This is a genomic window from Candidatus Manganitrophaceae bacterium (assembly GCA_012960925.1).
GTDB lineage: Bacteria > Nitrospirota > Nitrospiria > SBBL01 > JAADHI01 > DUAG01.
This window is the reverse complement of the sequence record DUAG01000003.1, coordinates 1-47,509: the sequence shown is the minus strand read 5'-3', so window position 1 is coordinate 47,509 and position 47,509 is coordinate 1. Positions and strand designations below refer to the sequence as shown.

The 47,509-nt window shown below is 49.3% G+C and carries 42 protein-coding genes; 15 read left to right on the top strand and 27 right to left on the bottom strand.

Features of this window, described 5'->3' with window-relative positions; translation table 11 throughout:
- Positions 1 to 306 precede the first annotated feature (306 nt).
- From EYQ01_01040 to EYQ01_00955, 18 genes are all read right to left on the bottom strand, one after another.
- Entirely contained in the window at positions 307 to 999 is a 693-nt protein-coding gene (locus EYQ01_01040; protein ID HIE64401.1) for a tetratricopeptide repeat protein, read from the bottom strand.
- Between the two features lie 37 nt (positions 1,000 to 1,036).
- Positions 1,037 to 1,897: a hypothetical protein gene (locus EYQ01_01035; protein ID HIE64400.1), complete on the bottom strand. Its 861-nt coding sequence runs from the start codon at positions 1,895 to 1,897 to the stop codon at positions 1,037 to 1,039.
- A 761-nt stretch (positions 1,898 to 2,658) separates the two neighbouring features.
- Positions 2,659 to 3,582, bottom strand: coding sequence for a c-type cytochrome (locus tag EYQ01_01030; GenBank protein ID HIE64399.1), 924 nt, complete (start codon positions 3,580 to 3,582; stop codon positions 2,659 to 2,661).
- 236 nt (positions 3,583 to 3,818) lie between these two features.
- On the bottom strand, positions 3,819 to 4,586 hold the full coding sequence (locus tag EYQ01_01025; GenBank protein HIE64398.1) for a cytochrome B6: 768 nt from the start codon (positions 4,584 to 4,586) through the stop codon (positions 3,819 to 3,821).
- 137 nt (positions 4,587 to 4,723) lie between these two features.
- Positions 4,724 to 5,494, bottom strand: coding sequence for a DUF4405 domain-containing protein (locus EYQ01_01020; GenBank protein ID HIE64397.1), 771 nt, complete (start codon positions 5,492 to 5,494; stop codon positions 4,724 to 4,726).
- 36 nt (positions 5,495 to 5,530) lie between these two features.
- Entirely contained in the window at positions 5,531 to 6,028 is a 498-nt protein-coding gene (locus EYQ01_01015; protein HIE64396.1) for a ubiquinol-cytochrome c reductase iron-sulfur subunit, read from the bottom strand.
- Between the two features lie 171 nt (positions 6,029 to 6,199).
- Positions 6,200 to 6,754 (bottom strand): carboxypeptidase regulatory-like domain-containing protein, encoded by a 555-nt coding sequence (locus EYQ01_01010; protein ID HIE64395.1) that lies wholly within the window; start codon positions 6,752 to 6,754, stop codon positions 6,200 to 6,202.
- Between the two features lie 92 nt (positions 6,755 to 6,846).
- A complete protein-coding gene (locus EYQ01_01005; GenBank protein ID HIE64394.1) occupies positions 6,847 to 8,418 on the bottom strand; it encodes a c-type cytochrome in 1,572 nt (523 codons plus the stop codon).
- Positions 8,411 to 9,160: a cytochrome c gene (locus EYQ01_01000; protein ID HIE64393.1), complete on the bottom strand. Its 750-nt coding sequence runs from the start codon at positions 9,158 to 9,160 to the stop codon at positions 8,411 to 8,413. The genes EYQ01_01005 and EYQ01_01000 overlap by 8 nt, the downstream gene beginning before the upstream one ends.
- 2 nt (positions 9,161 to 9,162) lie before the next feature.
- The gene (locus EYQ01_00995; GenBank protein HIE64392.1) at positions 9,163 to 9,939 is read right to left on the bottom strand and encodes a c-type cytochrome; all 777 of its coding nucleotides are present in this window, start codon (positions 9,937 to 9,939) and stop codon (positions 9,163 to 9,165) included.
- Between the two features lie 46 nt (positions 9,940 to 9,985).
- On the bottom strand, positions 9,986 to 12,469 hold the full coding sequence (locus tag EYQ01_00990) for a c-type cytochrome (protein ID HIE64391.1): 2,484 nt from the start codon (positions 12,467 to 12,469) through the stop codon (positions 9,986 to 9,988).
- A 12-nt stretch (positions 12,470 to 12,481) separates the two neighbouring features.
- On the bottom strand, positions 12,482 to 14,296 hold the full coding sequence (locus EYQ01_00985; GenBank protein HIE64390.1) for an NADH dehydrogenase: 1,815 nt from the start codon (positions 14,294 to 14,296) through the stop codon (positions 12,482 to 12,484).
- A 146-nt stretch (positions 14,297 to 14,442) separates the two neighbouring features.
- Positions 14,443 to 16,011, bottom strand: a complete 1,569-nt coding sequence (locus EYQ01_00980; protein HIE64389.1) for a monovalent cation/H+ antiporter subunit D family protein — start codon at positions 16,009 to 16,011, stop codon at positions 14,443 to 14,445.
- 84 nt (positions 16,012 to 16,095) lie between these two features.
- Positions 16,096 to 16,626 (bottom strand): cytochrome c, encoded by a 531-nt coding sequence (locus EYQ01_00975; GenBank protein HIE64388.1) that lies wholly within the window; start codon positions 16,624 to 16,626, stop codon positions 16,096 to 16,098.
- A gap of 60 nt (positions 16,627 to 16,686) precedes the next feature.
- Positions 16,687 to 17,844, bottom strand: coding sequence for a c-type cytochrome (locus EYQ01_00970; GenBank protein ID HIE64387.1), 1,158 nt, complete (start codon positions 17,842 to 17,844; stop codon positions 16,687 to 16,689).
- Between the two features lie 441 nt (positions 17,845 to 18,285).
- Positions 18,286 to 18,897: a hypothetical protein gene (locus tag EYQ01_00965; protein HIE64386.1), complete on the bottom strand. Its 612-nt coding sequence runs from the start codon at positions 18,895 to 18,897 to the stop codon at positions 18,286 to 18,288.
- A gap of 166 nt (positions 18,898 to 19,063) precedes the next feature.
- Positions 19,064 to 20,599, bottom strand: coding sequence for a cellulose biosynthesis protein BcsG (gene bcsG / locus EYQ01_00960; GenBank protein HIE64385.1), 1,536 nt, complete (start codon positions 20,597 to 20,599; stop codon positions 19,064 to 19,066).
- A 94-nt stretch (positions 20,600 to 20,693) separates the two neighbouring features.
- The gene (locus EYQ01_00955; GenBank protein HIE64384.1) at positions 20,694 to 23,138 is read right to left on the bottom strand and encodes a glycosyltransferase; all 2,445 of its coding nucleotides are present in this window, start codon (positions 23,136 to 23,138) and stop codon (positions 20,694 to 20,696) included.
- Positions 23,139 to 23,374: 236 nt separating this feature from the next.
- Between EYQ01_00955 and thiD the strand changes: the two genes are divergently transcribed.
- Positions 23,375 to 24,184 (top strand): bifunctional hydroxymethylpyrimidine kinase/phosphomethylpyrimidine kinase, encoded by an 810-nt coding sequence (thiD, locus tag EYQ01_00950; protein ID HIE64383.1) that lies wholly within the window; start codon positions 23,375 to 23,377, stop codon positions 24,182 to 24,184.
- A 2-nt stretch (positions 24,185 to 24,186) separates the two neighbouring features.
- Here thiD and EYQ01_00945 read toward each other — a convergent pair whose 3' ends face one another.
- Both EYQ01_00945 and EYQ01_00940 read right to left on the bottom strand, forming a co-directional pair.
- Entirely contained in the window at positions 24,187 to 26,115 is a 1,929-nt protein-coding gene (locus tag EYQ01_00945) for a TonB-dependent receptor (protein HIE64382.1), read from the bottom strand.
- A gap of 177 nt (positions 26,116 to 26,292) precedes the next feature.
- Positions 26,293 to 26,808 (bottom strand): N-acetyltransferase, encoded by a 516-nt coding sequence (locus tag EYQ01_00940; protein HIE64381.1) that lies wholly within the window; start codon positions 26,806 to 26,808, stop codon positions 26,293 to 26,295.
- A gap of 126 nt (positions 26,809 to 26,934) precedes the next feature.
- Here EYQ01_00940 and EYQ01_00935 point away from each other — a divergent pair, with 126 nt between their 5' ends.
- The 4 genes from EYQ01_00935 (at position 26,935) to EYQ01_00920 (ending at position 30,209) form a co-directional block, all read left to right on the top strand.
- Positions 26,935 to 27,159: an SHOCT domain-containing protein gene (locus tag EYQ01_00935; protein HIE64380.1), complete on the top strand. Its 225-nt coding sequence runs from the start codon at positions 26,935 to 26,937 to the stop codon at positions 27,157 to 27,159.
- Between the two features lie 204 nt (positions 27,160 to 27,363).
- Positions 27,364 to 27,798, top strand: coding sequence for an adenosylmethionine decarboxylase (gene speD / locus EYQ01_00930; GenBank protein HIE64379.1), 435 nt, complete (start codon positions 27,364 to 27,366; stop codon positions 27,796 to 27,798).
- Positions 27,764 to 28,684 carry a polyamine aminopropyltransferase gene (speE, locus tag EYQ01_00925; GenBank protein ID HIE64378.1) on the top strand — a complete coding sequence of 307 codons (921 nt, stop codon included), beginning with the start codon at positions 27,764 to 27,766 and terminating at the stop codon, positions 28,682 to 28,684. The genes speD and speE overlap by 35 nt, the downstream gene beginning before the upstream one ends.
- A gap of 46 nt (positions 28,685 to 28,730) precedes the next feature.
- The gene (locus tag EYQ01_00920; GenBank protein ID HIE64377.1) at positions 28,731 to 30,209 is read left to right on the top strand and encodes an aminotransferase class I/II-fold pyridoxal phosphate-dependent enzyme; all 1,479 of its coding nucleotides are present in this window, start codon (positions 28,731 to 28,733) and stop codon (positions 30,207 to 30,209) included.
- Here the strand turns inward: EYQ01_00920 and EYQ01_00915 are convergent.
- From EYQ01_00915 to EYQ01_00900, 4 genes are all read right to left on the bottom strand, one after another.
- Positions 30,199 to 30,411, bottom strand: coding sequence for a hypothetical protein (locus tag EYQ01_00915; protein HIE64376.1), 213 nt, complete (start codon positions 30,409 to 30,411; stop codon positions 30,199 to 30,201). The two genes, EYQ01_00920 and EYQ01_00915, sit on opposite strands and share 11 nt — an antisense overlap.
- A 515-nt stretch (positions 30,412 to 30,926) precedes the next feature.
- Complete coding sequence (locus EYQ01_00910) at positions 30,927 to 31,637, bottom strand: hypothetical protein (protein HIE64375.1); 711 nt, start codon at positions 31,635 to 31,637, stop codon at positions 30,927 to 30,929.
- 41 nt (positions 31,638 to 31,678) lie between these two features.
- Positions 31,679 to 32,587: a DUF5011 domain-containing protein gene (locus EYQ01_00905; protein HIE64374.1), complete on the bottom strand. Its 909-nt coding sequence runs from the start codon at positions 32,585 to 32,587 to the stop codon at positions 31,679 to 31,681.
- A 90-nt stretch (positions 32,588 to 32,677) separates the two neighbouring features.
- Complete coding sequence (locus EYQ01_00900; protein HIE64373.1) at positions 32,678 to 33,622, bottom strand: hypothetical protein; 945 nt, start codon at positions 33,620 to 33,622, stop codon at positions 32,678 to 32,680.
- A gap of 245 nt (positions 33,623 to 33,867) precedes the next feature.
- Between EYQ01_00900 and nadA the strand changes: the two genes are divergently transcribed.
- Genes nadA through EYQ01_00870 form a run of 6 tightly spaced genes read left to right on the top strand, consistent with a single transcriptional unit; the run spans position 33,868 to position 40,026 of the window.
- Positions 33,868 to 34,794 (top strand): quinolinate synthase NadA, encoded by a 927-nt coding sequence (gene nadA, locus EYQ01_00895; GenBank protein ID HIE64372.1) that lies wholly within the window; start codon positions 33,868 to 33,870, stop codon positions 34,792 to 34,794.
- Between the two features lie 2 nt (positions 34,795 to 34,796).
- Entirely contained in the window at positions 34,797 to 35,009 is a 213-nt protein-coding gene (locus EYQ01_00890; protein ID HIE64371.1) for a DUF2905 domain-containing protein, read from the top strand.
- Positions 34,955 to 36,136 (top strand): SpoIID/LytB domain-containing protein, encoded by a 1,182-nt coding sequence (locus EYQ01_00885; GenBank protein ID HIE64370.1) that lies wholly within the window; start codon positions 34,955 to 34,957, stop codon positions 36,134 to 36,136. The genes EYQ01_00890 and EYQ01_00885 overlap by 55 nt, the downstream gene beginning before the upstream one ends.
- Positions 36,133 to 37,251, top strand: a complete 1,119-nt coding sequence (gene queA, locus EYQ01_00880; protein HIE64369.1) for a tRNA preQ1(34) S-adenosylmethionine ribosyltransferase-isomerase QueA — start codon at positions 36,133 to 36,135, stop codon at positions 37,249 to 37,251. Before EYQ01_00885 ends, queA begins: the two co-directional genes overlap by 4 nt.
- A gap of 45 nt (positions 37,252 to 37,296) precedes the next feature.
- A complete protein-coding gene (locus EYQ01_00875) occupies positions 37,297 to 38,001 on the top strand; it encodes an SPOR domain-containing protein (GenBank protein HIE64368.1) in 705 nt (234 codons plus the stop codon).
- A gap of 57 nt (positions 38,002 to 38,058) precedes the next feature.
- Positions 38,059 to 40,026, top strand: coding sequence for an ATP-dependent DNA helicase (locus EYQ01_00870; protein HIE64367.1), 1,968 nt, complete (start codon positions 38,059 to 38,061; stop codon positions 40,024 to 40,026).
- A gap of 8 nt (positions 40,027 to 40,034) precedes the next feature.
- On the opposite strand, the gene EYQ01_00865 is transcribed toward EYQ01_00870, so the two are convergent.
- Positions 40,035 to 40,754: a tetratricopeptide repeat protein gene (locus EYQ01_00865; protein HIE64366.1), complete on the bottom strand. Its 720-nt coding sequence runs from the start codon at positions 40,752 to 40,754 to the stop codon at positions 40,035 to 40,037.
- Between the two features lie 172 nt (positions 40,755 to 40,926).
- Between EYQ01_00865 and EYQ01_00860 the strand changes: the two genes are divergently transcribed.
- The 4 genes from EYQ01_00860 to EYQ01_00845 all read left to right on the top strand — a co-directional run bounded on the left by EYQ01_00860 (position 40,927) and on the right by EYQ01_00845 (position 46,622).
- Positions 40,927 to 41,721 carry a CbbQ/NirQ/NorQ/GpvN family protein gene (locus EYQ01_00860; protein HIE64365.1) on the top strand — a complete coding sequence of 265 codons (795 nt, stop codon included), beginning with the start codon at positions 40,927 to 40,929 and terminating at the stop codon, positions 41,719 to 41,721.
- Positions 41,718 to 44,699 carry a VWA domain-containing protein gene (locus EYQ01_00855; GenBank protein ID HIE64364.1) on the top strand — a complete coding sequence of 994 codons (2,982 nt, stop codon included), beginning with the start codon at positions 41,718 to 41,720 and terminating at the stop codon, positions 44,697 to 44,699. The genes EYQ01_00860 and EYQ01_00855 overlap by 4 nt, the downstream gene beginning before the upstream one ends.
- Before the next feature lie 277 nt (positions 44,700 to 44,976).
- Positions 44,977 to 45,306, top strand: a complete 330-nt coding sequence (locus EYQ01_00850) for a hypothetical protein (GenBank protein ID HIE64363.1) — start codon at positions 44,977 to 44,979, stop codon at positions 45,304 to 45,306.
- Positions 45,243 to 46,622 carry a ribosome biogenesis GTPase Der gene (locus tag EYQ01_00845; GenBank protein ID HIE64362.1) on the top strand — a complete coding sequence of 460 codons (1,380 nt, stop codon included), beginning with the start codon at positions 45,243 to 45,245 and terminating at the stop codon, positions 46,620 to 46,622. Before EYQ01_00850 ends, EYQ01_00845 begins: the two co-directional genes overlap by 64 nt.
- Positions 46,623 to 46,665: 43 nt before the next feature.
- Here the strand turns inward: EYQ01_00845 and EYQ01_00840 are convergent, their stop codons facing one another.
- Both EYQ01_00840 and EYQ01_00835 read right to left on the bottom strand, forming a co-directional pair.
- On the bottom strand, positions 46,666 to 46,995 hold the full coding sequence (locus EYQ01_00840) for a glutaredoxin (protein ID HIE64361.1): 330 nt from the start codon (positions 46,993 to 46,995) through the stop codon (positions 46,666 to 46,668).
- A gap of 50 nt (positions 46,996 to 47,045) precedes the next feature.
- On the bottom strand, positions 47,046 to 47,252 hold the full coding sequence (locus EYQ01_00835) for a BolA family transcriptional regulator (protein HIE64360.1): 207 nt from the start codon (positions 47,250 to 47,252) through the stop codon (positions 47,046 to 47,048).
- Positions 47,253 to 47,509: the final 257 nt, after the last annotated feature.

Sequence of the window (47,509 nt, the reverse complement as noted above, 5' to 3'; positions counted from 1 at the left end):
ATTACACCCTATCAAAAATTGACGCTGGCAACACAGGCTCTACTTCTGTGAACCATTATTAATGGGGGGATTACCCTCGGTCTGGATGTTAGTAGCAATGATCATTGCGGTCAGACAGGCCCTTGATTATAAGAGTACCTTGCGGGCCGTGGGCGTCTGTGTCATTGGATGGACCATTCAGATGCTCATCCTCGCATTTTTGTTCTCTATGATGGGAGGTACCGCACCCTAATTCTCCGATTGGATCTTGGGCCGTATCAGCATATTGTGGAGTCAATGGCGCAGTATATGAGGGAGCGCAAGTCTTTAGCGGGCGGCCTTTAGTCTCAAGAGAAGTGCTTTCGCCTGGTCTCTGGGCAGGGTCGGATCGATACCCGCTTTATCCAGACTCAGGAGACGTTCGAGAAGTTTTACCGCCTCCGAGGTCTTCCCCGCCTGATCATATATCAGGGCAAGATTGTACAGGGCACGGGACTGATCCGGAAACTTTAACAGCACATCCTTATAAATCCGCGTCGCTTGGTCAACCTTCCCTTGTCCCAGATAAATATGTGCCAGATTCAAGCGGGTGGGACGATGGTCCGGGTCGATCAGGAGAGCCTGTTGGTAGGCATTGATCTCTTCATCAATCAGGCCCTTAAAATTATAAATCAGGCCGATATTATAGTAGGCCCTCACGTATTTGGGGTCCCTGATGAGGACTTTCTTGAACTCTAGAAAAGCACGGTTGTACCTCCCGCTTCTCAGATAGGCAACCCCCAAATCGTTTCTGACCTTGAGGTCCCCTGGGTGCGCATTTAAATGTTCAACATAATGCTGCACGGCCTTGTCAAACTCCCCACGACCATCGGCCGCCAGCCCCCGTTGATGCAGGTTCGTGCTTGCACAACCCACCGAAAGAAAAATTGAAAAGACGATCAAAATAAATTTGATTTTTTTTCTACGCTTCACCGTGAACATTTTTCTTGATCCTTGTGTTTTCATTATTACCTTTTTCATCGGCTTTGTCGTACAATCTATCTTATGCGCGACGTCACTACTTTAACAGTTCCTCTTCCTGTTTCCGAGCACTTTCCATCATCTCTTCAGACCGCTCCATCAGTTTTTGAATCTTAGTGGTATGGTCGTGTATTGCCTGGTCATATAGACTAAGTTTCTCTTCGAGACTCTGGACCTGTTTGTCAATTGATTGACCTTCAAGCCCTCTTGGAAAGCCTTGAAAGTGGGAAAAAGTCTGCTTGATTTGGAGTTCTTTCTGGAGGAGATTTCGTTCGTCAAGAAGTTCATTCTTATTCTTCTCAAGGGACTCGGCATCGTTCTTCAGGAGTATGGCAATCTCTTTTTGTTTGGAGAATGAGATCCCTTCTGTATCAGGAAGTTCTACTTCCGAGAGAACAGAGATACGAGGAGACCGGCGCTTCAGGAGTCTTTGACGTTCCTCCATATGAGAGAGCGCCTCACTGTGTACCTGATCTGCAAGAGGAGTATCACCCTTTAGCATCGCATTTTCTCCCTCCACGAGAAGACGTTTGATCTCCTCCCCAAGCAGGTCGTAGAGAACTGCCACCTTCTCTTTTCTGTCAGTATTGAGTTTTAGTTCTAATTTTTTAAGATCCCTACGCTCTAAAAGAACCTCTCTTAAACTTGAAAGAAGCCGCTCCATACGAACCTGATCGATCATTCCGAATCGCCCCTTTGACTTGAGCGCCCGAACCTCATGCGAAACTTCTTCGGAACGACGGGCTAACTGATCCATATTATCCCCGGCCTCCAGAATAGACTGGTCGATTCTCCAGACTTCATTACCGAGAACCTTCGCACGATCTGCCGCCAACGAATTGCCACAATCAAACGACAACAGGATCAACAACAGTACGAAAGTAAAAAGTAATTTCATCGGTTTTTGGGTCAATAGGTCCATATTTTCCATTCGTTATCTGATTTACTCCCTGCCCGCACCCCGATATTCGAGAATTGAGCAGATGCATGCTTCATAACCAGATTACTGAATGCAATATGTGGACCGTAATTTTATTGTGATTTTACAGTGTTTTTCAAGAGAAATCGCTGAATTTCAATCACCAGGACAAATTTAATCATTGATTTTAGACAGGATACCACACCCCTCGCGCGCTTGGAACAGGTTCCTTTCTGCCATATAGACGGTTCATTTCATTTTAAATGAAAGTCATTGTTGCCCCTCCGAAAGGTGGGGGTTCAAAGATAACACCATATATCGTAAGTATAGTCACTGGGGATGTTTACTGACCATCCAGATTTCATCCCCTCTCCTTCCACCAAACCTGAGAAATATAAAAGAGGAAACATCACAAGGGACCAGGTAAAAAATACATAAAATTCTTCTCCTGCCGGAAATCCAGCAGGGAAAGACAATTTTAGACTAAATTCTTTCCTATTTACAGCTTTCCTGCTACGGGCCTTGTGAGCCAAAATCCACACTCTTCAGGAAACAAAAAGGCCCTCCTTCATATACGCAAGGAGGGCCTTTCTTAAAGAGTTCACTCGTATGAGGTCTTGAGAAACGTCACCACATAGCAGTGCGGTTTCTCAAAACTCAATAGGATAGCAACCTTCTGTTTTATTCTTTCACATCACCCAACAAAAGTGTGTGGATTGCGCTCACGATGCACTTCACCTTTAATCTCTATACTGCATAAATCCGTCATGACTGTCCACCTTTGGAAGGTACTTCCTGGGAATATTTTCAACCTGAGGGTCCCTCAGGGAGAGGACGAACACAGTCAATGCCGTCGCCTCTTCGTCGGTCAGATCCCAATCGGGCATAATGGTCGGAGATGTCCTGTCTCTGGGATTGGGGGCATCCGGATTTCCGGGAACAATCTTTCGAGGATTTTTAAAGTGCTCCCATTCCCACACCCGGGTAATATGATCTTCCGATTCCAGGCGCGAGAAATCATGCACGAGAGAAAAAGCAAGCTCGGTCTTGCTGCCGAGACTTGAAATATCCGGGGCCGCTGTCGGATCGGTGCCGAACTGCCGGATGGCATGGCAGGCACCGCAACCGAGTTCATAGGCCAATTGCTTCCCCTTCATCAAAACATCGGCTTCCGGCCAATAAAGATCCCGGGAGTAGAGTTCGTAGTGACATTTTGTACAGGCGGCCTGGACATAAGGGCCTGACAACAATTGCCGATCGAGATGGCGGACGACACCGTGCGTCGCCGCGACCGTCACGGCCTGGCCGTCTCCCTCATGACAGATTGTACAGCCAAATTTCTCAAAAGGATGCTTTGAAATAAATCCCTCGTCCTTGAAACTGGGATGCGTGGTATAAGGCTGTGGCTCATTCTCAAAGGCTGGATTCGCAATCCCGGCATGACAGGTGACACAGCGATCCGGCCTGTTCAGATGCTTATCCCAGATTTGATTCACACGAAGCGGCGATGCCGCGAGTTTCGGGTCATCCATCTTCTCTGCAAGCATTTCATAATAGGTGGCCTGATACGTTTTCCACTCAGCGCTATATTCCCTGTAGACAAACATTCCCAACTCAAGGAAGATGATTACGCTAAGCGCGGCAAACAGTATGTGCTTTTTCATAGTTAATCCAGTATCTTAAGAAAAAGACGGGGTGAACGTCATAAATAGTAAAACCCCAATCCAATGATTTAATCTCACGATGCTACTTATTTATCTTTCTTAAATGATCTCTCAAGCAAAACCGCAATACCGACGAAGAAGCCTGTAAGAACAAGTGTCCCGACTCCGATGAATATTCCTATTCCCAATCGGTAGGGGTATGCCCATAAATCATCCATTTTCCGCTCCAGCTTACGTTAAATCTTAAACCAGGGGGTTACCAGCACATATTTAATATCGGCCAGTAATCTCAAAAATATTTTCAGGGGAACGCCCATCATCGAAAGGAACAAAAACATCACAAGGTTATAGCGAACAAAACCGAGCCTTCTGTAAAAATTTCTCAGAAAAAGAAAGGGAAGCGAAAACCCGATCGCGTAATATCCAAGGAAAAAAGCCCATGTGATCAGATTTGCCATTGTGACCGCATAACGTCCCAAGGTCACGAGGGGCGACTCACTTAATCCCAATACACTGGTCAGAATAACCTCAAGGTCAACCAGCTTCACAGCGCCAGCCGGTTGATGCATATGGGGATCGTCCCAAGGCCAATACCAGGACCAATCCAGTCCTCGGAACCAGACGCCGACAATAATCAGGATGTACCAGAGCGCCAGGCCAAAGCTGAAACCCATAATCGAGAACTTGCGTTCTGAGAAGGTATAGTAGCCCTTCCCCTTGGGGTTTGGATCAATGTAAGGGATAAGGACAAGCCCGATGATAATCATCGTGGGTAAGACCACCCCAGCGAGCCATGGATCAAAATAGACCAGTAACTCCTGTAATCCCAGGAAATACCAGGGTGCCTTGGTCGGATTTGGCGTTGTATCCGCGCTCGCCAACTCCTCCAGGGGTGCAGGGGAGATGAGCGATAGAAAAAGGATGAGTGCAACCCCGAACAGGATACAAATCAGTTCGATATAAACCAGATGGGGCCAGACCAGTACCGTGTCTTCAGGCGCCATCGACCCTTTGGAGCTCTTCTTCAACAGTGCGGCAAACCTGCCGGGTTTATCCGGGGCCTTTGCAAGTGCCTTTGATTGAACCGCCCCGGGATTTGATTCTTCTTCTGCCATAGGATCTTCTCAGTTAGGTATATCGATTAAAGGGGGCCTGAAAAACCATCTTTCCGTATCCGCCAAAAATGAACTGCGATGAATAACGCAGTAACCAATGGCAATGCAAGACAGTGCAGGACATAGAACCTAAGGAGCGCGCTCTGACCGACCACCGTTCCTCCGAGAAGAACAAACGCGACATCATTACTTGAGGTCATCCCCAACTCAGGGCCAAACGGCCCGGAACTCCCAAGCATCGGGGAGGCCTCCGCCATCTTGGCCCCAACCGTGACCGCCCAAAGGGCCAACTGATCCCACGGAAGGAGGTAGCCTGTCCAGCTCAATACCAGTGTGATCGCCAAAAGAATGACGCCTACCACCCAATTAAACTCCCTGGGCGGTTTGTACGAACCGGTCATAAAAACACGGGTCATATGCATCCAGACAGAAAAGACCATCGCGTGTGCCGACCAGCGGTGAACCGCCCGGAACAGGCTCCCGAAGTAGATCACCGTGCCTAAATCTTTCATATTGGAGTAGGCTTGACGCGTATCCGGGACATAATAGAACATGAGAAATACGCCAGAAATCGCCAGGAGGATGAAAAACAGGAAGGTCAAACCACCCAGACACCAGGTAAATTTGATCTTAAGGGCACCTCGTCGAACCCTGACAGGATGGAGATGGAGAATGACATTACTGAACATGACCAAGGCACGGTTACCGTCCGTACTTGGGAAACCATGCCTGAATATTGACTTCCAGACCTGCGTTGTTCTGGCAACCGCTAAAACCCGCTCAAGCAACTTCAACATGAGACCTTTATCTCCTCCACAACAATACCTTTAGGACTAAACCTTTAGAAAGTAGGGTTCCACCTCACGACTCATCTCTTCAACCATCAGGCCTTCCTCTGTTCCTTTTGGATCAGGATCCTGCCGCGTACTAAAATCAACGATGATCTGTCCATCAACCGGATCAATCGAAATGGCCGCCCGCCATAAAGTTCTTGGTGCCGGGCCTCCGACCACATTTCCGCGGGTATCATAGATGCTGCCATGACAGGGACATCGAAAGAGCTTCTGATCCCCGAACCAGTTCGGCGTACACCCCAAGTGCCGACAAATCGACACGAGAACATAGATCCCACGCTCATTTCGAACGACCCAAATCTGGCGCTCTTTTTTTAATTTTGTGTCAACACCGACCCCGTAAACTTCCGGTCTTCCGATCTTAAAAATGGTGGGTGGCTCATAGAGTACACTTGGAACCATAAACCGAAGGGCTCCGGCGCCGATACCTCCAAGTGACGCCAAAATGCCACCCCACCCGACGCCCAAGCTCATCATGGTGATGAATTTCCTTCGGCTGACCTCCTCGGTCGATTCTTCTTTTTTTTCACCCGGCTTCATGTTTTAAATCCTCCGAACACCTACACACAAAAGAAAAAGGGTTCTTTAAAGCACTCTGCGCTTACTTGGCGAGAAACACCTGTTTGTACGTTCTTGCCAAGATTACAATTATTTTCTTTTGCGAATCTTATCTTTCTTTCTTCTCTTTTGCCTTGGCTTCTTTTTTTTAAATGCCCGCAAATATACAAGGGCACTTAGGATAAGAGCGACTCCGCCGCTCCAGTAGATCCACTCAGAAGTATCCTTGCTCGCCGCGCCAAAATTGACAGGCTCACTGCGTCGATCCGTAAACCGATCGTCAGGGTCAAACTGAACCATTATTTTTCGAACAACATCGCCGACCGAAACAAAAATCTCATCCCCAATGTTGTCATTATGAAGGTGAAACATAACCTCATAATATCCACGAGGATCTGATTTTTTCTCTTTCTTGACCCCGCCTTTATGTTCCAGTATGACGAGGGAACCGGAGAGCGGCTTTCCTGCCGCATCCCGGACATAACCCGATATCGTGAATCGATGATCCGCCTCATGCGTTGCCAAGGCAGAACCTGAAAATCCGAGGGTAAAAAGGAGGGAACAGATAATTCCGAGGGTCCCGATATAAATGAAATCTCTCTGGATTTCCCCAATCCAGGACTCCCCCGAAATCGCTATCCCCAACAAAGATTAAAAAGTCCCGCATTGTAAAACGCTGCGCTTATAATGTCAACGCCCCACCCCGCTTTAAACTACCGGATTTCGGAATTTTCACCCTATCCCTTCCCGGATTTTTTATAATTCTTCTTCAACCATTTGACGAGAACAAACTGGATACCGAATACAAAGACCACAACGACCGGCGGGTAAAAATAGATCGTTTTATCAATTTCGGGTTCCATAAAAATAAAATACCACGGGGTAATGGACCGTCTTGAATCAGTCTCCCCATTCGTTCCGTCCATCGCAAAAAAAGCAATCGGATAAAACACGCCAACTTCAAATTGTATATCTTTTTCCTTGTCCGCAGTCTGCAATGCGCGCTTCATCACAACACGATATTGTCCATCCTTAAATACGCCTTGACCGGAAATATCCAATCCTTCCTGTGCCACCTCACTATTATTCCATACCCCGTTTGCATTCGTCTCGACGAGTCGATCCCCTTCCGAGACCCAGTTCCATAGATTCACGCCCAGTTTTTCATCCCCCATGATAAAATAGGGCTTTTTAACCCCACCCGGCTGGAGATGCTCAGGAAACTGTATTGCAACCTGATCTGTATAAGTAGTAATTTTCGCACCTGCCTTACTTGCCTTGCTTTTACTCCGATCATCCCACTTCAACATAAATCCAATTTCGGTCTCGTTAAAAAGTGATTTCACCGTAATGTCGGTTACTGTCGGTTTAAAGAGCCGCGTCTTAAATGAAATCTGCCCCATCATCGGAAACCAGTTTTCCTCTGTTTCCTCCCACAGCGGATCGTTCGGATCCGTTGGGATTGCCCCCTCAATAAGTCGTGCCTTGATCAGTGATCCTCCTTCGGGCTTCTTATCGGGTGAAAGCGATCGGACAAAATTTGCCAAATCCCAGCTCTTTTCATTGTCGAGTTTCGCCGCAAATGAAGGCATCGGGGTTCCATTAATCCCGGTGTTGACCCGCATATAGATATCTTTCGCCTCACCACCTCCCCGAAACAGCCAGTTCTTATTCAGATTCCTGGGGTAGACCGGATCACCGCGGTGGTTTTTCAAAAAGAGTGCTGTGGGTCCATCACCCCGGCCTTCTGCTCCATGGCAAATAGTACAACCCAATGAAGTAAATTGCTTCTTCCCTCTATCAATACTCTCCGCACTAGAAGGGATGAGCTCACCCACCGTAACAACGTGCGGCGCCTCTGTCTGCTCGTCCCATTTCGTTGAAAAGGTCTTGATGTACTTGATGACCTGCCTTCGCTTCTTTTCATTTAAAATATCTGCCCAATCGGGCATTCCCGTACCCGGGAGTCCATGCGTGACCACTTTAAAAAGATCGTCATCTGTCGGCATATCCCCCCGCGGAGTCGTTCGATACTTGAACTCCCCTTTTTTAAAACTTCTTGGCTTCGGCTGAAAGAGGTCTGCGGCAGGTCCATCTCCATCGCCCTCAATCCCGTGACAGGAAATACATCGTTTTTCGTAAATCTTCTTCCCGGCAGCCATATCATCCCCAGGAAGATCTTCCTCCTCAGCAGACTGAGAGGCAGATCCATCCTCCTCGTCCGCGTAGACGAAGTCTCCCAAACCCAGCCCAAACGTAACCAGTAGCAAGAAAATATATCCTGTTCTTTTTATTAACAGATTACTCATCTGCCTCTAACTCCCAGGTTCTTGGTTTCCATCCGGTATAATCATACAAAAACATAATGACCTTCCATCGTTCCTCTTCTGATAAAATCAATTCCCATCTCGGCATTGCAGAATCCCAGGGGGTTGCCTCTTCAGGAAGCCCAATTCCTCCCGTCTTGACCCGCCAGAAGACAAAAGATTCCATCAGCATGGAGATCGTGGTTGGATCTGCAAAATTGGCGGGTTTAACATTCAAGGCATGGGCAAAGAAACCCTTTCCATCCAGTTTGTCGCCATGACAGAAAACACAATTACGATAAAAAACCTCTCTCCCCTCCTGGACATACTTCTCATGATTTGCTTCATCCTCCCTATAAGGATTCACGAAGCCTGCAGCCGACCCCGGAGGCGCAGGATGAATGACACGCTGCGGAAAGGGAGGCTCAAAATTAGGTTTCACACTCTCATAGGTACGAAAACCAAAAAACAGGGGGATCATGATCAAAACAGCAACCCGGCTCATCTTCCGACCCGGTTTATCCTCTTCATCACCTCGAATAAACTCGGTAATGGGGATATAAAAACTCCCGAAGTCATCTTCATAGATGGACACATAGAGCAAGATTGAGATGGTGACCAGTATCATATACATTGCAATGACACTGGATGGAAGCGGACTTGTAAACATCGGAATACCGACCTTGATGAAAAGGTAGATTGTAAATTCAAGCGTTGCGGCTTTAGCGATCAGTGGCATTTTCATTCCTATACCCCCTCGTCCTCAGCATTACGATCTTCTTCATCCGGAACGTCATTTTCTGCTGATGCCGATTTGAGCGTGCTTATATAAAGTGAAATCGCAAAAGCATCCTCGTCGTTTAAGTCTAAGTTGGCCATTCTTGTTTTCGGCTTGAATGACTGGGGATTCAGTATCCAACGAAAGATAAATTGCGTCTGGAGCATAAACCCGGCCCCCGACAAATCAGGCCCTAACTCCCCACCTTCCCCATGAACCCTGTGACAGGCATTACATCCCACCTCAGCGTAGATCTCTTCCCCCAACACCACCTGCTCCTGAAAAGTATCTTCATCCGGAGCCAGGGCCTCAAGAAGATCATAAAACTTTTTTTCTCGAACCTTGGGATATCGTAAGCGTTTTTTCTCGAATAACGGTTCCTCAGAATCAGGCTTTGTGAAGGCAATTTCAATGGCCTCATTGGGATGAAGCGTCCGAACAAAGGCAACAAGCGACCAGAGCTCTTCCTCTGAAAAAACCTTTCCCCAAACCGGCATCCCCCCTGAGAGATCAACGCCGTAGCCACCAACCTGAAGCACCTCATAGATTTCGTCATTTGAGAGCTTGGCCATATAATCCTCATCGCCATCGGTCAAATCTCGAGGAACTGGGTCAAGATTGTTCGCATTGTATCCCTTCCCATCCCCATCCTCTCCATGACAGGCTGAGCAATAGCGACTAAAGATTTTATGCCCTTTGGCGACATGTTCATCCTCACAACCCGCCAAGACGAGCATAAAAACCATTAAGAAGAAGACAATTATCCTGTTTTTCTTATGCTCAATTCGCAATCTATTCTTCACCTATTCTTGAATTCGCCACAATAAAATGTTTATTTTTTTCTGATGATTCCCCATGAATCATTGCCAACTCTTCCGAGGCTTCCTCAGATTCTTCCTCAATCAATTCCGCAGGCTCCACCTCAGGGATCACATCGTGCATTTCCAATGCCGGGCCATCTGCCAACCAAGCCAAATCCTCAGGCGTCACTGTTACTTTTCCGCCATTGCTCTGAACAAAGGCAATTATAGTAATAAGTTCCTCTTCTGTGAGCCCAATGGGCGGTTTATTGATGGCAGGCATTTGCGCTGAGAAACTCACCGGAAGTGCTGTAGTGAAGTCCAGTTTTACATAGGCATCGGGTTTTGTCAGCGTCTCATAGATAAATTCGCGTGTTAGTCGCGCCCCCACGCCCGACAAATTAGGACAGCGTCCCGCGCCCGCCCCGATTGCATGACAAAGGGCGCACTGTCCCTTGCTGTAGAAAATATCCTGACCAATTTGAACCATATCTGCCTTGGTTTTGATCTTTGTAAGATCCAACCCCTTCTTTTCAGGAGGGAACCCGATCTTTTGCGGGACCTGATAGCCAACATAGCTGTATGCAAACAAAAACAGGCCCACAACAAGTGATACCTTTGTAATAACATACTTTCCACCCCCCTGTGGAATACTTGGGCGCTCTTTAGGTCTATCGCTGAAGAGCTCGGTAAACCACATAAAGACTGGGGCCAGAAAAAAGTATCGTGTTGAAAAGCGATTATGGCGAATTGTATGCGAGGTCCAAAAGACAATGCCGACCAATATGCAGAAGATCGCGGTGGACAAGACAAAAAGGAAGGAAGCAAGCCCGAGTGTCGGCGTATAGGCATATGGAGAGGTATCTTCCAATACGCCGTAGATATGCCAATGGACCCGCGAAGCGGAGCGGGCATAGCCCATCAGGGCCATGGTCAACACCACAAAAACGGCATTGATCACCAAGGCATATTGAGAGCGCGCCGGCATTACCCCCCACTTCATCTTATGGGTCAGCTTTGCAGACTTCAATGAGAGTGCGGTGAGGGGCGTAATTGTAAAAAGACAAAAGAGCACCGCCAGGACCTGGGCTACCGAAAGGACATTCACGCGATAAACAGAGGGAACAAAATAACCATAAACCCCCAACCAGATAATGACAATCACTGCCGAGGTGAGGAGAAGAACTGTGAAAATATTTGCCCATTTCCCCCACTTTACGGTAATGACCTTATCGGCTCGCCAGTAGAGCAGAAAACAGACGAAGGTTGTTAGAATCATTAGATTGACAACCGTTAACTTTGCCGACATCACGCCAAAGACACCCAGTAAAGGATGATGTGCCCCCCCCATCGCCCTGGCTTCCGAGACACTGGCCACAAGAGAATGCGGTGTGAGCCAGACAGAAAAAGAAGCCACCAGTACAACCAGCATAATGATGATCGGCTTCTTGTATTTCGGCGCAGAATGCGTTCGATAGGCAATCCCCTGCCAGAAATAATAATTTGACCCGACAAAAAGAACACCGATCAGCACCGCCTGGAGGATGAATAGCCAGGACAAGATCCCTCCCATGAGCGTAATTCCCATTTGCTGGTTGTATTCATAGACTTCCCGCATCAGAAAATAACCCGCAAAAGGCATCGGAAGAAGGCCGAAGACGCCGATAAAATTCCCGATATAACCCATCCAGTCGTAATGCTCCCGCTCTTCCTGAGTCTTTGCGCCCAGATAAGCCACGCCCGCATAGGCCCCGCAGACAAATCCACCCAGGATCAGGTTCCCCACCACCCGGTGGATGATCACCGGAAGCCAGGTCGGGTTGTTGATTGCGGTCCAGGCCTTCGCCCAGGGACCCAAATCCGGATTCAGAACGACCGGACTGGCCTGAAAAGAAAGAAATCCGCTTGGCAGAATGACAAGCAATAGCCCCGCAATATTAAGCATGACCCCCCAGAAAAGATGAAGGCCTTTTCTGTTTTGCCACTTCTCCCAACGGTCCCAGTAGACATACACCGAAAGGGTCTCGTATAAGAAAAGGAAAACATAGACAAAATAGGTGGGCTTAAAAATATCTGCCATGGCCGTCATGAGGGTAGGGTAGAAGACGAGCAGCGAAAAAAGAAAGAGAATCCCGACCATGGCCGTCGTCGCAAAACAGGCAACAATCAAATCCATAAACTCCAGGGCCAGGCGATCGTAGCGTTTCTCCTTTGTCATGATGCCGATCACCTCGATGGTGATAATAAACATCGGCACACCCAAGACAAAGGCCCCGAACAGGATATGGACCTGGGACAACACCCAGATAAGGTTTCGACTGCCAATGCCTGGAATATCCCGATAAACAGATTCGACGGTCTCGGCAAAGAGAGCGGTGGCCGGGATGAAGAGCAGAATCATGAAAAGAAGACTTCCCCATAGAATGGGTTGTTTAATCCCTTTTTTTACATTCATGACATCCTCGCTTTTGGACACATTTGAAGATCCTCAAAATTGTTTATCTTCGAAGGGGGTTGACCACGGATTGGTTAACCACTTCAGCCCCTTCGTCGCATAATACTCAAAGGTTAAATATCTTGGAATTTTGAGATGGAACCAGCCAAATTTCAACCCGCAATACATGACAACACTGCCGAGAATAACGGCCTGGGTCGTCCCAACAAGATTATGCAAAACATCGGAAAACGTCCCCGCCCTGGGGTAAAGAATCGCCAAGCCGGAAGTTTGTGTCTTGATATCGTACAAGAGTTGATAGGCATGAGAATTCGGGTCAAAACCGAAAGAGGCCAAGGCAGGGCCGATCGTACTTTCCAGAAGGAAATTCGGGAATACCCCGATCAATACAATTGCCGCAGCCAGGAGCCCGAGAGAGATCTTCATTGACATGGGTTCTGACTCTACATTGTCATATTCCTTGGGACGCTTCCCAAGCATTGTCAACTTAAAGAACTTCATGTTTGACGCGAAGGTGCCAGCCGCTGTGATAATAAACATCACCTCAGCAAATTTAAGGTAAGGGTCATGACTGTGTTCATAGGCCTCTAAAATTGCGTGATGGATGATGGTCTTGCTGGCAAAGCCGTTAAAGAATGGGATGCCGGAGATTCCACAGGCGCCAATAAACAGAAAGACCGCCCCCAGGGGCATATTTCGCCACAAGCCCCCATACTTATACATGTCCTGCTTGTGAAGCCTGAAATAGACTGCCCCACCTCCCAGCAGAAGCGCAACCTTGAAGAGGGCATGGTTTACAATGTGGTAGAGAGCGCCTGCAACCCCCATCGCTCCGTCTCGACCAAGATAAGCCGCACACCCGATCCCCATCATAATGTAGCCCATCTGGCTGACACTATGCAAGGCAAGCATCCTCTTATAATCAGCAGTAATCAGGGCGGATATCACGGCGGTGAACATTGTTATCACCCCGACAAATATCATCACATATCCGATGTTGCTCAAGGTAAGCCATTCTGAAATCAAATCCCCCTGGGGCAGGAAAAGAAGATTGACCGTCAGGAATATCCCATAGGCCCCGGCCTTGATCATGGCCCCCGAGAGGAGCGCGTGTCCTGGCGAAGGGGCAACCGGATGGGCCTCTGCTAGCCAGAAATGCTCAATAAAGAGACCGGCCTTCCCGCCAAATCCAACAACCATCAAAGCCGCAATCTGAAATTTAACCCCACTGCCCATTAACTGAGAAACCTCTGCCGAGACCGATTCGATCACCAAGGTTCCAGTGTAGCTGTTTAAGAGAACAAGTCCCGACAGCAAGGCAAGGCTGGTGGCGACCCCGACATAAAAATAGAGGTTCGCTCCTCTGATGGCAGGGACATCCTCCCTGTGGGCGATTAAAGGATAAGGAAGAATCAGGAGTCCTTCAAAAAAGATAAAAAGTGTAATAAAGTCGCCGGCGATCAAGACCCCGAGATTGGCGCTCAGCGTAAGGAGAGAGAAGAAGTCAAAACGAAGTCGGCGTCCCGGCTTACTGTCCTGAGCCTGGGTCATATCTGAGATGGCAAAAATATGAGCAACAATCCAAAGAAATGAGGTCACGAGAGCAATAATCAATCCCGCCGGACGAACCCTAAGGCTCATGTCCATACCGGGGATCCAGGTAAACGGAAACTCCACCCCTCCCGAAACAGCTCCCTTGTGAAGACTTAGAAGCAGCACAAAGGGAATGATGGTTGCTCCGAGGCAAATCCAATTTCTATAGTTGTCGTTCTTCGGCCGGATCAGCAAGGTAAACGCGGCAAGAACGGGAACCAGTATGACTAAAAACGGGACGATGGATGTCTCCAACTATCTGCTCCTCATGGGTGTGCAGCCTGAACCAAGCATGCGATTATTTTCAACATCCCAAAGGATTCCGGAACAAAAGAAAGGCTTACGGGACCCAAACGACAAACAGTCCGAAATAAAGTGACTCTCTAAAAATTGGATCATACTCATTGCAACATGACCCCAACAAACTGCAATACCACTTCAGGAAATATCCCCAGGAGCAACGAAACCACTGCGGTGATGCACAGTGGGACAACAACAAACAAGGGCGATTCCTGAATATCAAACATTTTGGTTTCTTTTTGAATATCCGCAGCTGCAGCACCCACACTCTGCGGCATCAGAACGGGTCCTGACTGCGGGACCAGAACATCATCCCCCTTACCTTCATCCTCTTGATGCCTAAAAAAACTATTCATCACAATCGGGACAAAGTAGAAGGCATTTAAGAGCGCACTTGTTGCCAGGACCATTAGTGCCCAGAACTCTTTTGCCTCTGTGGCACCGACCATCAGGTACCATTTGCTCACAAATCCACCCGCAGGGGGGATGCCAACCATACTGAGCGTTGCAAGCGCAAACGCAGCCATCGTCCAGGGCATCTTCCGGGCAATGCCGTGCATTTGAGAAACATGTGTCTTTTTCGTCGCCACATAAATCGAACCCGCGCAGAAGAAAAGAGTAATTTTTGCAAAGGCATGCATAGCGATATGCATAATACCGCCGGATAAACCGCTGGGGGTCAGGAGCGCTCCCCCAAGGACCATGTAGGAGAGTTGGCTCACAGTAGAATAGGCAATTCGCTCTTTCAAGTTATCCGCCCTCATACAATAGATTGAGGCCATGATGATTGTAATGGACGCGATCACTGCGGTAATCTCCCCTAAACTCCACGACCCGATATGCAGCAACCGGACTAAATCGATGCCAAAAATATTGATGATCACGCGTAAAACACAAAACGCTCCTGTATTCACAACCGCAACAGCGTGAAGCAAGGCACTAACCGGTGTGGGCGCCACCATGGAAGCCGGCAGCCAGGAGTGAAGAGGCATGAAGGCCACCTTTCCAATGCCGGCCAGGAAACAAATATAGATCCCCACCAACAAAGCCTTGTCGGCCTCAGGTGGGATGATGCCGTTTGCTGTAAAATCAACCGAACCGGCAAAATAGTAGACTCCCAGAATGGCCGGGATCAGAAAGACCTTCGAGGTCCCCAAAAGATAGGCCAGGTATTTATTCCCTTTTTCCCAGGCATCTTCGGTTTCATGGTGAGCAACCAGGGGATAGGTGAAGAAGGTAATCAATTCGTAAAAGAGGAAGAGAGTGAACCAGTTGTTCGAAAAAGCCGCCCCTAATGTAGCAAAGAGGGTCACCGCAAAACAGTAATAGAAGCGAGTTTGCGAACGTTCATTGAGGCTTCGCATATAGCCGATGGAATAAAATGAGGTGAGAACCCAGGTCACGGAGGCAACGAGTCCGAAAATAAGCCCCAGGCCGTCAACCCGAAATCCAATTGGAACGCTCGGCCAGAAACCCCAGACCACATAGTGAAGCGTATTCCCCTCAAGAATCGGAGAAATCATAGTGAGAACGGCAAACAACATCAGAAAGGACGTTACCAGCGTACACCCGTCCCTGAGGTTCTGCTTTTTCCGGGCCAGAATAATCGCCACAGATCCGATCAAAGGGATCATCACAGCAATAAAGGGTTTAATTGACTCTATTTCCATGGTTCGTCTTATCTTCCCGGATTAAAATTCACTAAGAAAATGCTTTCACCCCCTCGAAGGAAGGCCAGACCCTGCATCAAGCGATTACTTCTCAAACGTATGCTCAATCTCTTTATGGTCATGAACAGCCGGCTTATTTCCGTGCGACCAGGTGTGTTCGTAGGCGACGGTCTTCCAGATTTCCTCATCAGTAAGCTCTTTTTTCCATGCCGGCATCGCTGTCTTCTTGACACCCTCAGCTATCCTCCAGAACCAATAGGACTCAGAAAAGCGGTTCATCCTCTTTCCAACGCGAAAATCGCGTGCACCCCTTTTTTTCGGGCGATCTTTCTTCTTGTTAATGGCATGACATGTCGCACAACCGTCTTTCGCGACCTTCTTCTTTCTCTTATAGATATACTCTATTCGGTGCGTCTCAAAAATCTTTTTTCCCTCAGCAATAATCTTTGCATCCGTCCACCAACCGCTTGGCATCTTCTTGCTTGCATAGGCCTTCGGGACCGGCTTTAAGGGCTTATCGTCATCGTCTTTTTTGGCAAAAGCTGATCCTTGATCCAAGATCAAACCAACCACTAACACAGCAACAAACAGAACAAGAGTCTTCCTCGCCATCATCCTCCCTTTCTAAAGAGATTTATACCCTTACCTTCTTTTCAAAACAGCTCCGGATGAAGATTATTCCGGGTCGGCAGAAGAGGGGTTCGGGTTACGATCTTCCCTCAACAGCGCACTATTAAATGAATCGATCCTGTGACATCCTTTACAGTTTTTTGATGCGACAATCTTTTTCCCTTTTGCAAGCAATTCCGCACTTGCCGGAGTCCTGCCAGCAACGGTTGCCGTCCTGGGGGATTCGTCACTGAAACTATAGAGATACGCCAAAATCGCGCGAACCTCCTTGTCCGGCATACGAAAATTCGGCATCGGGGTATCCGGGCGGATGGCCTGAGGATGCTTAATCCAATAGAACAACCATTCAGGCTGTATCCGCTTCATCGCATCAGACAAGACCGGGCCGACCACGCCTCCCTCACCGTCAGAGGTCTTTTTATGGCAGCCATCGCAGGCATACTCATCTGTATAGAGGAACTCTCCCTCTTCTATCTCTGCCGGTTCGGACGAATCCCACCCGCGCAAGACATTCGGCGAAATGCCTTCATCTTTCAGCGTCATCATGTACGCGACAACAGCTGCAAGCTCCTCGTCCGAGAAGAAAAAGTTCGGCATCTTTGCCTTTGTGAGAGGCATAAAACCAATTGGACGAATCCGGTCCGGTTTTTTAAGGAATTCGGTCAACCACTCTGGCTTCAACTTACTTCCCTCGTGACCAATGTTCGGGGCAATCGGAGTGAGCAGATTGGTCTCTTTCGCATGGCATACAGCACACTCTCCCTTGCCCTTTTTCCCAAGATCAGGAAGACGGATGGGCTTGACCTCCCCTCTCCCCTTCTCTTCCGATAAAGTTCGTATATACGCAACCAGACTGTGCATCTGATTCTCCGTAAATACACCTCCCCAGGGGGGCATGTAGTAGGAGATATCCACGGCAGCACCGCCCCCGTCAATCACCTCATAAATCTCCCCATCATCATATTTATCGAACTCCGGCGTGGTTAGATCGGTCGGATGAACATCACCCAAGTGGTCTGCATTGATGCCATTTCCTTTCCCGGAATTTCCATGGCATACAGCACAGTAGTGGCGATAGAGGTGCTTCCCTATGGTTGGATTAATTTTTGATTCAGACTCGAGTGCTCTGGCTGAAGGCACAGCAAATGCCAAAGACATCCCGAAAAAAACAAGAGAAGTGGCCATCAACAAGGATGGCACCATACAGTTCTTTCCTTTTCTGTCCTGCAACCCTATTCCTCACCTAAAAAAGAGCTGATCCCCCCCCCTACTCCTCAGCCTTATGGCCCAAGAAGCAATCATGCGGGTTCATAACTAGTAACGAGTGAATTGGTGTTTGGCGTGGAAAGATATGACTGATGTACCCAAAATTACCGATTCAGAGAATATAAAAGTATCTTCAAATAAAACCCTCTCTCTAACAAGAAAAAAAGGTTAAAAAACTAATATTCTCCAATGATTTTTTGACTTATAGCATACGCTACAAACCTTGTCAACAGATTTTTGGGGATGGGCATTTGCTAAACTAGGCCCGGTTGAAAAAGACATGGATCAGACCAAGAAACAATCAGAATGGATGTCGGGCATCAAGGCTGATAGAAACCACCCTAATCTGCATGTCGGCAAATATTCGGTTTTCAATCGTTATAGGTTCCACCCGTGAAACCAGGTCATAAAATACTGAACCTTGTTCGAGGTTTCATTAATCTCCGGAAATTTCTCCTTGAGATAGCTCACCCCAACCCTAAACGGAGACTTCCTGAACTCCAACCCAACGGCATGACTATGAGTATTATAAAAACGCTTGTTCCGGTCACGAACCCGCCATCGGAATTCAACAAAGGTATTGAACGTAACCCCTCCCGGGAACACCACCCAATCAATCCCCTGATTGAGGTAACCCATCGAACCCGTACCAACCAAGCTGTCCTCATCATGAGAAAACCTTCCCCATGTCGAACCAGGTAAGCCTTTCACCGGATACATGAACCTCTGATTCAGTTCCCACCCGTAAAACAAGGTTGCAAAATACTGAACCTTATTTGATGTTTCATTAAGCTCCGGGAATCTCTCCCTGAGATAGTTCACCCCAAGCCTGAACGGAGACTTCCTAAACTCCAACCCAACGGCATGACTATAAACATTATAAAAACGCTTGTTTCGGTCACGAAACCGCCACCGGAACTCAGCAAAGGTATTGAACGTAACCCCTCCCGGCAACACCACCCAATCAACCCCCTGATTGAGGTAACCCATCGAACCCGTACCAACCAAGCTGTCCTCATCATGAGAAAACCTTCCCCATGTCGAACCAGGCAAGCTCTTAAATTCCAGAGCTTGCACCTCGAGAACAAAGGCAAATAATAAAGTGACTGAACAAAATATGCACCATCGTGTCATTCTTGGAATCGCTATTCCTCCCCTATCTGTCGGAAATTGCAATTCCTGGAAGCTTTACCCATTTTTTTTCTTTCCCGTAGAGGAAGTAGTCATCACCTTTTTTCACAAGTTTTCCCCGCTCGTTTTCAGTGACAAGATCGGTCTCCGGCAAGCTAAAGACGACCTCCCTTGATACCGACGATCCTGGCCGAAAGAACCCTTGCTCTAAAAAAGAAGCAAGAAGAAAAGAAATCGATAAATAGCTCGTCGGTTTCGATATGATTTCCTGACGAACTGATGTATCCTGAAAACTGCGTCCAATCAGTTTAATCCCCACTGGAACATTGGTTATGCGAGGCAATGGAAGATCCCGTAGACCTGATGCTTGGAGAGAATCGCCTTTTAGCCCGAGTCCATGCTCCGGGATAAATACCACCACAACATTTCGGCCTGATCTTGCGAGTAAATTGAAGAACCGCGTTAAATCAATAAAGAGCTTTTCGACATTCTCTTTATAATTTTCCACGCGATCTCGCTTCCACCATTCCTTCTCTCCAATCCAATGAGCACCGTCATGCAAACTAACGCCATTATAGTAGACTGCAGCACGATCTGAGCCCGACTCCTGCCTCATTTTCCACCACTTCTCCAACACTGTATAATCACTGAAGAGAGGAGAGGAGTCAAAATTGTATGCTTGAATGGGAAGATCAGTTGACGTGATCGGCTCATCAAGGTGTCCATAGGATTTTACATTGGCAGCAACTCCGCGGTATAATCCGTCGTGGTTGAGAGTAAAATATGTCTGATATCCCAACCCACGGAAGACGTCAAATAGGTAACACTCCGCCGGAACATCATTATAATAAAGGTTGCCATGCTGAAGCTGCCCGCAATTCCCCCGCAAGAGTCGGATCGCGGAAGGAGTACTGTATGTGGTCACCGTGTTAAAGCTCGTAAAAAGGTAATCAAATTTCTCCAGGAAAGAGTGCTCTTCCAGTCCAACCACCTTTAAATCATCCCAACCCAAAGAACATATATGTAGAATGACGATATCAAAATCGGGTTGCCCTCCTTTCGATCTTTCAAAACGGACGACCCTCGACGATTCTGACCGGGAAAATGTGTCGATATACCGGTCCAGTTCATCTTTTGGTTGTCCGAATTCAAGTACCGGAACAATTAAGAGAAAGACAAAAACTACCGGAGTTAACTGTACACGCTGCCGCACCAAAAAACACATGCTCAAGATAGAGGCGATGATCATGATTTCCCATAGATTGAAGAACCCCGAAAGAAATTGAAATATGTATTCCTTGGACGGCAACCGCTCATCCATAAGGAAGAGGAATGACTCCTTGAACGTCGGGAGCCATGAATCATGCCACAAAAGCAGCACACCGAAAACAACAGCAAGGGAATTCTTTCCAATGCTTAGAGGTCTATAATACTTCTTCTCCTTCTGTACACGTATCATCAGAAATATCGCTAAAGTAAGATTCCAGATGAAACTTATCCGGATAAACCCCCTAAAATACAAGTACCCTTTTGTTATAAAGTAGAATGACCAAAGACCCATAAATAACGGCTACCTCCCTAAAAACTCTTCGGTTTCAGATGACCAGAAAAGATGAACTTCCTCCTTTTTCCCCATACGAACCAGACTTATCCCATTATTTTATTGGCAAAAAGTCGAGATCTTTACTTTCCAGGAAGCGAATACCGTAGAGAATCTCAGTCTCTTTAGTCTTCTTTGATCGAACAATCTCACCCAGGATACTAAATACCAACTTACCACCTTTATATATTTGTACGATTACCTCTGTCGATAAAGTTTCATCCGTTGCCAAATGCACAGAAAGGCCAGTCGTGCTGATATCCTCCATAACACCCTCAAATACCTGCTCTTCTACAACCAATTTACAAACCATCCTCTCCCGGATACGGGAAGAAAAACGATGAATGATTTGTTGTTTTAGTAAGGGAATAAACGTCGAGGCAGCCAAGTGCCGAAAAGAGCGCCAGGTATTCGAAGTTGATTGATGAACCTCTTCCCAACTCGACGGGGAACTAAACATCTGCCGGATCAGACTTTGATGTTGCGTTTCAGAAACGTTCACAAAACCAACACAAATTTTGGAGACCCCCGAAGACAAAAGGTCGTTACGAACCGTCTTCCCTGTAATCTTAGTCAATTCTCCGAAATCGCTCCTCAAATGGACCACGACCTGTTCGGGGAGTGAAACGGGCCGGTCAACGATCATGGAGAGACCGGTCTCGCTCAAATCAGATGTTGTTCCTTTGAATGTCCTGGTGGAATACATCAATTCGCAGGATATCCGCCTGGGAAGCCGAGGCACTCGGCGTTTCTGTAGAGATCCTCGTGCAACAACAATAGCAGACCCAACAATCATAATATTATAGGCCGTCCAGACGAGGCTCCATAGAGTCACATTAGTATTGAGACTGTGAAACCAAAGTTGAAATACCCCCACTACAAGACCAACCGTTAGGAGAAACGACAGGAAAATATGAGGCATGACATAAGACCAGTCTAACTGGGGTTTCTCGACCCGTAACCCTTTTGGGGTAACATTAAAAACACTCTTCTTAGCGCTGAATATTGTTTCAATCGAGGTCCAACTAATGAAAAAACACATCACAGTCTCGTAAATATCCCCCCAAAAGGGGTTACGGAAGTTCTTACTTATTACATTGGAAGTCATCATCGATGCCACGTAGTAAGGGAAAAAATAGCTCAGCAGCATCGGCAAAGGGGCAATCAAAGGTGGAATGCCCAACAAAAGAAGAGAAAGAGGTGCAATCAAATACATTATCCTGGAAAACCCGTGGAGAAAAAAGAAGATTGAAGCAAAATAATTGATCCGCTGCATAAGGGTCAGTCCCCGTTTCCAGAGGGGGTTGTCCATAAGAGATACCTGAATACCCCCGCGGGTCCATCGCTGTCGTTGCTTAAGATAGTCTCGATAGCTCTCGGGTGACAATCCGGCGGCTAGGATCTTGTTCAGATAGACAGACCGGTAGCCTTTCGAATGAAGAACCATGCTAGTATGAAGATCTTCCGTCATGGTCAACGATTGGAAACCTTCGATCTCATCAAGCGCCGATCGGCGAAAGACACCCCCGGTTCCGGCGAAGAAACTTGAATTATAAGTATCCCGACCAGGCTGTATCACATAAAAAAAGAGATCTTGTTCGTTTACAATTTCACGTTCCAGCCTGAGATTCCGCTGAAAAGTGTCCGGATTATAAAAGTAATGAGGTGTCTGAACGAACGCAACCTTCTCGTCGTCGAAAAAACCGATCGTTTCTTTGACGAATGTCCTCACGGGAATGTGGTCACAATCCAGAACCACCACGTACTCTCCGGAAGATTGGCTTAAACCATGATTAAGATTTCCAGCCTTGGCATTTTTATTAGATGCACGGGTTACGTAGTTGCATCCTAAGCGCTCTGCAAGAGATTGAACTTCTTTACTCTGACCATCATCAAGGACATACACGTTTATTTTGTCGGAAGGGTAGTCCATGGACATACAACCAACCAGGGTCGGATACAAGATCTCTAGAGATTCATTATAAATAGTGATAAAGATGTCCACCGAGGGAAGGTCAGACTCCGCTTTCATAATAGGGACGCGATTTGTCGGTTTAGCGACTTGAATATAAAAAAGAACGGTTGCCAGAAAACCGTAAGCCTCAGCCAACAATAGGAGAAGACTTATCCCTAACCCCGTTCGGGTTTCAGTATTAAGCGTGTAAGTCCCTCTCCAATAGAAATACCGAAACCCCAAAATAATACCGAGTGCCCCGGTTGCCCATTTCGCACTGAATCGGAGCATTCGTATTCTCGGTAAAATAAGAACAAGTATCATAAATATTATTGATAGGGTGTAATCGGCCATCGATCCGATGAAAGGATTCATCTGGACTTCTGCAAGGATGGGAAGATTGGTTTTTACTTCAAAAAACCGAGAAATCTCATCCACGGACAGGCTTACTACTTGTGCAGGAGGAGAGTTGGCTATAAACACAGAAAGAATAGCCGAAAAAGAATAAAAAATAAAGAATTTGAGTAACTTATATAGATTCAACATATACGTCACACTATACCATAAAAGATCCTTTTTTTGGGGATTTTTCCCCCGTCACCGTCCAAATAACCGTCAAATTCCTTGCAAATAGGCTCGTCCTCCCATAAGATATGGCCAAACTCGGAGAAATAGGATGGTATCATTGTAAACTTCTCGATGGACGGTCATAGGAGATGTCTGATAGTAACCGTGATTTACAACAGATTCAGGCTCGCGATAAAACAAGCACTGAACAAAAGATGCGAGAAAAACTTCCGCAAGTTCTCACCATTGCCGGTTCCGATCCGAGCGGAGGGGCCGGAATTCAGGCGGATATCAAGACGATCCATGCCAATGGCGCCTATGCCCTGACCGTTCTGACATCAGTAACCGCCCAGAACACAGTGGAAGTAGCAAGCGCCCTCGACCTCCCCCTCAAAATCATTGAGGCTCAGGTGAAAGCAATTTTTGACGACTTCGATGTCGCTGCCGTCAAGACCGGCATGCTCTCTTCTAAGGGGATCGTGAAGCGGATCGCCCTTCTCTTAAGGAATCACAAGGCACGGAATTTGGTCATTGATCCCGTCATGATCTCCAAGAGCGGATACGCCCTTTTGAATCCGGAGGCCGTTCAAGTGATCAAGTCCGACCTTATCCCGCAAGCAATACTCGTGACACCGAACATTCATGAAGCGGAAACACTCACAGGAATGAAAATTAGAAAAGTCAGGGAGGCAGAAAAGGCAGCTCAGGCAATAATGAAACTTGGTTGTGGGGCCGTTTTGATCAAGGGAGGGCATCTCATGGAAGCACCTGGATGCGACGTTCTTTGTGATGGCAGAAAAACAACGCTCCTAGAGGGAGAATTTATCAAAACATCAAATACCCATGGGACCGGGTGTACCTACGCCTCGGCCATCGCAACCCATCTCGCACTGGGCAAACCCCTCATTGAGGCCGTCCGTGAGGCAAAGGCCTACATAACCGAGGCCATTCGTCATGGCCTTTCTCTCGGACATGGCCATGGTCCGACCGATCATTTCTATTTTTTAAAGCGCCCCGGTTCATGACCTCATAATCTCGCCCGCAGACCAACGCGCGGGTATATTCCCGGTGCCGGGAACCCGATGGCCTCTTCATAGTCCGTATCCAGTAGATTGTCTATCGCCAGAAAAATGTTCCAGGTGGGGCTCGCTGTCCAGGTCATCGCAAGATTGATCCGGGTATATTCCTCTAAATCTCGATCTCCTTTTGGAATATACGAATCCGGCACCTTGCCCACATGAAGTGCATCCGCATTCACAACAAGGGATGATGCTGGACGCCACCGAACTGTGATGCCTCCCCGCCACTTTGGGCGGTTCCGGAGCGTCTCCTCAACACCCTTGATGTCTGTCTTGAGATAGGTCAAATGGGATGAAAGCTCAAGGCTTCGTCCCGCCTTGAAGCGAATGGCCCCTTCGAGGCCTTCTGTCGTGATCTCTGAGCGGTTAACCAGTTTTGGCACGGGTTCTTCCTCGAAATCAATTGCATTTTTGAATTGGTTGGAGAAGTAGGTCACACTAGAATCAACCGTCTCTTCCCGCAGCGTTTGAATGACTTCGACTTCCAGGCCACGACTCTTTTCCGGAACCAGATTTTCACCTGTTGCGCTTGCTCCAACAATAGGGTGACCCAAGGCAAAGAAACTGGGCAATTTAAATCCTTCTCCCCAGCTTGCATGGAGTCGTGTGTTCGTAGATGGAAGATTGGAAGAGAACTCGAAGCGTGGACTCAGCTCTGAGTTGAAAGCTTCCGGAAAATCCAGCCTTACCCCGGTTTGCAGTAATAGCCCTTCTGAAAATCGGTGCTGGGCTTCAGCAGTGAGGCCCCAGAGATCACGTTCAAGATCAAAACTCGTTGGGACCGTCACGGGTCCAAAGGACAGGCTCCCCTGACTGGAACCGGCCTCTGATTCTGCTTCTATTCCCACGCTGAAACGTAACCCTTCAGCCACCAGGAATTGGTTCTGCAGGCTCACATCATAACGGCGGTATTGATTGTCAGAGATATTCGGAGGGATACCGTCCCGTACTTCTCCGTCAGCGACCCCTGGAGAGTCGATCTCTTCTTGTCGATCATAATACCCGACACGCAGGGTGGCCTCCCATCTTGAGAGCGGCGCAGTGGAAAATTCGGTCCCGGCTGTCAATTCCCGGACATCACGCGTATCAGCATCGCGAAACTCGGAGAAGACTGGCCCGCCACTATCGTCAGGGAAGGCCTCAAGATGGCTGTCAGCGTAGCGAAACACCGAGCGCAGATCAGTGTCGTCGGAGAGAAGTAGGGCAAAATTAACATGGAAGGTCTTGCTTGAAAAACCGCTTCCTTCCACAGGATCACCGGCATCAAGCGTGGAGCCGCTCAGGGAATAATCAACCCGGTTCGACCTTCCCCGCATCTCAAGCAGGGTGCGATAGGAACCAAAGCGCCCCCCGGAGACTGTAAAGCTATTGAGCGGCCCAGAACCGCCGCGATGTATAATAATATTGATCACACCCGCCATGGCATCAGATCCGTACACCGAAGAGAGCGGACCCCGGACGATTTCGATCCGTTCGATACTGTCCACATTGAGCGTTGAAAAATCAAAAGAACCGCCACGGCTATTGGTCGGGTCGTTGACCTTGACCCCGTCGATGAGAACAAGGGTATAGTTTGGATCGCCGCCCCGCATATAGACCGAGCTTACGCTCCCGCGTCCCTCCGCCTGATCGATATGAAGACCCGGCACAGCCCGTAAGAGCGAGATGACGCTGTCTGCCTGCTGTGCGGCAATCTGTTCCGCTGTCAATACCGTCACACTGAGGGTACTTTGTGTCCGACCGCTTGGGATGAAGGTTCCGGTAACCACGACCGGCTCAAGCACAACAACAGATTCTAACTCTTTTGAGATCTCAGATTGTCCGGAAGCATTCGCGGCCAGGGCAAGGCAGGCGATCGACATAAACACCACCCTCATCAGGACTTCCCTCTCCGGGCATCGCCTTCTATGGGAACCTCTGAATAAGTCATGAATTGTTTTTTCAGGGCAAAAATGTCCCGCTTCTGCGTTCCAAATCTTGAAAATAGCAGGCTATTCTCTGCGATTCGCGTCTTGAATCGAAACATTTTATCTCCTGAAAAACTCAACCCAGACTTAATCAGATGTTCCTGTGGCATTTTCCTGTCTATCCTCCCGGCGACAAATCCCCGGTTTCCTCAAAACAAAGCGCTCCAGATCGACCAAGGGGCCTTTCGACCAAAGACGTGCCCGGACACAATCCTTCTTCTCCATTCCGGACTTTTCCAGAACCCGGAGGGAAGCCGCATTTTTTGGCAGGGACACCGCCTCGATGGTTTCGAGACCCATCTGATGAAGACCAAAGCTCAGGACCGCCTTGCAGGCCTCCGTCATATAACCCCGGCCCGTGTATTTGCTCATCAGAATAAATCCAAGTTCACCCAGTCGCGCCTCCCCCTCCCAGCGAATAAAACCGATCGACCCAATCGGCTCACCCGACTCCCTTATAAATATTCTCCAATTACTCGGAAGACCCGGAAGGGCCTGTTCCTGGGCAGACCCGTCGTCTAAAGAAAACAGGGGCTGAGCCACATCATCCGGCGCGGCAAGATAGAGTCGTTCTGTGGTCAACGGAGGCGGTCTCCACGACATTCAGGTTTGTCCTTCCCTTTAGATTCTGGCCCTTGCCTTATCTGAACAAGATACCCTACAATGCGAGTACCGCTAAACTGTAGCGCATTATAAAGCATAGCAAGCCATCGATTCCATACCATTGTGTTGAACCAGAGCCTTTACAAAATAATTCTGGGCGGACTGTTCGCTCTGTTGGTTGTCACCACGATCTGGGCAATTCGCGGAAGCAGAAAGACGGCTCCACGGCACCGATCCGGGGAGACACCACTCCCTGAAGGCGACCCGATGCTCTATCTTCAAGAGTTGCATGCCAGAGGAGAGATCAGCAAAGACGAGTACGAGGCACGCAAGAAACGCCTTGCCGTTTAACATCTAAACTCCGCTGTCAGACAGGCCACGACGTGCTGCACGGACCGACTAAAAACCTGTAGTTACCTCTTGAAAATTCGCTCTCTTTTCCTGTAGACTCCTCATGTTTTCCTGAACAGACAAACGGCTCAAGTTGTAGGAGCGGGATGGCAGTAAGCCCTGAGGGGGGCAGAATTCCGCCATAAATGAAAGGGGGGAAAGGGCTTGCAGGCATTAGGATCGCATCTGCTCTTGGAGTTGAAGGACTGTAATGCCAAGCTCTTGAATAACCAGAAGAAACTCGAGGAAATTCTGGTAGCAGCAGCGAAAACAGCAAAAGCCACGGTCATAGAAAGCCGCTTCCATAAGTTCAACCCTTGTGGGATCAGCGGGGTTGTTGTTATCGCGGAATCCCATCTGACGATTCATTCTTGGCCGGAATATGCCTATGCCGCAGTTGATATTTTTACCTGCGGTGAAACCCTGAAACCCTCTATTGCGGCAGAGTATTTAATCCGCAAACTCCAATCAAAAAATCCGTCCATCCTTGAGGTCAAAAGGGGCCTGCTTTTTGCCGATGATCGGAAGTTGCCCCACAAGCCTGACAAAGGAGCGCCTGCCCAATATGACCGACCAAAAGAACTACAAATGGTTCCTTGACTACCTGACCCCCTTCGAAGGACATATGCATGCGATTGAAACGGTCATCTTCAACAAACAAACAAAGTTCCAACAACTAGAAATCCTGGAAACCCGGAGTTATGGCCGTTGTCTCGTGCTGGACGGGAAGATGCAATCCAGTGAGCAGGACGAATTCATCTATCATGAGGCCCTGGTTCACCCGGCCATGCTGACTCATCCCAATCCTGAAAAGGTATTTATCGTCGGCGGGGGAGAAGGAGCAACCCTCCGGGAAATCCTGCGCCACAAGTCGGTCCAAAAAGTCCTCATGGTGGATATTGATGAGGAGGTTGTCGAATCCTGCAAGCGTCATCTCCCGCAATGGCATCAGGGCGCCTTTGAAGATCCCCGCGCAGAGCTTCGTTTTCTGGATGCCCGGAAATATCTGGAGGAGACCGATGAAACCTACGACATTATCATCATCGACATCTCCGAGCCGGTGGAAGAAGGCCCTGCATATCTCCTCTATACGAAAGAGTTTTACCATCTGGTCATGGAAAGGCTCAGCGACAATGGCATTATCTCACTGCAGGCGGGAACCACCTCCACCTCGGATCTCCTTTGTTTTTCAGCGGTCTATCAGACACTCAAGGCGGTATTCCCGGTTGTTTCTCCCTACCAGGCCACCATCCCCTCTTTCGGACTCCCTTGGGGTTTTGCACTCGCGTCGAAACGCTTCGATCCCCAATCCTTTGACAAGGAAGAAATCGACCGAAGGATTGCTGAGAGGATCAATGGCGAACTACGCTCCTATGACGGAGAAACCCACCTGGGACAATTCATGCTTCAAAAACAGGTCCGCCTTACCCTGGAAAGACAGGAACGGATTATCGAAGACAATCAGCCCTTGTACATCTACAGCTGATTTCTCTTCCACCTGATCCCCGGCTTTGATCATGCCAGTATCTTTTATGATAAACGAGGAACAATTCAAGACCCCTCTCTTTGATGCCATGGTCGCTCTGGCCGAGAGCCGGAAGGTTTCGTTTCATACCCCCGGTCATAAGAGCGGGAAAGGGATCTCAACCCGTTTTCGTAAATTTGTCGGGCCAAATATTTTTTCCATCGACTTAACCTCCCTGGACGAGGTGGACTCCCTACAAAAACCAAGGGGGGTCATCAAGGAATCTCAGGAACTGGCGGCCCGTGCCTATGGTGCCGACCGCTCTTTCTTTCTCTTAAACGGGACATCCGGCGGAAATCACGCGATGATGCTGGCGAGCTGCCATCCTAACGATCAGGTCCTCATCGCCCGGAATGCCCATAAATCGGTCCTGGCAGGCCTGATCTTTTCAGGGGCCCGCCCTGTTTTTTTCAGCCCGGCTGTAGACAAAGACCTGAAATTGACCTTGAATGTCACCGCCGCGGACACCCGCGCCGCCATCGACGCCAACCCGGCGGCGATGGCGCTCATCCTGACCACGCCAAACTATTACGGTATCACAGCCGACTTGGAAGCGATCATCCCCTACGCCCATAAAAAAGGACTCACGGTTCTGGTAGATGAGGCCCATGGCCCCCATCTGTCTTTTCATCCCAGGCTCCCGATTTCCGCGATGCAGGCCGGGGCCGACCTCTCTGTACAAAGCACCCACAAAATTATCGGCGGCATGACGCAGGCCTCTATGCTCCACGCCCAAGGAGGGCGAATGGACATGGCCGCGTTGGCCTCAGCCATCCGATTTATCCAGAGCACCAGCCCCTCCTATATCTTAATGGCTTCGCTTGATCTTGCACGGATGCAGATGGCAACGGAAGGGGAAAAACTTCTTGAAAAAACGATTCAACTTGCAGAAGAAGCGCGAAGCAGGATCAACCGGATTCCGGGCCTCTTTTGTTTTGACCGGAATGCCCTTAAAAAAAAACAGCCCTTGGAAAAGGGAGATTTCGATGTCACGAAACTGACCATCTCAGTACAGGATCTCGGGCTCTCCGGCTACCGGGCATCCCGGATCTTGAATAACAACTACCACATTCAGGTGGAGATGGCCGATCCCCTCAATATCCTGGTGATCGTCAGCATCGGCGACCGGCAAGACGACCTGAACCGTTTGGTGGATGCCCTTCGGGAGATGTCGAAGAAATACCACGGGACAAGACTGCCGAAACGCCTATCTGCAGAGGTCGGGCTTCCACCCTTCGGAAAGCCAACCGGGATCACCCCCCGGGAGGCCTACTTTAAAGATCATGAACCTCTTCCCCTTGAGCAGGCTCGCGGCGCCGTCTGCGCGGAGATCGTCACCGTCTACCCTCCCGGCATTCCCCTTCTCATCCCCGGCGAAATCATCACGACCGAGGTCATCGACTACATCCGGCAGATGGACCAGCTGGGCGCAACCATAGACGGCCTAGATCCCACCGGAAACAGCCTTTCGGTGATCAAGAGGTAGGGACTCTACCGTTTCGCGAACGCCGCTGCTCGATCAGTTCCTTGATATTCACACCACGTACCGGATTCTCCAGCATGAAGGCCTTCATCTTCTGCACCGCCTCAGCCTTGTCCTTTTTCTTCGGGTCGACACAGGGAACAAGTTCGGCAAAGGCTTCTCCCCTGCTCGTGAAGGAGCGGCGCTTTTTACTGTCCGAGTGCATTTGCCTTGTTCGCAGATTTTTCTTCAGGACGCTCAACCAGCCAAAGTACTTGTGCGGTAACAAAATCAATACCATATTTTTTAAAATTTGAAGCACTTTTTTTATAGTCATATGAAAATCATACATGAGTAAAATCTATGCCTAAAATACTCATACAGCAAGTTTGTACCTCACGATCAGCGACTGATCTTGGGGAAAAATGCCAAGTCGGCTGCGAAGACAAGACCAGTAACCGAAGTGTACTCGCCCGTACGGTGAGGAGACTGTTGGCCGGTAACGCAGTAATTTTAGGTGGATGGGTCTCGCGCTAGCCATCGGCGGTTTCTAATTCCGAAATCACGGGATTAGGGCTGGGCTGCTCTCTGGGCTCAATCTCACAGAGGGACAAAGTCCTATGGTGACATTGGAAGGTGGAAAAGAAATCTGGAAGGAAAAACATGTAAATTGAACTTGACCTGACAGTCACTCCCTTAAAACTGGCCGCTGTCAGATCAAGTCGAAACTACTAGAAATAATCACTGAATTTTAATCAATGTAACGACAACGTTGGATTTGTCTGTTGCTATTGCAGTATCATGCCCTTCAAGCACGATCATCTGTCCATTCTGACTGACAAAGCCGTTCAGGGGAATATCACCCGTAAGGGCAATCGCAACCGTATTGCCTGTTCCAACACTTATTGTGCCAGAGATTGTTCCAGTTGCTACTGTGTGCGTGATTGTACCATCTTGGAGGAATGTTCCAGGATTTGTTATCCCATCTACAGACACTCCTGTAGTAATATCCATCCCACTAAAGGCCGATGTTGTGAATGTGCCAGTTGCGGTAGTGGTCAATGTTGCGAAAACCGTCTCACGCCATATTTCAACGAAATTTGCCCCAGGATCCTCAATGATGCCCCCGGCAGAATTAAGAATCATGCCCCATGTACCCGCAAGACTCGCTAAAGAAATACTCGTATCCGTTACTGTTTCAAGTAAAGCCAAACGCGCTTCGATGTCCACTATTGAAGTCGCGTTGGTTCCAATGTTGGTAGAGTTTGTCCCGATATTTGTATTGTTGTCATTCACAGCACTTTCGGTTGCTGTGAAGTTTGCATTCACATCCGCTGCCACTGTCGGGGTATTGGCAGTGAAAGTGTTGGGGATGGTGAGTGGCGCAGCGTGAATTGATTGTACGCTGCAAAGAAACCCTGCCACAATGATTCCTTTATAGATTTTGTTCATGATTTCCTCCGTAGGTATTTTTTCACTATATTCTTATAATTCTATTGCCAATCCGATTGATCCCAATTGGTCTGATCCCATACAGCCGGTGTCGCCGAGGGGACAACCACATTCACTGTTCGACTCTTCTGTATGGCCGAATTGCCTGCACCATCGCTGACGTTGTAGGTCACGGTATAGCTACCTAGCGTGTTCGTATCCACTGTTGAGCTATTAATGGTGGCCGCAAGACCAACATCCACATTATCTGTGACTGTTGCACCCAGTTCTGTGTAGGCGCTCCCCAAGGTAATGATTTGAGGGTTCGCACCTGCCAGGGTAATCACCGGTGCGGTTTGATCGGTCACGTTAACGGTTCGGGTAAGCTGTATCGCCGGATTGCCCGCACCATCGCTGACGTTGTAGGTCACGGTATAGCTGCCCACGATGCCCGTAAGTACTGCCGAGCTATCAATGGTGGCTGCAAGACCAACATCCACATTATCTGAGACAGTTGCGCCCAGTTCTGTATACGCACTCCCCTGAGCGGTGGTTTGCGGGTTCGCACCTATCAGCGTTATCACCGGTGCAGTTTGATCGGTGACATTAACGGTAAGGTTTCGGGTGACGCTATTGCCTGCTGTATCTGTGGCCGAATATGCCAGAGTATAGGTTCCAACAATTGATATATTTACAGTGCCAGTAATTGTTGCCACCAGGCCTACATCGACATTATCTGTCACAACACTACCCGGATTTGAAAATGCTGAACTGTGGACTACCGTCAACGGATTCGCACCCAAAATAACAATCACGGGCGCCTGTGTATCAGCCAGAGCAGTGACGATATTGATGCCTGCTACGGCATTGGTGGTCGCTGTGTCAATGGTTCCGGTCGCAGCTGTCAGATCGTTATCCAGATCGGTGAGTTGTGTAGGATTGGGAACAGACCCTGCTGTCAAACCATTCACTGTGGCCTGAAGCGCAGCAAGGGATGCGTCAGCTCCACCCGTCAGAATATTCGATATATTAATAGCCGTGCTTGTCTGGGTAATGAAATTCTATGTGGGGGCAATCTGAGCAATATCAGCATCCGCACCTGCTGCGGTCGGCTGGATAGTGAGCAGCGATGTATTCAACACTGTTGTAAAGTTAGCGCCACTGGCTCCGGGGATCGCTTCTCCTGCAGGTGTCGTGACTGTGAGATTATTGGTTAGCGTTTCAACAGCTATTGTTGACTGTTGTGCCAATGCAGCGGCTGCAATGTTTGCCGCCTGAGGATCTGGTGTAACACCCGCAGCCATTCGCCCGTCAATAGCTCCTGTGGTCAGATCATTGGCAAGATTTGCGATTGTGGACGCTATTGTGCTGCCTGTTGCATTCGAAGTTCTACGAATCATTTCGGCGGCAGCTTCATTGGCCCTCAACACACCGGCGACGTTGGTGGTGTCCACAGGCGTGGTAATGGGATCCACGCCTGTGGGAAATCCAAACCCCATCGCACCCAAAACGTTCGCTGTCGCGACTGCCAGATTTCCTGGGGTTAAGGTGCCTCCACCCAGAGCTGTGGCTGTAGCAACTGCCAGTGTGGATAGTGGATTGGCATTACCCGTAACTGTGCCACCCGCGGGCAGTGTGGTTACCGCTGTTGTCAAAGGGAAATCTTGCACAGCCCCTGTAACGATGTCTGTCCCACCACTGACTGTAATGATCAAAGGTGTGACTGTTCCAGCAGAGACGGTAAAAGAGAAATGGGCAGTTCCGTCGGTAACCGGGTTGACAGGCGTCGTGGTAACAAGAGCGCCGAGACCATCCTTCACGGTGATTGCGCCGCCCACGGATGGACCATCACCAGCGCTGCCTGATATTGTGGTTGTTCCACCTGGCCCGGGCAAGCTGTCGCCACTACAGCCTGACAGCGCCATGACGGTTATCACGCCTAAAGCATACATGGGCTTCATCCAGCGAGGAAGCATTGTAAAATCACCAAAGAATATCCTATTCATTCCACCCACCTTTTAATTTCCAACACAGCAATTAAGTGCCAACGTTAAAAAATCTCTATCATCTGCAAATATTCTGTGGAACCACTGGCTTTATATTCCCAGTATGGTATATTCTGGAATAGCTTTTAACATAACCGTTTTTTATTGTGATGTCAAGCAGAAACACTTCTTGAAGAGGCTTGCACTAGAAAATTGAATCTGCCATGTGATAGACTTCTCTAAAATAGTTTTTGAGAACCAAACCTATGGTTAAGACCTCAACACAAGACAAACTCATTACACGTATTCAGCGACTAAAGAAGGATCGCAATGCAATCATTCTGGCGCATAATTATCAGGTCGGGGAGATTCAGGATGTTGCGGATTTTCTGGGCGACTCGCTCGAACTCTCCCGGAAGGCGGCCCTGACCGATGCCGAGGTCATTGTCTTTTGCGGCGTTCATTTTATGGCAGAGACTGCCGCGATTCTCTGTCCCGATCAGATGGTCCTCCTGCCGGACCTTGCGGCGGGCTGCGGCATGTCGGAAATGATCTCGACCGAAGAGGTCCGAACCCTTAAAGCAGAACATCCGGATGCAGTTGTGGTCTGCTATGTCAACTCCAGCGCGGCAGTCAAGGCCGAATCCGATATCTGCTGTACCTCTTCCAATGCCGCCAATGTGGTCCAGTCTATTCCAAAAGATCGAGAAATCATCTTTATCCCCGACCAATATCTTGGGGATTATGTCACGCGGAAGACCGGTCGCAAGCTGATCCTCTTCAACGGCTATTGCCCGACCCACTTTAGAATCATGACTGCAGACCTTGACGCCGCGAAAACATCCCATCCCGAGGCCTTGGTCGTGGCCCACCCGGAGTGTACCCCGGCGGTCAGCGCGATGGCAGACCAGGTTCTTTCCACCAGCGGGATCTGTATGGAATCAAATAAGACGGAGAAGCAGGAGGTGATCGTCGCGACAGAAGTCGGGATTCTTCATCGCCTGAAAAAAGAGAATCCCGATAAAGAGTTCATTCCCGCCTGTACCTGGTGTGACTGTGCGCATATGAAGGTCAACAATCTGGAAAAACTTCTCTGGTCCCTGGAGTCATTGCAATACCCGATCACCGTACCACCTTCTATTGCCAAGAGGGCCAAGCAGGCCATTGATCGGATGCTCGAGATCGGATCATAAAGATGTTCGATATCGGCCGGTCACTGATTCTCTTTGGCATTCTTCTTTCTCTCATCGGAGGGCTACTCCTTCTTTTTGCGAAGGTCCCCGGCATCGGGAAACTTCCGGGAGATATCCTGATTCAACGCAAGAACTTCAGCTTCTATTTTCCCTGGATAACATGCCTCCTGATCAGCCTCATTCTTTCTCTCTTCTTCTGGTTCATAAAAAAATGATCCTGTCCTTTTTAATGATTGCACTTTCTCTTCTCTCTGCCCCGCCCCTCCTTCAAGCGGAAGAAACCCTACGCGTTTCATTAATGGATCAGGTCAAACAACTTTCATTCTTCTCCCGTAAGGGATTTTCGATCACCACACTCTCTGGGAAGCGGCTCGGGCCTCTGACGAAATCCGCCCGGATTTCATTGTCACCTGGAGGAATTGCCATTAACCGCGTGGACAGCCACCTGAAAGAGCTCCTCTTTATCCCCCGGCGGGGAGGAATGATCTCCTTAAACCAAAATCCCTTCCAGGGCACATTTCGGGTCATCAGAAAAAAGGGTGGTCTTCTTGTCTTAAACGAGGTGGACCTGGAGCTCTACCTCAAAGGGGTGGTCCCTTCTGAGATGCCTTCCAAATGGAAGATGGAGGCCCTCAAGGTGCAAGCAGTGATCTCCAGAACCTATGCCCTCTATAAAAAAAGAGAGCACCGGGGGAGAGAGTATGATCTTGTCGGGTCCATTCTGGCCCAGGTCTATAAAGGCGCATCGGTTGAAAATCGCCGCACATCTGCCGCAGTGGAAATGACAAAAGGCATGATTCTGAGCTATGAAGGGGCGCCGGCCCTCACCTTCTTTCACTCGACTTCAGCAGGCCCCACTGAAGATGCCTCCGAAAGATGGAATATCGATCTCCCCTATTTAAAAGGAGTCAGCTGTCCTCTTGACAGAGAGTCGCCCTACCATCAATGGAAGAAAGTGATTTCCCTGTCCGATCTCGAGAGCGCGCTTCGGAAAAAAGGATTTCCCGTCCATACCGTCGCGACCTTGACCCCGCTCAAGTGGAGCCGGGCGGGACGACTCCTGACCGTCCGGATTTTATATAATGGAGGAGAGATTTTTCTAAAGGCCGAAGATCTTCGTCAGATACTCGGATATCGCATTCTACCCAGTACAAATTTCAGAATCGCTTCCTTTGGAAAAGAGCTTATCTTTAAAGGAATGGGCTTCGGACATGGCGTGGGTCTCTGCCAGTGGGGCGCGAAGGTTCTGGCGGAAAAGGGCTTTAATTTCGAGAGAATTTTACTACACTATTATCCCGGTGTGACATTGCAACCTTATGAGGCCCTACAATCATCTCGATAGAAGATAACCAGAGCGTTGCTGACTATGATTACCCTCTCGACCCGGCCCTCATCGCTGGGTCCCCGCCGCCAGAACGAGACCAGAGCCAACTTCTGATCTATCATCGGGACAGCGGACAGATGGAACATCGCTCATTTACTTCGCTTCCGAAATACCTCAAGCCTCACGACCTCCTGGTCCTGAATGATACACGGGTCTTTCCTGCCCGCCTCACTGCGGAGAAAGGCTCTGGCGGTCGACTGGAGCTCCTATTCCTGCGACCACTTCTACATCAGGTCGAACAAGAAAAAGGGATTTTCAGTCAGTGCTGGGAGGTTCTGGCCAAAGGGAAGGGACGCGAAACGACTGACCTCTTCTTTAAAGGAAAGATCCTGGGCCGCTTTTTAAAAGATCTGGGGGGAGGCCGTCACGAGGTGGTCATCCACCGCCCAGCAGATCAATACAGTGACGTCTACACCTTTCTGGAGAGATGGGGAGAGATTCCGCTTCCACCCTATATTCTTAAAAGGAGAAAAATGGAAGGAAGCAATCTCTCAGAATCGCTTTGTCGAGCAGAGGAAGCGGAGGATCGGGAGAGATATCAAACGGTCTACGCCAGGCGATGGGGCTCTGCAGCGGCACCGACCGCGGGCCTTCACTTTACGGATCCCCTGCTCAATACCCTCCGGGAGAAAGGGATTCAGACGGCAACGATCACGCTCCATATCGGCCTCGACACCTTCCAGCCTATGCGTTCAGAAAAGATTCGGGACCATGAGATGCACCGGGAATGGTATCAGGTTTCTGAGGAAACAGCCTCACAGATCAACACCACACGGGAGCGTGGGGGAAGAGTCATCGCTGTCGGCACCACGGTGACCCGCGTCCTGGAAACAGTCACACGGCCCGGGGGTCGGATTCAGGCAGGAGAAGGCGAGACGGACCTCTTCATTACTCCCGGATACCGCTTTAAAGGAACAGACGCCTTGATTACAAACTTCCATCTTCCGAAATCGACCTTGCTTGTCCTGCTCTCCGCTTTTGCAGGAAAGGATGTAATTCGCTCAGTTTACCGGGAAGCAATCGCGCGGCGCTACAGATTTTATAGCTACGGAGATGCCATGTTTGTTGTATGATGGGGGGAAATAGTGGCATACTGAACTGCGACTGATGGAGGGGAAATGCGCGAACTGAGAATTTTAAAAGAGACGGAAGAAAATCCGAAAAAAAAAAAGAAACCCCCGATACTGCTGATTACTTTTATGGGGATTCTCGTCTTCCTCGGCCTCTTCTTCCTCTTCGAAGAGAATCCCACTGAAGACCTTAACCCCGCCTCAAACCTCTCCAATGGTGAAAATAAGGGGACCAAGACTTTTCGTTCAGAGTTCACCCCGGGCAAGATACGGATCGATTCCGGGAAAGAAGCCTTAGCACCCTCTGTAGATGAAAATAAAAAACCAATCGGACCAATTCAAAAAAAAGAACTCACCTTTTTAAAAACCCTCAAGGAGAAAAAAAAAGAAAACCCTCCCTTAAAGATCAAGAAGGAACCTCAGAAAGATCAGAAAATAACAACAAAGAAAAAATCCCCGCGCAAGACAAAAAAAGTGATGGCCACAACTCTCCCTCCTCGAAAATCTGTTCCAGGTCAATTCGCGGTTCAAGTTGCCTCTTTTTCAAAAAAGAACAGGGCAGAGGTTCTGGCAGAGGAATTGAGGGAAAAAGGGTATAAAACTTACGTCGTCTCACAGGAAATCCCTCAAAAAGGACGATGGTATCGTGTCCGTATCGGACACTATGCGGATCGGTCTGAGGCCGTACGCCTGTCCAATCGGATCAAACGTTCCGAGAAACTCGATGCCTTCGTGACGTCTGATCACCGATGAACCGCCCTCACACCATCCTTTCCTCCCCAAAAAATCCTTATCACCATTCGGTCACCAATGGATTTTAACGAATCCTCAGGGGATATCCAGGATTTCTTCAGTCCCCGGGGGGGGCTCTCTTCTGCCATCGAGGGCTTTGAATACCGTGAGTCCCAGATGAAGATGGCACAGTCGGTCAGCGAGGCACTTGATCAACATTCGACGCTCCTGGTAGAGGCCGCTACCGGAACGGGGAAAACATGGGCCTACCTGATCCCCGCCATTCTGAGCGGGAAGAAGGTTGTGATCTCCACCGGCACCAAGACACTCCAGGACCAGATCTTTCTCAAAGATCTTCCCTTTCTCGCCAAGCATATTTCCTGCCGCTTCACCTACAGCATGATGAAGGGGAAATCGAACTATCTCTGCCTGCATCGTTTTGAGGAATCTTTAAGACAACCGAGCTTCGAAGGGATTGAGGCAGAAAATGATTTTGAGATGGTCCGTGCGTGGGCGACAAGAACAGAAACAGGAGATCGGGCCGAAATTTCAGCCCTTCAGGACAATGCTGCAATATGGCAGGCCGTTTCGGTCAAAGGGGATGCCTGCCTTGGGGGACAATGTCCCGCCTACGACCGATGTTATCTAACCCGAATGAAACAGGACGCGGCAGCAGCAGACATCGTGATCGTCAACCATCATCTTTTCTTCGCAGATCTCGCCCTCAAGGACATTTCCTACGGACAAATCCTACCGCATTATGACGCTGTCATTTTTGACGAGGCCCATCTGCTGGAAGAAACGGCAACCCAATACTTCGGGACCTCTGTCAGCAGCCATCGGCTTGAGGATTTTGCCCACGACGCAGAACGCGAGTTCCGCCTCTTTAAGGGAGACCACCGGCTCTGCCTTGAACAAACGCTTAGGATCTTGTCCGATTCAGTACACTTTTTTCATCATTTCAGAAAGGGAGAGGACCGATACCGACTGACACTTCATGATTTCTCTGAAGAGGCCGTCTCCTCTGGAAAAAAATTGTGCCAATCCTTTGCGCTCTTGTGCCGAACCATAAACAGCCTCCCCGCCAGGAGCGAGGGGATCACGCATCTTCTTGAAAGGATTGAATCGCTTTGTGACGATCTTCAGACTTTTACGACTGTGGGAGAGGAAGAGACAGAATCCACAACAGCAGCATCAGGGGGCGATAAAAATCTCGTCTATTGGGCGCAACAACGGAAGCGCGGCGTCTTCCTTCATGCCTCCCCCCTCGATGTCTCAGACATATTACAGGAACGTCTCTTCGAGAAAGAGATCCCGATCATACTGACCTCGGCCACCCTCTCCGCGATGAATCATTTTGAGTTCATCCGTGAACGGATTGGGATCAAGAACGCGGAAGAGGTCCGCCTGACGACCCCATTTGACTATGAAAAGCAGACCCTCCTCTACCTTCCCGCCCATCTTCCCAATCCATCCCACCACGAATTTTCAGATGCCATTTCGGAAGAGATCATAAAGATCCTGGAAGCGAGCAAAGGAAGGGCCTTCCTCCTTTTTACCAGTTGGAGAAATCTGGAGACCGTCTATCACAATATCTCAGGGCGTCTTCCCTATCTGTGCCTGAAGCAGGGGGACCAGCCAAAGCAGTATCTTATTGAGGCCTTTCGAAAAGATATCCCATCGGTTCTCTTTGGAACAACCAGCTTCTGGCAGGGAGTGGATGTGGAGGGCGAGACACTTTCCTGCGTCGTCATAGACAAACTCCCCTTTTCCTCGCCGGCAGACCCACTCATCACGGCCCGGATCGAAGCGCTGGCCCGTCAAGGAAAAAACCCCTTCATGACCTTCCAGGTCCCGTCTGCGGTTCTGTCTCTCCGGCAAGGGATTGGTCGCTTGATTCGGAGGAAGGATGACCGGGGACTGATCGCCATTCTCGATCATCGTATTACAAAGAAGAAATACGGGGAATGTTTCCTATCCAGCCTCCCCCCTGCACCGCGAACAGATTCTCTCGGGGAGGTAAAGTCATTTTTTGAAACACTTTGAGGAAGCTCCTACTCACCGTCATTAATGACTTCTTTTTTAGCAAGTGAAAGATAGGACTGGACCTCCTTGAGTGCGGGATTTATTTTCTGTACCTCTTCCCATTCTTTGAGGGCGAGGTCAATAAAACCCTTCATATAATAGGTAATTCCGAGGTGAACCATTGAGGACGTATACTTCGGATTGACCTGTTTTGCTTTGTTAAACTGTTCGATCGCCTCGTCAAATAAACCTTTCTCACGGAGGGCAATTCCAAATTTGGTCAGCACATCTGTAAAATTAGGACGCATCGAGAGGGCCTTGCGGTATTGGGCCAGGGCCTCGTCCTGCAAGCCGATTTCGGAATAGAGATCGCCCAGTTTCGCATGCTCATTGGCAAGCTTCCCGTAAAGATAGGGGTCGATGGACTCACTTTCGGCTCGAACAACCTCTGCCGCTTTAGAAAAAGTCTTGCTGGCGGCATCGTATTCTCCAAGGTCATTGAGGCTAATTGCCAGGTTTAAAGACGCCTCCGTATATCGTGGGTTTATTTCAAGGGCCTTTTCAAAATATTTAACCGCATTTTTCGGATTTTCTTTCTGACAGGCGATGATGCCCAGCTTATTATAGATATCGGCATAACCCTTCGGGTGCCCCTCCAGGAGGAGAAAGTAAAGCTTCTCCGCTTCTAGGATTTTTCCCTGATCAAAGGCAACTGAGGCCTTTTCGTAGATCTGTTCAAAATCTTCCATCGACGTTCCTCCTTCAGTGCCCGCTACTCTACAATAAAGAACCCAAGGAGTCAAAAATATCTGCGTGCCTGAAGAGCGACATTGTTTTTGTCTTGTCGTGCAGGTTATAATGCCTCCATCATTATCATGGTTTACCAGATCGAAAGGGGGATGGATGGAGCAGCAAGAAAAGATGGCACCCTTTTTTTTGAAAAAGGAGCCTTATTATCAACCTATTGGTGAGGAGGTTTGCCTCTTTAAGGCGGCATATGATTCGAAACGACCTGTCCTCCTGAAGGGACCGACCGGATGCGGAAAAAGCCGCTTTGTCTCCCATATGGCCTATCATCTCAAACGCCCCCTCATTACCGTCGCCTGTCACGAGGATCTGACGGCATCCGACCTTGTCGGCCGCTATCTCCTCCAAGGGGATGAAACGGTCTGGAGCGACGGCCCTCTTGCGCTGGCCGTGAAATACGGGGCTATCTGCTATCTTGATGAGATTGTCGAGGCGCGAAAAGATACAACGGTGGTGATCCACCCTCTCACAGATGACCGGCGCATCCTTCCCATCGAAAAGAAGGGAGAAGTCCTCTCCGCTTCTGATGATTTTATGATTGTCATCTCCTATAATCCCGGTTATCAGAGTGTCTTGAAAAACCTCAAGCAAAGTACGCGTCAACGCTTCATCGCCCTGGAGTTTCAATATCCCACCCGGTCCGTGGAGACAGAAATTGTTTCACATGAGTCCGGCGTCTCTCACGAGATTGCCGGGAGACTGGTCTCTATCGGGGAAAAGCTCCGGAACCTCCGCGATCACGGCCTTGAAGAAGGGGTCAGTACCCGTCTCCTGATCTATGCGGGTCAGTTGATGGAGCGCGGAATTCCACCCCATCTCGCCTGCGAGGCGGCGATTGCCGACCCCATGACCGACGACCGGGATATGCGGCGCAGCCTGGTTGAGATTATACAGAGTTTCTTTGAATGAATGCGGACTCTACATGTCACTCTATTCAAAAGCTCCTCGAAGCGACACTCGATTCGGATGATATCGAGGAAATAACAGACCCCCTTGGGGAGATTCCGGCCGGGGACCTCGCCACGGCCTTTCATATCGGCCTGATTCTTTCAGACTTTTCGATAAAGGCTGCAGCGGAATATTTCCGCGTCCTCCCCGAAGTTCTGAAGTCGCTCTCTCCCGATGAATTGGGGGGATGGGTGGCGATGGGCATCCCGATCGCTAAAAAGTCATCCGGGGCGGGAATACGATTTTTCAAGGAAGGTCCCCGCGTTTTTTCTCAGATCCCGTCCAGGGCAATGCGTGAACGATTTATCCGGCAGGGAAACACCCTGGCCCAGAAAGACTACAATCTCGCCGTCGAATATTACCGGCAGGCCCCGCCACTGTTGAGCAATTCGGCCTTGAGCGATGTGGCCTTCTCCGCCTGGGCCATGCAGGGCCTTTCTCTGGGAGAAAATGATTATACCCTCGCGGTAGAATATTACCGGATTACCCCTACGCTTCTGCGGCATCTCCCGATGAGGTTGATCCCGAAGTGGATTGCGGTCGGTCTGAATCTCGCGCAAGGGAACCTCCTTCAGACTCTCCTTTTCATGAGAAACAGCCCGGAGATCTTCTCGAAGATTCCATCTTCATCCGAACAAGCCCAGGTTCTTGAACTGACCCACGAGGTGGCAGAGCAGTCCCTGGACCTCGCGGGACAGCTCTTCAAGGACGCGCTGGAGGTCCTCCCTCCATTCAGGATCCTTCATCTGGAGTCCATCCTGCTTGAGAAGGCCATCGAAATCGCCCGCTTTAACGGTGAACTGGCCGCGACTCTCTTTTTAAGCGGCCCCAGAATCCTCAAAGAGATGGGACCCGTCTCTCATAAGTTTTCCGAATGGGTCGAGACCGGTATCGCCCTCTTAAAGACAAATCCGGATGCGGCACAGGGCTTTTTCTCACTCAAATCAAAATCAGCCCTTCATGCCATCGATCAGTTAAAGGGGGGCGTCTCCCTGTCGCGCATTTCACGGACCCTTAAGATATATGCCGAAGCCCTTTCAGGGCAGCGTGTCTCCATCGCAGCAACAACCCGCCTTGAAGAGGATGGGGCCAAGAGAGAGGCCGACCTTCCAACAACAGACGGGAAGACGATCTACCTTCCGGCCCATGTCGGCCACTTCCCGACAGATGCCCTCAACTTTGAGTGGTACAAGGTGGCCACAGCCTATCAGGCCGGATATCTTGAGTATGGCACCTTCTTCCCTCAGATGAACGAAACAGCCGATCTGATCGCTTCTCTTCAGGAAAAGTATCAACGGCGGGGCGGTTTCTCCAGCCTGAGTTCCTTTTTCTCTCTCTTTCCTGAACCCGCGTTGATTAAAAAGCTCTTTGAAATTTCTGAGGGAAGCCGCATTGAATTCAAGCTCAAGCAGGAATATCCCGGCCTGAAGAAGGCCATCATTCGAATGCGTGAGGCCGATCTGGAGCAACGGCCATCCTTGATGGGCCTGACCCCGCGGGGGATGGTTCTGGAATTTCTCCTTCAAATTTCCCTTGCCGGAAAAACCAAAGAACCAATCCCCCCTCCCCTTCAAAAGATTCTCTTCGAGGCCTGCCGCATCCTCGGTGCGGTCCAGACACCCGAGGCGACCGTGGCCACATCAATGAAGGCGGCGACAGCAGTTTTCGATCACCTGGAAGAGGGAGAAGGGGTTCAGGAAATGCCGACGGGACCCATGGAGACCTTCGAAGAAGAGGGAAGACGTGCAAAAGGGGAAGGTGAAGAAAGTGGGGAGATCCGCCCTTCCACACGCGGCGCAATCGAACCGGAAAGGGTCGAAGAGACACGGAAGGTTCTGAAAAAATACAGCGATGCGCTCCTGGAAAAGTTAAAGGAAGCCGGGGTCGATGTCTCTTCCGAGTCGGCTGAATCCGCCCTCTCTATTTCGGTCGATCAGGGAGAGGTCAGCATTCAGGCGCTCCGCCAGGGCAAGGCCGAGGAGGATCTGGACCGAATCGCCGACAGACTCGGGGCCGATCAACCTGGCAAAGGCGGGGACCCAAAGAAAAAGACCTTTTTATATGATGAGTGGAATTGTGAAGTGGAGGACTACCGGCCCGGCTGGTGCCGCGTCATTGAAAACCGGGTCTCCCCGGCGAATGCTACGCTGGTCGATGCCATCGTGGCCGAATATGGCGGAATGATTCATGCGGTCCGAACTGCCTTTCTCTACCTCAGACCGGAGGGACTCAAACGGGTCAAGAAAGAACGGGAGGGAGATGCCCTTGATCTTGACGCCCTCATGGAAAGCCGCATCGACGCGAGATCGGGCCGAACCCCATCGGATCGGATCTACGTTGCCCGGTATAAGAAGGAGCGGAGCGTCGCGGTCGCAGTCCTCGTTGATATGAGCGGCTCGACACAGCAACAGCTTCCCCAAGTCAATAAGAGTATCCTGCAAATCGAGAAGGAGGCCCTCATTATTCTTGCCCGGGCCATCGATGCCGTCGGGGACCGGTTTGCCCTCTACGGTTTTTCCGGGAAAGGGAAGGATACCGTTGATTTCAACATATTAAAAGACTTTGAAGAAAGCTACAATCGCGACATAGACTGCCGAATCGGCGGGATACAACCGGCCATACAAAACCGGGATGGCGCGGCCATCCGGCACGCGACTATCAAACTGGCAGCACAACCGGTGAAGATCAAAATACTGGTCCTGATCAGTGACGGAAAACCGCTCGACGACGACTATCGCGGCTCCTACGCCATGGCCGACACGCGGGTGGCCCTTCGTGAGGCAAAGCGGCAGGGAATTCATCCCTACTGTATCACGGTGGATCGGGACGGAGATGAATATCTAAAAGGGATGTATGGAGACGTTGCCTACATGGTGATCGACCATGTAGAGAAACTTCCAGCCAGGTTGCCCTACATCTATAAACGACTCACAACATAACGGTGACGATCCAGCACACCCCTCTTTTCCTCCATGGCGGCGTTGCTGTGGTACTCGAATCCTCGCGTATAGAGACATACGCTGCGGTTCTGCGCTCCTCGCGCCTTGCCCTGAAGGGAAATTAGTGGCATGCTGAATCGTCACCGTAACTATTGGGAATGGAGGCATGATCTTGGAGAAAGGCGATAAGTACAAGAGTTGGCTCTGGTTTATGTTCAAGGAATATGTAAGAAAAATTCGGCGCACTGCGTCCTCAGGCGCTCCCGAGGTGAGTGACATGAAGATAAGATACGAGCAGATCTATCCGGAGGCCTCCATAAAGATCATGATCGAAGAGAAGGTCGGCATGATTGTCGTCTTTAATGACCTAGAAGAACGGACCACAGCAGAGCTGGATGACATTCTTTCTCAGGAACAATTGATGGCCTATCTTGAGAAAACATATGGCCGAGGGAAGTACAAGATCAATCTCTACGAGGGGATGACCTTCATCGCGACCCGAAATTTTAGGGTCAAGCTTGAAGATGAATCCGTCCCTGAAATATGGCGCGAAATTGTGGCAAGAAACAAGGCCGCAGAGGGGAAACACAATCCGTGGGACAACTAGATCATCCAGTCATCTCAATTGTCGGGCGGCCCAATGTTGGAAAATCGACCCTCTTCAACAAGCTGGTCGGCAAACGAAAGGCCATCGTCCAGGACCTTCCGGGAATAACCCGCGACCGGAACGAAGCCCTCTGCCACTACCGGGACCGCCAGTACACCCTCATCGACACCGGGGGTCTCCTCCCGGATACCAGGGAAACCCTTCCGGAACAGGTCAGCCGACAATCCAAAGCCGCCATTGCGCTCTCAGACATCGTTCTGTTTCTTATGGATGTCCGGGAGGGAATCACACCGGTCGATCTGGCGCTGCATAAACTTCTCCGAAAATGCGGCAAGCCAATTACCTATGTCATTAATAAAATCGAAGGGAAAGGGAAGGACGGCCTGGGCGAGTTTTATAAATTGGGGGTCAGTACATTTTATCCGGTTTCGGCGGAGCACAATGAGGGCTTGAGTGACCTCCTCGATGCCCTCTACCCGCATATGTCTCCATTAGAGACAAGCGTGATTGACAAAGGACCCAAGGTCGTGGTCCTGGGTCGCCCTAATGTCGGAAAATCAACACTGATTAATGCCCTACTCAAGGAAGACCGTCTGGTCACCAGTGACATTCCCGGGACAACACGCGACACCATTGATACCTGGGTAAGCTTTCGCAAGAAGAAATATCTCTTTATCGATACCGCCGGGATACGAAGGCGGGGAAAGATCCGTCACGGGGCCGAACGCTTCAGTCTCTCCAGAACAAACAGTGCTATTGAGCGATGCGATATTGCGCTTCTTCTCATTGACGGACTTGAAGGCATTACGGAGCAGGATACGAAGATTGCAGGCTTGATCATTGAAGCCGGGAGAGGATTGATCCTCCTGATTAATAAATCCGATCTCTTTAAAAAAGATGGAAAAGATCGGATCAAGCATCAGGAGGAATACAGGTTCCCTTTCATGCACGACCTCCAGAGGGAATACATCTCCGCGCTGAAGGAAACGGGCCTACCCAACATTTTTCAGAAAATTGAAAAGGTGTACAAAGGATATACAAACCGGGTCACGACAGGGGACCTCAATCGCTTCTTCAAGCGGGTCACCGACAGCCATCCGCCGCCTCTCCACAAGGGCCGAACGATCCATCTCAACTACATCACCCAGGCGGCCATCCGTCCCCCGACCTTTGTCCTGTTTGCAAATGCCCCCTCCGGACTTCCGGACCACTACCTCCGTTACATCGAAAACCAGCTCCGGAAGTCCTTCCCCTTCAACGGGGTTCCGATTCGCCTGAAACTCAAACGAAAGTCACGAGACCGCCGAGAAACGTGATAACAGCAACGGGATAGCAGGAGAGGAGTAGTGATTCACGAGGCTATTCAGCCGGAGCAAAGGCCTTTTTGAGGAGCGGCTCCATCTCTCCCTTCGTGACCATTTCATCAAGGATGTCGGTATCTCCATAAAATTCGCCATCAATGAAGACCTTTGGAAGCGTCGGCCAATTGGTCATCTTGGAAAGGGCTTCCCGCTTTTCCATATTTCTTAAGACATCAATCAACTCAAAGGGATAGCCATAGCGGTTGAAAAACTCAATGGTTTCCTTTGTAAATCCGCACATCGGCCTCATCTTGCTGCCCTTGCCGTATATCAGGATCTTGTTTTCTTTGATTTCTTTCTTAATTTCTTCTTCAATCAGATTTTCCATGGAGACTCCCTCTTCTTTATTGAAATGCAAATGCACGCAATCGTATAAAATTACAAGGACGCAAATTCGTCAGGCGTATGCGCCTTGATCTCCAGGGCATGAATCCGCCCATCCTTCATCGGCTCATCCAATGACTGCTGAACCAGCCTGTGACGATCCAGCAAATTCTTCCCTGCAAAGGCCTCAGAAACAATTCTAACCTGAAAGTGATCCATCATTCCGGTCTTGTCAACCAGTGTCACATCGGCTTCCGGCATCGCCTTCAAGATATAACCAACAAAAACATCTTCAGCAATCACGCTTCTATACCCTCCATCACTTTAATTTACCCTTATCCATGATTATACTTCACCCTTTTTTAGATCTTCAAGAGAAAAAAAGAAAAAAGCCTCACTATTCAGCATGCCCCTATTTTTTAGAGTCAGGCGCGAGGAGGGTAGGTAATCCTCCCTAAATATAAAGGTGCTCAGAAGTAGAATTTTCCAATATAGTAATTTAGGAGGAGAATCTACGA

Bases quoted from the DNA above. Each gene is read 5' to 3' on its own strand.
- EYQ01_00975 (HIE64388.1), bottom strand. From the start codon at position 16,626: ATGATGGCGAGGAAGACTCTTGTTCTGTTTGTTGCTGTGTTAGTGGTT.
- EYQ01_00965 (HIE64386.1), bottom strand. From the start codon at position 18,897: ATGGGTTACCTCAATCAGGGGGTTGATTGGGTGGTGTTGCCGGGAGGG.
- EYQ01_00840 (HIE64361.1), bottom strand. From the start codon at position 46,995: ATGGAAAATCTGATTGAAGAAGAAATTAAGAAAGAAATCAAAGAAAAC.
- EYQ01_00920 (HIE64377.1), top strand. From the start codon at position 28,731: ATGATAAACGAGGAACAATTCAAGACCCCTCTCTTTGATGCCATGGTC.
- EYQ01_00835 (HIE64360.1), bottom strand. From the start codon at position 47,252: ATGCCGGAAGCCGATGTGACACTGGTTGACAAGACCGGAATGATGGAT.
- EYQ01_00875 (HIE64368.1), top strand. From the start codon at position 37,297: ATGCGCGAACTGAGAATTTTAAAAGAGACGGAAGAAAATCCGAAAAAA.
- bcsG (HIE64385.1), bottom strand. From the start codon at position 20,599: ATGGGTCTTTGGTCATTCTACTTTATAACAAAAGGGTACTTGTATTTT.
- EYQ01_00980 (HIE64389.1), bottom strand. From the start codon at position 16,011: ATGGAAATAGAGTCAATTAAACCCTTTATTGCTGTGATGATCCCTTTG.
- EYQ01_00860 (HIE64365.1), top strand. From the start codon at position 40,927: ATGGCACCCTTTTTTTTGAAAAAGGAGCCTTATTATCAACCTATTGGT.
- speE (HIE64378.1), top strand. From the start codon at position 27,764: ATGACCGACCAAAAGAACTACAAATGGTTCCTTGACTACCTGACCCCC.
- EYQ01_00850 (HIE64363.1), top strand. From the start codon at position 44,977: ATGAAGATAAGATACGAGCAGATCTATCCGGAGGCCTCCATAAAGATC.
- EYQ01_01035 (HIE64400.1), bottom strand. From the start codon at position 1,897: ATGAAATTACTTTTTACTTTCGTACTGTTGTTGATCCTGTTGTCGTTT.
- thiD (HIE64383.1), top strand. From the start codon at position 23,375: ATGCGAGAAAAACTTCCGCAAGTTCTCACCATTGCCGGTTCCGATCCG.
- EYQ01_00910 (HIE64375.1), bottom strand. From the start codon at position 31,637: ATGAACAAAATCTATAAAGGAATCATTGTGGCAGGGTTTCTTTGCAGC.
- EYQ01_00855 (HIE64364.1), top strand. From the start codon at position 41,718: ATGAATGCGGACTCTACATGTCACTCTATTCAAAAGCTCCTCGAAGCG.
- nadA (HIE64372.1), top strand. From the start codon at position 33,868: ATGGTTAAGACCTCAACACAAGACAAACTCATTACACGTATTCAGCGA.
- EYQ01_00870 (HIE64367.1), top strand. From the start codon at position 38,059: ATGGATTTTAACGAATCCTCAGGGGATATCCAGGATTTCTTCAGTCCC.
- EYQ01_00865 (HIE64366.1), bottom strand. From the start codon at position 40,754: ATGGAAGATTTTGAACAGATCTACGAAAAGGCCTCAGTTGCCTTTGAT.
- EYQ01_00845 (HIE64362.1), top strand. From the start codon at position 45,243: ATGGCGCGAAATTGTGGCAAGAAACAAGGCCGCAGAGGGGAAACACAA.
- EYQ01_01005 (HIE64394.1), bottom strand. From the start codon at position 8,418: ATGAGTAATCTGTTAATAAAAAGAACAGGATATATTTTCTTGCTACTG.
- EYQ01_00955 (HIE64384.1), bottom strand. From the start codon at position 23,138: ATGTTGAATCTATATAAGTTACTCAAATTCTTTATTTTTTATTCTTTT.
- EYQ01_01040 (HIE64401.1), bottom strand. From the start codon at position 999: ATGAAAAAGGTAATAATGAAAACACAAGGATCAAGAAAAATGTTCACG.
- EYQ01_00885 (HIE64370.1), top strand. From the start codon at position 34,955: ATGCCTCCTGATCAGCCTCATTCTTTCTCTCTTCTTCTGGTTCATAAA.
- EYQ01_00995 (HIE64392.1), bottom strand. From the start codon at position 9,939: ATGGTTTTTATGCTCGTCTTGGCGGGTTGTGAGGATGAACATGTCGCC.
- EYQ01_01020 (HIE64397.1), bottom strand. From the start codon at position 5,494: ATGTTGAAGTTGCTTGAGCGGGTTTTAGCGGTTGCCAGAACAACGCAG.
- EYQ01_00890 (HIE64371.1), top strand. From the start codon at position 34,797: ATGTTCGATATCGGCCGGTCACTGATTCTCTTTGGCATTCTTCTTTCT.
- EYQ01_01000 (HIE64393.1), bottom strand. From the start codon at position 9,160: ATGAAAATGCCACTGATCGCTAAAGCCGCAACGCTTGAATTTACAATC.
- EYQ01_01030 (HIE64399.1), bottom strand. From the start codon at position 3,582: ATGAAAAAGCACATACTGTTTGCCGCGCTTAGCGTAATCATCTTCCTT.
- EYQ01_00940 (HIE64381.1), bottom strand. From the start codon at position 26,808: ATGTCGTGGAGACCGCCTCCGTTGACCACAGAACGACTCTATCTTGCC.
- EYQ01_01015 (HIE64396.1), bottom strand. From the start codon at position 6,028: ATGATGAGCTTGGGCGTCGGGTGGGGTGGCATTTTGGCGTCACTTGGA.
- EYQ01_00900 (HIE64373.1), bottom strand. From the start codon at position 33,622: ATGAATAGGATATTCTTTGGTGATTTTACAATGCTTCCTCGCTGGATG.
- EYQ01_00970 (HIE64387.1), bottom strand. From the start codon at position 17,844: ATGGTGCCATCCTTGTTGATGGCCACTTCTCTTGTTTTTTTCGGGATG.
- EYQ01_00945 (HIE64382.1), bottom strand. From the start codon at position 26,115: ATGAGGGTGGTGTTTATGTCGATCGCCTGCCTTGCCCTGGCCGCGAAT.
- EYQ01_01025 (HIE64398.1), bottom strand. From the start codon at position 4,586: ATGGCGCCTGAAGACACGGTACTGGTCTGGCCCCATCTGGTTTATATC.
- EYQ01_00915 (HIE64376.1), bottom strand. From the start codon at position 30,411: ATGCACTCGGACAGTAAAAAGCGCCGCTCCTTCACGAGCAGGGGAGAA.